The sequence below is a fragment of the Rhodovulum imhoffii genome (assembly GCF_003046545.1).
Taxonomy (GTDB): Bacteria; Pseudomonadota; Alphaproteobacteria; order Rhodobacterales; family Rhodobacteraceae; genus Rhodovulum; species Rhodovulum imhoffii.
Window position 1 is genome coordinate 109,638 of sequence record NZ_QAAA01000001.1, and the last position, 56,500, is coordinate 166,137.

The following is a 56,500-nucleotide window of genomic DNA, read 5'->3' on the forward strand; positions in this document are numbered from 1 at the left end:
ACCGGGGCAAGGCCCATTACCATCGACATGTTCAGCGCGAAAAACAGGAAGAATGTGGTTGCGATGCCGATTGTCATCAGGGCGGCGAAGCGGTCGGGGTTTTTCAGGGCGGAGGCGACGCAGAACAGGATGATCAGCATGTAAAGCGCCAACAGGGAGATGCCACCGATGAAGCCGAACTCCTCAGCCAGGGTGGTAAAGATGAAATCGGTGTGTTTTTCGGGCAGGAAGTTCAGCCGACTTTGTGTGCCCTGCATGAAGCCGCGTCCGGACCACCCGCCCGACCCCAGCGCGATCTTTGACTGGGTGATGTGGTAGCCCGCCCCCAGCGGGTCGGAGGACGGATCGAGAAAAGTATCGATCCGGCGGTACTGGTAATCCTTCAGCAGTTGCCATGGCGACCCGCGCGAGGCAAAGACTGCCGCCACCAGGCCGCTGCCCATCGCGCCCACGACCGCGAAATACAGCCAGTGGACCCCAGCGGCAAACAGGACCACCGCCCCGCCCAGAACCAGCAGGAGCGCAGTGCCGAGGTCGGGCTGCCTGAGCACCAGCGCGGCGGGTAAAAGGATCAGCCCCAAGGCGACCAGGACGTAGAGCGGGTGCGACACCCGGCGCGGGTCCAGCCAGTCGAAATAGGCGGCCAGCGCCATCACCAGGGTGATTTTTGTCAACTCCGAGGGCTGAAGGCGGATCACCCCGAGATCGATCCAGCGTTGTGCGCCCATCCCGACCTCACCGAAAAATTCCACCCCCAGCAACAGCAGCAGTGAGATCCCGAATGCCAGCCCGGCCATGTTGCGCCAGAACCAGACCGGTATGAAGGCCACGGCGAACATCACCCCCAACCCGACGAGAAACCGCTTGATCTGGGGGGCCGCCCAGGGCTCCATCGCGCCACCTGCGACGGAGTAAAGCATCAGGAACCCGATTCCCGCCACGGCGCACAGCAACGCAACCAGCGCCCAGTTGACGTAAAACACCTTGCGCAGCCCGCTGGGGACGGTCTTGACCTGATATTCGAGGTAGCTCATGCGCGGTTCCGTCCGGGGCTGGGGGGCTGAAGCGTGCGCAAGGGCAGGGCATTGAGCCGTTGCTCTGCCTCCCAACGCTGATTGCTCGGGTAGGCGGCAAGGGGGGGCATCTCTCCGTAAAGCGCGCGCAACGCGATATCGCGGGCAATGGGCGCCGCCGCCGTGGACCCGCCGCCGCCATGTTCCACGACAACCGAAACCGCGATGCGCGGAGCGTCATAGGGCGCGAAGCAGACAAAAAGTGCATGGTCGCGCCGGTGCCAGGGCAGATCCTCGTTCCGGAAGACGCCGCGCGCGCGCTCGGCGGCGGTGATGTTGCGCACCTGGCTGGTACCGGTCTTGCCGGCCATCAGCATGTCTTCCGACACGATGCGCGACCGATAGCCGGTGCCGCGCCGGTGATTGGACACCGAGTACATTCCCTTCCTGATTCGCGCCAGGTTGTGGGGGGCGAAGGGCAGCGGTGCGCCGCCCCCGACCGGAGTTTCCAGCCCGTTGACCGATTTGATCAGCCGCGGCAGGACCGCCTGGCCACTGGCCAGCCGCGCAGTCATCACCGCAAGCTGCAAGGGGGAAGTCAGAACGAAACCCTGCCCGATGGATGCGTTCAGCGTGTCGCCGATCACCCATTCGGCACCGCGGTTCTCGCGCTTCCACGCAGTGTCAGGCATCAGACCTTCTGTGACGGCCGACATCGGCAGGTCGTGGCGGGCCCCCAACCCCAGATGGCGGGCCGTTTCCGCGATGCGGTCGATGCCGACCCGCTGGGCGATCTCGTAGAAGTAAACGTCGCAGGATTGTTCTAGGCTCTGGTTCAGGGCGACAGAGCCGTGACCGCCCCGCCGCCAGCAATGGAACCGTCGCCCGCCCACCTCTGTATACCCCGGGCACCAGACGGTATCCTCGGGGGAGACCACGCCCGCCTCCAGCGCCGCGAGGGCGGTAACCATCTTGAAGGTGGAGCCGGGCGGGTAGGCGCCCTGCACGGTCTTGTTGGCGAGTGGGCGGTAGGGGTTTTCCGTCAGCGCCCGGTAATCCGGCACCGAAATCCCGCGGACGAATTTGTTCGGATCATAGCTGGGGGCCGAGGCAATGCCCAACAGGTCGCCGTTGCGGGTATCCATCACCACGGCAGCGGCGCTTTCCTTTGCCATGCGGGCCTGCATGAAGTTCTGCAATCCCGCGTCCACAGTCAGTTGCAGGCTTGCGCCGGCCTTGCCCTCGGTCCGGTCGATCTCCCGGATGACGCGGCCCACGGCATTGACTTCGATGCGTTTGTTGCCGGCCTTTCCGCGCAGGTCGTCCTCCATCTTGGCCTCGACCCCGGTCTTGCCGATCTGGAAGCGCGGTATCTGAAGTACAGGGTCCGGGGTTTCCAGCTTCGACAGATCGTAATCGCTGACCGGGCCGACATAGCCAATGACATGGGCAAAATCCTCACCCATCGGGTAAAGTCGGGACAGGCCGACCTCTGGCGTTATGCCGGGCAGGGCAGGGGCGTTTACAGCCACATGCGCGACGTCCGCCCAGGTCAGACGGTCTGCGACGGTCACCGGCACGAAGGGGCTGCGGCGGGCGATTTCCTTGCGCGCGCGCTCCACCTCGTCAGAGGTGAGCGGAACGATCCGCGCCACGCGTGCCAATGCCTCCTCCACGTTTCCGGCATCTTCGCGCACCAGCACGATCCGGTAGTTTTGCTCGTTTTCGGCGAGCGAGCGTCCCTGGTTGTCGAAAATCAGGCCACGCGTCGGGGGGATGAGCCGGATATTGATGCGGTTTTCTTCCGCCATCAGGCGGTATTGGTCCGCCTGTTCGACCTGCAAGTGCCGCATCCGCAGTGCCAAAATCCCGGCGAATGCCAGTTGCGCCCCCCCCAGCACCAGGGTCCGCCGGCTAATTTTTCGGGTGCTTTGCTCTGTATCCCGCTGGGGGTGTTTCATCGCGGGGGTCTCCGGCGGTTGGCTTCGTCCGGGGTTGGACGGCGGACGCCCAACCCGAACTTCGACACGAATACTATCACCGGATAGGCCGCTAGTGTGGAGACTGTTTGCATCAGGGCCTGTCCGATGCCGGGATGGTGGACTGCGGTCAGGCTGAGGATGAGGGCCTCGAGAAGCGTGATCATCACCAGCACGACGCCGACGAGCGCCCATTCCACCCCAAAGGGCATCTCTGCCGAAAGCTGACGGCGAGACCGCAAAAACTCCGCCCCCAGAAGCACAAGGGCCGTCCACAAGCCGGGTGGGCGCAGCAGCATCAGGTCCAGCGTCAGGAAAACCGCAACAAGCAGCAGCGGCGGCAGGTAATCCGGGCGACGCTGCACCCAGGCGAAGGCAAGACAGAGCATCACGTCCGGCCCCGGAAATCCGCCCACCAGTGAGCCGACGGGCAAAAGCCGCACGAACAGGAATGCCAGACCCACCCCCGCGAACACCAGCGGGTAAAGAAATTGCCGCATGGAAACCGGATCAATCATTTGCAGACTCCGGTGCGGGCGGGCCGATCGGGGCGGGGGCGATCAACGCGCCGGGATCGCGGATTGTTTCGTTGGCATGGCTGCGTAACACACGCAGGAATTCCAGCCGTTCGTAATCGGCGGCCAGACGCACGCGCAGCCGCCCGTCGGTACCCTGTGCGACCTGTCCCACCAGCAGCCCGGCCGGGAATACCCCTCCGTTGCCGGACGATACGACCCGGTCGCCGGGTCGCACAAGGTCGGGGTTTTCCAGAAACTCGATCGGCGGTACCGGACTGTTGTCGCCGGACAGAACCGCCCGCTGACCCGATGGCTGGATGGTAATGGGCACCCGGCTGTTGGGATCCGTCAGCAAGATGACCCTGGCGGTGCGCTGCCCCACGCCTGAAATTCGTCCCACCAGGCCCAACCCGTCGGTGGTGGCCCAGCCATCCAGGATGCCGTCGCGCGCGCCGAGGTTGAGAAGCACCGACCGCCGGAAGGGGGAGCCACTGTCCGCCAGAACCATTCCGGTCACATAGGTCAGGGTCGGGTCCAGCCGTACCTTGTTGAGGTCCAGCAGCTTGGCGTTTTCCTGTTCCAACTGAAGCGCGGCCTCCCTCCAGGCGCGCATTTGCCGCAATTCGCGGCGCAACTCGGCGTTCTGTTCCGCCAGTCGCGCATAAGAACGAAACCCCTCCGCCATCTCGGTCGCGGCGGTGACCGGGCGCATCGCCCAGCCCATGCCCGGCACGACCCGATCGACCAGTGCGATCCGCATCCGCTCCACCCGCGGGCTGTCGATACGCCACAGCAGGAACAGGGCCAGCAAGACGAAAACAAGACCCCCGATCAGGATACGTCTGATGGGGCGGGTATAGTCTTGGGATGTGTTTCGGTTTTTGGCCACGTCTGCCGTCCTCCGGACGCCGTGCCGGGGCTTCAGCTTTCGTAGTCGATGACGTGGCGAAGCTGCTTTTCGTATTCCAGCGCCTTGCCGGTCCCCAGTGCAACGCAGTTCAGCGATTCATCGGCCACCGAGACAGAAAGCCCGGTCTGCTCCCGCAGGGCGAGGTCAAGTTCCCCCAGAAGGGCGCCGCCGCCGGTCAGCATCACGCCGCGGTCGACGATATCCGCCGCCAGATCCGGCGGCGTCGCCTCGAGCGCGATCATCACCGCCTCGCAAATCTGCTGGACCGGCTCGGCCAGAGCCTCGGCCACCAGCGCCTGATTGATCTCGATCTCCTTCGGAACGCCGTTGAGCAGATCGCGCCCGCGGATCAGCATGTTGGACCCGCGCCCGTCATCCGGCATGCGTGCGGTTCCGATGGTCGTCTTGATACGTTCGGCCGTTGCCTCCCCGATCAGAAGGTTCTGGTGGCGGCGCAGGTGGTTGATGATTCCGTCATCCATGCGGTCGCCGCCCACGCGGATCGACCGGGCATAGACGATATCGCCCAGCGACAGCACCGCGACCTCGGTCGTGCCGCCCCCGATATCCACCACCATGTTGCCAGAGGGCGTGGTTATGGGCATGCCGGCCCCGATGGCCGCCGAGATGGGCTCCGGGATCAGCCCCGCCCGGCGCGCGCCTGCCGAGAGCACCGATTGCCGGATCGCCCGTTTCTCGACCGGTGTCGCGCCGTGGGGAACGCAGACGATGATCTTGGGCTTGGTGAAAGTCGTCCGTTTATGAACCTTGCGGATGAAATACTTGATCATCTCTTCGGCCACGTCGAAATCGGCGATCACGCCCTCGCGCATGGGGCGGATGGCCTCGATACTGCCGGGCGTGCGGCCCAGCATCAGCTTGGCGTCCTCCCCCACGGCCAGCACCTGTTTACGCCCGTCGCGCACATGGAACGCCACCACCGACGGTTCGTTCAGAACGATTCCGCGCCCCTTGACATAGACGAGCGTATTCGCCGTTCCGAGGTCGATCGCCATGTCCGAGGAAAACAAACCGCCAATACCTGCCATGCCTCTGGCCCTATCCCTGAAATTTTCTTGTCCCGATTCCGTTAACGACCGGGCCGGTTGCTTATAGGGCCCGGTCGGGCGCAGCGTAAAGGCCTGCTGCGGGTCAAATAAGCGTAAAGCCGCCGGAAAAGCGCGTTTTTGCACCCGTCCGGCGGTGGGGTCAAACCGCTTCGGCCTGCGGCCTGGTTTTTTCACGCCGGACCAGAAGGCGGTTGAGCGCATTCACATAGGCTTTGGCACTGGCGACGACGGTATCGGTGTCCGAGGCCTGGCCGGTGACGATCTTGCCTTCTTCCTCCATCCGCACGCTGACGGTGGCCTGCGCATCGGTGCCCTCGGTCACGGCATGGACCTGATAGAGCTGAAGGTGCGCGCGGTGCGCGAACAGGGCCTTGACCGCGTTGAAGGTTGCGTCCACAGGCCCGTCGCCCTGCGCGGTGACCTGGTGTTCCTTGCCGTCGATTACCAGCGTCAGGTCCGCAGATTGCGGCGCCTCGGTCCCGCAGATCACGCGCAGGAACTTCACCTGTATGCGGTCATGGGTCTCGTTCGAGACGCTGTCGCGCATCAGGGCGAGGAGGTCGTCGTCATAGACCTCTTTCTTGCGGTCGGCCAACGCCTTGAAGCGGACGAACACATCGTTGAGCTGATTGTCCGCCAGATCATAGCCCAGGTCCTTCATCTTGGCGCGCAGCGCCGCCCGGCCCGAGTGCTTGCCCATGACCAGATTGGTTTCCTTAAGTCCGATGTCGGACGGGCGCATGATTTCGAAGGTCTCGGCGTTTTTCAGCATCCCGTCCTGATGGATGCCGCTTTCATGGGCAAAGGCGTTCTTGCCCACGATTGCCTTGTTATACTGCACCGGAAAGCCGGATACCGTCGCCACGCGGCGCGAGATGTTCATGATTTTCGTGGTGTCGATGCAGGTCCGGTAGGGCATGATGTCGTTTCGCACCTTCAGTGCCATCACAACCTCTTCCAATGCGGTGTTGCCGGCGCGCTCCCCCAGCCCGTTGATCGTGCATTCGATCTGGCGGGCCCCGGCCTCCACGGCGGCCAGGGCGTTGGCGGTGGCCATGCCCAGATCGTTGTGGCAATGGGTGGCGAAAGTGATTGCATCGGCGCCAGGGACGCGTTCGCGCAGCATGCGGATCAGGTCGGCGCTTTCGCGCGGGGCGGTGTAGCCCACCGTGTCGGGGATGTTGATCGTGGTCGCGCCCGCCCTGATGGCGATTTCCACGACCCGGCACAGGTAGTCATGCTCTGTCCGGGTCGCATCCATGGGCGACCATTGCACATTGTCGCACAGGTTGCGGGCATGGGTTACCGTGTCATGAATGCGCTGGGCCATCTCGTCCTGGTCGAGGTTGGGAATCGCCCGGTGCAGGGGGGAGGTTCCTATAAATGTATGAATTCGCGGGCTTCTTGCGTGACGAACGGCCTCCCAGCAGCGGTCGATATCCTTGAAGTTCGCCCGCGCCAGCCCGCAGATCGTGGCGGTTTCGGCTTGCCTGGCGATGGCGCTGACGGCGTCGAAATCCCCTTCGGAGGCGATGGGAAAGCCCGCCTCGATCACATCCACGCCCATCTCGTCGAGCATGGCGGCAATCTCCAGCTTTTCCTCGTGGGTCATGGTTGCGCCAGGGCTTTGTTCCCCGTCGCGCAGGGTGGTGTCGAAAATCAGGACACGGTCCTGTTTTGCAGTCTCTGTCATGGTAGATCTCTTTGGTTGTCCTTAGCCGGGCGGCGCGAAGCGGTACCTCTGAGCGGTCGCGCCACTATGGCACGCTCAGAGGCAGCTAAGGAGAAGCAGAAGGCCGGACAGGACCCGCGCGGGGCGCGGGGCATCGGGGGAGATATGTCCAGTGCTCATCATTGGGCGCACTATATGGATCGGGGCCGCCGGTGCAAAGCAAAAATGCAACCGGCGGCTTTTTCACCAAACGCGGTGGCGGTCCAGCTCCGGGCGCAGCGCGGTCTGGAAATCCAGCGCCTCCTCGCGGGCGGGGGTGATCAGGCTGACCCCGACGAAGAGCGCGACCGTAACACCGATGACCGTGGTCGCCAGAAGAGGGTTGAAGACGCTGACGCCGGCAAAAATCGCCATGTAAACCGCGACCGCGCTGCCCCCGACCAGCGAGGCCAGAACGCCCCATGCCGTGCCCCCGCGCCAAAAGAACGCGCCGATGGTCGCGGGGACGGTTACCACCAAACCTGCCGCGGAAAGGGCGGCCAGCTGATCTACGATCTGGGCCTTTTGCAGGGCGAACCACGCGGCGAAAACGACCACCAGGACCACGATTACCCGGCCAATGAACACCTGGGTCGCATCGCGCCCGGCACCACGGTTCAGCAGGTCACGGGCCACCATCGAACCCAGCGTCAGCGCGATGGAATCGAGCGTGGACACCGCGGCAGACAGGACCCCGATGATGAGCAGCAGGCTTACCCCCACCGGCACCGCGCCCGAGCCCAGCAGGGCCGGGGTGGCCAGAGCACTGTTTTCCAGACCCGGTGTCAGCACCAGCGCGGCGAACCCCCAGATCACCGCGATCAGCGTGAATACCAGGCCAAATCCCAGCACCCAGAAAATCATCCGCCGCAGGGCGGAAACGTCACGCACCGCGAACAGCCTCTGGCTGACCTGCGGGTTTGACAGCGGAAAGAAAAACCACGGCAGCGCCAGCGCAAGGAACGTGGGCAGGGACCACAGGCCCGGACCCGGCACATCCAGCCATTGCGGGTTTGACGCTTTCACCTTCGCGACGAAGCTGTCCACGCCGCCGATGGCCGCCACCACAAATCCAACGGCAAGCAGCGCCGAGATCAGCATGAGGCTCGCCTGCACCGCATCCGTCCACGCGACGGAGCGAAGCCCGGCGATCAGCGTCCAGAGAATCGCCAGGACCGCCCCGGTCAGAATGGCCGCGGGCAGGCCGATGTCTCCCCCGGTCACGCCGGACAGCAACAACCCGATTCCGGCCATCTGAGTCGTGCAGTAGGGCATCAGGAACACAAGACTCAGCACCGCGACCAGCCGCGCGATGGTGCGGTCGCCGTAGCGCGCGCCCAGCATCTCGGCGGGGGTGATGAAGCCCCATTTCCGTGCCGCCAGCCAAAATCGCGGCCCGAACAGGACCAGAAGTGTCAGACCGGAGAAGTAAATCAGTTCGAAGCCCAGCGCACCGACGCCGCCGCGATAGGTCAGCCCCGTCAGGACCACCAGCATGAAGGCCGAATAAGTTGTGGCGGCATAGGACAACCCCGCCACCATGCCGCCGATATTGCGTCCGCCAAGGTAATAGTCATCGGCGGTGCCGGTATTGCCGCGCGCGGCTTTCAGCGCAATCGCGCCGCCCAGCAACGTGAACAAAAGCACCGAGACCCATATCAGAGTGGGAGAGATCATGTCAGCCCCTCCACCGTGTAACGCCCGCGGCGATCGCCACGACCACCGCCGCGCCGAAGACACACCAGAACACGAAGACCTCCACCGAGACCGTGCCGCCACTCAGCGCCCCGTAGGGGATCGCGATGCCTGAAAGAATGAGAATGCCGACCACCAGCAGCCAGCGTTGAAACCCGGTCATGCGGAAATACTCCCAGCCGTTGCAAAGGCAGGGATAAACGATCGCCGCCCTGCGCGCAAACGGGGTTAGTTCGCGGGGGGGGTCAACGTACCGCCGTCCCACTGCCCCCGTGCTTCGCGCCCGGTGGCATAGCGCATCACGCCCTCGCCCTGGCGCTGGCCGTCGACGAACTTGCCTTCGTAGCTGTCCCCGTTGGGATAGCGGGCAATGCCATGGCCGCTGATCCGGCCGCCCTCCCAGGCGCCTTCGTAGGTGAACCCGTCGGTCATGGTCAGAGTGCCGGTCCCTTGACGCTGGCCCTCCGTGAACCCGCCGGTATAGGTGCTGCCGTTGGGATAGGTGGCGATGCCCGTGCCGTGGCGGGTGCCGCGCACCCAGTCACCGTCGTAGGTATACCCGTCGGGATAGGTCATTTCGCCCTTCCCGTGGGGGGTGGCGTTCAGCAACGCACCCTCGTAAACCTGACCGCTTGCATAGTGGGCGATACCTGTCCCGGTGATCTGGCCGTTCTGCCAGCCGCCCTCGTAGGAGGAGCCGTCGGCATAAGCGATCCTGCCCTGGCCATGGGGCTGGTCGGCCTTGAAGGCGCCTTCGTAGACCGATCCGTCGGGGTAGGTTGTCGTCCCCGCTCCCTCGATCCGGCCCATGACCCACTGGCCTGTGTAAATCATGCCGTCCGTTCCCCGGAACGTGCCGGTTCCATGGCGCTTGTCGTTTTCGAAAGTGCCTTCATAGGTATCCCCGTTGGCGTAGGTTTCCACCCCCGGACCGTTGCGCTTTCCCGCCTTGAACGCCCCGTCGTAGACATCCCCGCCGGGTTGGGTCAGACGGCCTTCGCCCTCCATCTGTCCGTTGACCCAGCCGCCTTCATAGACCAGCCCTTCCGGGGTGCTCAGCGTTCCCTGACCTGCGCGCCGGCCGTCTCGCATCCCGCCTTCGTAGACCGTTCCGTCGGCATAGGTGATGCGGCCCTGCCCGTGTTTTACACCCTCTGACCAGGTGCCCTCATAGACATACCCGTCCTCACCGGTCAGCACACCGTGGCCATGGTGGAGCGCATTTTTGAACGTGCCCTCGTATCGCAGCCCGTTGGCGTAAGCCGCCACGCCCGCGCCGGTCATCTTGCCGTTTTCCCATTTGCCTTCATAGGTTGACCCGTCGGCGAAGACGATGCGCCCTGTCCCCTCGGGCTGCCCTTTCTCGAAGGTGCCGGTATAGACGGAGCCGTCCGCGAAACGGGCAGTGCCCCGGCCGCGGATTTCGCCGTCTTCCCATGTGCCACTGTATTCATACCCATTGGGCAGCCGGTAGATCCCTTGCCCGTGCTGAAGCCCGTTGCGGAAAGTGCCTTCGTAAATGCCGCCGTCGTCATATTGTTTGGTGACAATCGCGCCGCCATCTTGCGCCAGCGCGCCGCCCGCCGCGATCCCAAGCGCCAAAACCAGCCCTGCCCAGTGTTTTCCCCGGTTCTGCGCCACGCCCTGCCTCGTTCATGTGATATTGAAAAGCGAGCGAACCCTAATTGAGGGACAGGGGGGTGACAACGGGTTTTGCATCTATCGGCTTTTACTTGCGCGTCACTCTGGTAAAGCAGTCGCAAAAGGAGGTTCCCCATGTCTCGCTTTCGCCTGACGCTTGCCCAACTGAACCCGGTTACGGGGGCGCTTGCGCAAAACGCCGCGCGCGCGCGTGTGGCGTGGGCGCAGGCGCGCGCAGCCGGGGCCGACATGGTGGCCCTGCCGGAGATGTTCCTGACCGGCTACCAGGTGCAGGATCTCGTGCTGCGCCCGGCTTTCGTGGCGGATGTTGCGGCGCAACTGTCGGCGCTGGCGGGGGATTGCGCCGGGGGGCCGGCACTGGGGATCGGCGCGCCCTGCGCAGAGGGGGACGGGCTCTACAACGCGTATTTCGTGCTGCAAGAGGGCGAGGTCCGGGCGCGGGTGTTCAAGCGTCACCTGCCCAATGTGGGTGTTTTCGATGAATACCGGGTTTATGACAGTGGCGAAGACGCCGCGCCTTACACGGTCGGCCCCCTGTGTATCGGCACCCCGATCTGTGAGGATGCCTGGTATCCTGGGGTCTCGGATGAACTGGCGCGGGCGGGGGCCGAGATCCTCCTGGTGCCGAACGGGTCACCCTATTATCGGGAGAAATCCGGCGTGCGCCTGTCGCATATGGCCGGGCGGGTGGCCGAGACCGGGTTGCCGCTGGTTTATCTCAATCTCGTTGGCGGACAAGATGATCAGGTGTTCGACGGGGGCAGTTTCGTGCTGAACCCGGAGGGGCTCGCCGTGCGTCTGCCGGTGCTGGAGGAGGCGGTTGCCCATGTCGATTTCACCTCTGCACCGGCGGGTTGGCGTGCGCAGGCAACCCCGCTTTCCCCCGAGCCCGGACCCTGCGAGCAGGACTACCGCGTGATGGTCGCCGCGCTTGGCGATTATATGCGAAAGTCGGGGTTTTCCAGGGCCCTCCTGGGGTTGTCCGGAGGGGTGGACAGTGCGCTCGTGGCGGCTATTGCCGTCGATGCCCTGGGGGCCGAAAACGTGCGCTGCGTGATGCTGGCCTCGGAATATACCTCGCCCGGATCCGTGGAAGATGCGACCGCGGTGGCCGATGCGCTGGGGTGCAGGCTGGACAATCTGCCCATATCCGGGCCCCAAACGGCGGTAGAGGCCGCGCTTGCGCCGTTTTTTACCGGGTGCCTGCCGGATGTGACCGAGGAGAATATCCAGTCCCGTCTGCGCGGTCTGTTGCTGATGGCGCTGTCCAACAAGTTCGGCGAGTTGCTTTTGACCACGGGCAACAAGTCAGAGGTCGCGGTAGGGTATGCCACGATCTACGGCGATATGGCGGGGGGGTATAATCCGATCAAGGATCTCTACAAGACGCGGGTGTTCGAAACCTGCCGCTGGCGCAACGCCAACCACCGCGTCTGGATGAATGGCCCGGCGGGCGAGGTGATCCCGCCCCGTGTGATCGACAAGCCCCCCAGCGCGGAGTTGCGCGCGGACCAGAAGGATGAGGACAGCCTGCCGCCTTACGAGGTGCTGGACCGCATACTTGAAGGGTTGATCGACCATGATGCCTCGGTTGCGGATCTGGTTGCGGCCGGTTTTGAGCGTGAAACCGTCAGGCGGGTGGAGAACCTGATTTATACAAGTGAATACAAACGCTTCCAGTCCGCACCCGGCGCACGGTTGACGCCGCGCGCCTTTTGGCTGGATCGGCGGTATCCGATCGTGAATCGCTGGCGCGACCCGGGTTAGCGGGCCCGGAGCACCGCGATCCGCCCGCCGGGTTCGCGAAAGACCCATTGTCCGGTGGCCGGATCATAGCCGAAATCTCCCGCCGTCTTACGGGCACTCAGTCGCAGGGCAGGACGGGGCGCGGGCATGGTGGACGACCGGTCTGGCAGGCCCTTGATGTCGACATCCACGATCTTTCCCGCGCTCAGCGTCAGGCCGATTCCGAACAGTGGGTCCGCTTGCGCCCGCGGCGTAGCCAGCAGGCTGGCCGCCAGCGCGACCGAAGCCCAAAGAATCATCTGCATATCATCCCCCGGAACGTTGCACCGGAGGGCAGGGTGCCCCGCAGACGTGAATGAAATCTTAGTCAGGCAGCCGGGATACCGGGCATTTTCTCAAAAGGGCTTCGGTATCTTCGCGCGTGCACAGGGCGGTGGCATCGGTCATGACTGCCGCGGACGCCGCGGCCGCGCCCCATTGCAGGGCTTCGGCCAGTCCCGCCCCATGTGCCAGCCTCAGCGTAAAGGCCGCCACGAAACTGTCGCCTGCGCCGACCTTGCTTTTGACAGGGACCCTCGCCGCTTCGGCGAACAGGCGTTCCTGCGGACTGACGGCAACGGAGCCGTCCGGACCCCGTGCCACGATCACCACTTTCGCCGCGCCGCGTGCAACCATCGCAGCGGCGAAATCGGCACTGTCGCGACGGTTGGGGAGTGTGCGTCCGGCCAACGCTTCGGCTTCGCGGCTGTCCATGCGCAACACCTCCGGTGGGCATTCCAGATCCTCGGTCAGGCGATGCAGGGCGGCGGACGAGGTATCCACGATCAGCCGTGTGTCACGGTCCCGGAGCTTGCGGCAGACGCGGGCGGGGAAGTTTTCGGGCAGTCCCTCCGGGATCGAACCGCTGAGCACGACCAACCCGCCCTGTGGTACGGCGGTGGTGATGGCGGCCATGATCGCGCGCAGCCCTTCCTCTGCCCAGGCGGGGCCGGGAAGGACAAAACGGAACTGGCGGCCCGTATCGCTTTCGGTGATGGAGATGGCCTGCCGGGTTTCGCCCGGTGCCTGAAGGGGGATCAGGCGGATTCCCTCTGCCTCCAGAAGCGATTTCAGTTTGCGCCCGTTATGACCCCCGATGGCGACCAGGGCGTGGCTTTCTCCCCCCAGAAGCCGGATTGCACGGGAAACGTTGATCCCCCCTCCGCCGGGGTCGGTAACCGCGGGCGCGCAGCGCAGCTTGAGAGCGGGTTCCAGCCGTGCGACTGAGGTCGAGATATCCACGGCGGGGTTCAGAGTGACGGTGAGAATGGGTTCCATCGGTTCCGGGCTTTCGTAGTTTGCGCGCACACTGCCACCCCGGCACGGGCGCGCCAAGGTACTTCTCCCGGACGGTTCCCGCGTGGGTCAGTTCCCGCCGGCCTGGAGAAGAAACTGATAACTTTCAGGGATATAGGCAAAGCCGTCATTATGGGATTCCACGTATCCCAAGCCCGGAAACGGCATGTGGTAACCGATGAAGGGCATTTTTTCGCCCGCCAGCATTTCCAGAATCCGCCGTCGCGTCGCCGCGGCCTGCGCCTTGTCGCGGTCGTAAAGCACCTCCCAGTCCGGATGGGCGAGCGACCAGACGTAGTGATTGGCGAAGTCCGCGCCGATCAGCAGCGTCTGCCCCGCGCTTTCGATCATGTAGGCCATGTGACCGGGGGTGTGGCCGAATGCCTCTATCGCGGTGATGCCGGAGGCGACCGAATCGCCGCCGTCAAGGAAGGTCGTGCGTTCGGCCAGCGGCCGCATGCTGGCTTCGAAGGTTTCGTTGCCGGACAGGTCCCATTCATCGAATTCCACGGCGCCGGTGTAATGGGTGGCGTTGGAATAGGCTGGGGCCCCTTCGCGCATCAGCCCGCCGATATGGTCGGGGTGCATATGCGTCAGGACAACGGCGTCCACCTGGTCGGGGGTGTAGCCCGCCGCGGTCAGGGCCGTGCCGGTGCCTTCGGCGGAGAGGCCGGTGTCGAACAACACCAGACGCTGCCCGGTATTCACCAGCGTTGGGGTGAAGAAGAACTGTGCCCGATCCGCGGGGATATGCGCTGCGGCAGAGACCTGCGCGAAGGTCTCTGTGCTGATATCGAGGCCGAAAATCTTGTGCGGGTCGGGCACGGTCCGGGTTCCGGCCAGAAGGGTCGTGATTTCGAAGGTTCCCAGCCGGAAGCGGCGGAAATTCGCGCTGGCCGGGCCGAGAAGGGGGGCGGCGGCCCGCGCCGTGTGCGCAAAAGGCACCGCGGCACCGGTCATCAGAACGTGGCGGCGGGTGAAGGTCGTGGGCATGGTCTCCTCCCTGTTTCGTGGCAGGATAGCATGACATGTGCGGTTTGGCGAAGCTACTCCCACCAGCGGTCGATGCGGGCGATGTCGGCATCGGACCAGCCGAAGTGATGGGCCAGTTCATGCACCAGAACATGGGCGACCAATTCATCCAGCGCCACGGTTCCGCGCCCGGCCCATTCATCGAGGATGGGGCGGCGGAACAGCCAGATTGTGTCCGGACGATCAGGCTGATCCATAACCGATTTTTCCGTCAGCGGAATACCCTCGTACAGGCCTGTCAGTTCGAACGGGTCTTCGAGGCCCAACGCGTCCAGGATTCCGTCCGGGGCGAAATCCTCCACCCGCAGGGCCACGGCGCGGGCCGCGGCGCGATAGGGGGCGGGCAGGGCCTCGCGCGCGGCAAGGGCAAGGGCTTCGACATCCTCGAGAGAAGGTGGGATAAGCGATGCTGTCATGCCCTTCATATGGACAAAAGCGCCGGTCTGTGAAAGAGCAGCCGTGAATCAGGAGGGACTCATGACCATCACCCGCTTTGCGCCTTCGCCGACCGGATATCTGCATGTGGGCAACCTGCGCACCGCCCTGTTCAACTTCCTGATCGCCCGCAAGGCGGGGGGGACGTTCATCCTGCGTCTCGACGATACCGATACGGAGCGGTCCCGGCAGGAATATGTCGATGGTATCCGCGAGGATCTTGAATGGCTGGGGCTGACATGGGATCGGGAGGAGTACCAGTCCCGTCGGCTTGACCGGTATCGGGCCGCGGCGGAGGCGCTGCGTGATGCAGGGCGGTTTTACGAATGTTTCGAAACCCCGACGGAGCTGGACCTCAAGCGCAAGAAACAGCTGAACATGGGGCGTCCGCCGGTTTATGACCGTGCCGCGCGGGCTCTTTCCGAGACCGAAAAGGAGGCCCTGCGTGGGGATCGCTCCGGGTACTGGCGCTTCTTGCTTGACCATGAGCGTATCGAATGGGCCGACGGGATTTTGGGGGATATCTCCATCGACGCGGCCAGCGTTTCGGACCCGGTGCTGATCCGGGGCGACGGGCAGGTGCTTTATACGCTGGCTTCGGTCGTCGATGACACCGAAATGGGAGTGACCCACATCGTGCGGGGCGCAGATCACGTGACCAACACCGCCACGCAGATCCAGATCATCGCGGCGCTGGGAGGATCCGTGCCGGAATTTGCCCACCATTCCCTGCTGACCGGGCCGAAGGGGGAGGCACTGTCGAAGCGGCTGGGGGCGCTCAGCCTGCGGGATCTGCGTGCGCAGGGGGTGGAGCCGATGGCGCTGCTGTCGCTGATGGCGCGGCTGGGTTCAAGCCAGCCGGTCGAACTGGCCGGGAGCATCGGGGACCTGGCCGAGGGTTTCGATATTGGCAATTTCGGGGCTGCCCCGACGAAATTCGATGAAAACGATCTTTTCCCGCTGACGGCGCGTCTTCTGCACGATCTGCCGTTCGGCGCGGTGCAGGACGAGATTGCCGCGCTGGGCGTGCCCGCCGATCTGGCGGAGCGGTTCTGGGATGTGGTGCGTGAGAATATCGCCACCCGTGCCGACATGGCGGAGTGGTGGACGCTGTTTCATGATGGCGTGGCCCCCGTGGTCGAGGACGACGACCGCACCTTTGTCGCCGAGGCTCTGACCCTGCTGCCCGACCCGCCCTACACATTGCAGACCTGGGGGGAATGGACCGCCGCCGTCAAGGAAAAGACCGGCCGAAAGGGCAAGCAGTTGTTCATGCCGCTGCGCAAGGCGGTTACGGGCCGTGCCCGCGGGCCGGAGATGGCCGATGTCATGGCCCTGATGCAGAAAAGGCCGGGCTGAATTTCCCGGAGCGGGTATATCTGGCCGGTGCGGGAGCGTTGGCCCGTTTCCTTTGCGGAAGACAACCCTCTTGCCGGAACGCGACTCATGCTCTAGATGATCGCGCGAACCCCACGGGAGAATCCGGCCCCGCCCGGTGCCGAAGGAGCAACCGCCCCGGTAAACTCTCAGGCCCAAGGACCGCGGGGGGAAGAACTCTGGAGAGAGGCGCATCAGCGTCCGCCGAAGGGATAGCGATCTCAGGCACAATGGACAGAGGGGGCATCGAGCAAACGGCCGCAAGGCCATCGATGCCGGGCATCCGGCTGAAACGGGGAGGGATGCTGAATGTCCGATTTGCGACGGACCGCGCTTTACGATCTGCATGTTGAACTTGGGGGCAAGATGGTCCCGTTCGCGGGGTATGAGATGCCCGTGCACTACGCCGCCGGCGTGATGAAGGAACACCTGCATTGCCGCGCGCGTGCCGGGCTGTTCGATGTCAGCCACATGGGACAGGTGCTGGTGCGTGCTGAATCGGGGGATGGTGCGGATGCTGCGCAGGCGCTTGAAGCCCTTGTGCCCGTCGACCTTCTGGGCCTGAAGGAGGGTCGCCAGCGATATGCGATGTTCACCAGCGAACAGGGGGGTATCCTTGATGACCTGATGGTGGCCAACCGGGGAGATCACCTGTTTCTTGTCGTGAACGCGACCTGCAAGACCGCGGATATCGCCCATCTGCGCGCCCATCTGCGCGGGTGTGAGATCACTGAGGTGACGGACCGTGCCCTTCTGGCCTTGCAGGGTCCCGAGGCCGGGCGTGTCTTGTCGGCCCATGTCCCTGTGGCCGGGATGCGCTTTATGGACGTGGCGGTTCTGGAAAGCGATTTCGGGCCGCTCTGGGTGTCCCGTTCGGGGTATACCGGAGAAGACGGGTTCGAAATCTCTGTGGCCGAACCTCGGGCCGAGGCCTTCTGCCGGGCGTTGCTGGCGGACGGGGCCGTGGCGCCCATAGGGCTGGGCGCGCGAGACAGCCTGCGGCTGGAAGCGGGCCTGTGTCTTTACGGCAGCGATATAGACATCACGACCAGCCCGGTCGAGGCCGGGCTGGCCTGGGCGATTCAGAAAGCCCGCCGGGGTGGCGGTGCGCGGGAGGGTGGCTTTCCCGGTGCCGCGCGCGTTCTGAAGGATCTGGCCGATGGCCCCGCGCGTCTGCGGGTCGGGCTGGCCCCGCAGACCCGTGCCCCGATGCGCGCAGGCACGCCGCTTTTCGAGGCGGAAATCGGGGGCGCGCCCATCGGGGAGGTGACATCGGGCGCATTTGGCCCCACCGTGGAGGCACCGGTGTCGATGGGCTACGTGCCCGCGGCGCTGGCTGCGGAAGGCACGGTTCTGTTCGGTGATGTGCGGGGCAGGCGCCTTCCGGCGAAGGTCGTAAGGCTTCCTTTTAAAACAGCAACCTACAAGCGTTGAGGGACCAGAGATGAAATATACCGAAGAACATGAATGGCTCCGCGTCGAGGACGATCTTGTTGTCGTCGGCATCACCGCCCACGCCGCGGAACAGCTTGGTGACGTGGTGTTTGTCGAACTGCCCGACGTCGGAACGACCGTGTCCAAAGACGACGAGATCGTCGTGATCGAGAGCGTCAAGGCGGCTTCCGACATTCTTGCTCCGCTCGACGGCGAGATCGTCGAGGTCAATGAGGCGCTCGTGGATGCCCCCGGCACCGTCAACGAGGACCCGACCGGCGCAGGGTGGTTTTTCAAGATGAAGGTCGAAGATCTTTCCGCTCTCGATGACCTCATGGACGACGCCGGCTACAAGGATTTCATCGGATAACCGGGGACAAACATGTCTTATACGCCCAGCAATTATCTGCCTTACGATTTCGCCAACCGCCGCCATATCGGCCCCTCGCCCGAGGAAATGACCGGGATGTTGCAGGTGCTGGGCGTGCCCACGCTGGAGGCCCTGGTGGAGGAGGCCGTGCCGGCCTCCCTGCGCCAGTCCGAACCGCTGGAGTTCGGCAAGCCCAAGTCCGAGCGTGAAATGCTATGGCATATGCGGCAGGTCGCCAGCCGCAACAAGGTGTACACCACCATGATCGGGCAGGGTTTCCACGGCACGGTGACGCCGCCTGCCATCCAGCGGAATATTCTGGAAAACCCGGCGTGGTACACCGCCTACACCCCCTATCAGCCCGAAATCAGCCAGGGGCGGCTGGAGGCGCTGTTGAATTTCCAGACCATGGTCAGCGACCTGACGGGGATGGAGATCGCCAACGCGTCGCTGCTGGATGAGGCGACCGCCTGCGCCGAGGCCATGACCATGGCGCAGCGGGTGGCGAAGTCACGGGCCGGAGCGGTGTTCGTGGATCAAAACTGCCATCCGCAGAATATCGCCGTGATCCGCACGCGGGCCCAGCCCCTGGGGATCGATGTCATCGTGGGTAACCCGCTGACCGATCTGGAACCGGCACAGGTCTTTGCCGGGATTTTCCAGTATCCCGGAACCTACGGCCATGTCACCGATTTCACCGACCAGATTGCTGCCCTGCATGCGGCAAAGGCTTTGGGGATCGTCGTGGCCGATCCGATGGCTTTGCTGATGCTCAAGGAACCGGGCGAGATGGATGCCGATATCGTTGTGGGCAGTACCCAGCGTTTTGGGGTGCCGATGGGGTTTGGCGGGCCGTCGGCGGCGTACATGGCCTGCCGCGATGCCTACAAGCGCGCCATGCCGGGGCGGATTGTGGGCGTGTCCGTCGATGCGCGTGGTAACAAGGCGTATCGTCTTGCCCTGCAGACGCGCGAACAGCATATTCGCCGGGAAAAGGCGACCTCCAATGTCTGCACCGCGCAGGCGCTTCTGGCGGTGATGGCGGGTTTTTATGCGGTGTTCCACGGGCCGAAAGGGTTGCGGGCCATTGCCCAAAGGATTCACCGCAAGGCCGTGCGCACCGCCCGAGGGCTGGAGGACGCCGGTTTCAAGGTCGAGCCGGACGTCTTTTTCGACACCTTCACCGTCGATGTCGGGCCGATGCAAGGGGTGATCTACAATGCCGCGTTAGCCGAGCATATCAACCTGCGCAAGGTCGGTGCCACGAAGTTGGGTATTGCGCTGGATGAAACCACCCGTCCAGCCACGATCGAGGCGTTGTGGCGGGCCTTCGGGGTCAATCGTCAGGATTGTGGTGGCGATGGCCAGTACCGTATTCCCGAGGGGCTGATCCGGACCAGCGATTACCTGACCCATCCGGTGTTTCACATGAACCGGGCGGAAACCGAGATGATGCGCTATATGCGTCGCCTCGCGGACCGTGATCTTGCGCTGGACCGGGCCATGATCCCGCTGGGCAGTTGCACGATGAAGTTGAATGCAGCGGTCGAGATGATGCCCATTACATGGCCCGAATTCGCCAACATCCACCCGCTGGCCCCGGCAGACCAGGTGCAGGGCTATGCCGGGCTGCTTGCCGATCTGAACGACAAGCTGTGCCAGATTACCGGCTATGATACGATGTCTTTTCAGCCGAACTCCGGCGCGGCGGGGGAGTATGCCGGGCTGATGACGATTGCCGCCTACCACACGGCGCGTGGGGAAGGGCACCGCAACATTTGCCTGATCCCGGTATCCGCCCACGGGACCAACCCGGCCTCGGCTCAGATGGCGGGCATGAAGGTCGTGGTGGTGAAGTCGGCAGAAAACGGCGACATCGACGTGGAAGATTTTCGCGCCAAGGCTCAGGCCGCCGGGGACACTCTTGCCGCTTGCATGGTGACCTATCCCTCGACCCACGGCGTGTTCGAGGAGACCGTGCGCGAGGTGTGCGATATCACCCATGCCCATGGCGGGCAGGTTTATCTGGACGGGGCGAACCTGAATGCGTTGGTCGGGCTGGTGAAGCCGGGTGAAATCGGGTCGGATGTCAGCCATCTGAACCTGCACAAGACCTTCTGTATTCCCCACGGGGGGGGCGGCCCCGGCATGGGTCCTATCGGAGTAAAGGCGCATCTGGCGCCTTACCTGCCCGGTAACCCGCTGGAGGGTGAAGAAGGCGCTGTCAGCGGGGCGCCTTTCGGCTCGGCCTCGATCCTGCCGATCAGTTGGGCGTATTGCCTGCTTATGGGCGGAGCGGGGCTGACCCAGGCGACAAAGGTGGCCCTTCTGAACGCGAACTATATCGCGAAGCGGCTGGAAGGTGCCTACGATGTGCTGTTCAAGGGCAAGGGTGGGCGTGTCGCACATGAGTGTATCGTCGATACCCGCTCTTTCGGCAGCGCGGGAATCACCGTGGATGACATTGCCAAGCGGCTTGTGGATTGCGGTTTTCATGCGCCGACCATGAGTTTTCCCGTGGCCGGGACGCTGATGATCGAGCCGACCGAGAGCGAAACCAGAGCCGAGCTGGACCGTTTCATTACCGCGATGCTGGCCATCCGGGAAGAAATTCGTGCGATCGAGACCGGGGAGGCCGACCCTGAGAATAACCCGCTGAAGAATGCCCCGCACACGGTCGAGGATCTCGTTGCGGATTGGGACCGCCCCTACAGCCGGGAGCAGGGGTGCTTTCCGCCCGGCGCATTCCGGGTGGACAAATACTGGCCGCCGGTGGGTCGGGTCGACAACGCATATGGGGACAGGAACCTGGTGTGCACCTGTCCGCCGCCCGAGAGCTACATGGAAGCGGCGCAGTGACGTGAGGGCAGCCTTTGGGCTGCCCTTTGCCGTATCTGCAATACGACTTTCGCTTGTGCAGAGGTCCGCATGATATATATTCCTTATATTGAATATGAAGGGGGCCGCCATGAGCGAAACTGCAAAACTTCTTTGTCACATGTGTGGCATGGCAAACCGCGTGCCTTTGGACAAACTGGGTGCCGCGCCCAAATGTGGCACCTGCGGTGAGAAACTGGTGGATGGCAAGGTGCGGGATATCGATTTCCGCACCATGGAAAAGAGCGTGAAGACCGACGATCTGCCGCTTCTGGTGGATTTCTGGGCATCCTGGTGCGGACCATGCCGGATGATGGCCCCTCAGTTTGCTCAGGCGGCGCAAGCGATGGTTGGGCAGGTCCGGTTTGCAAAAGTGGACACCCAGGCCAACCCGGATGCAACGGTGCGCTTCAACATCCGTGGAATCCCGGCGCTGATCCTGTTTCGGGACGGGCGGGAAGTGGCCCGCCTTGCCGGTGCGCGCCCGGCGGCGGCTATTGAAACATTCGTACGGGAGAATACCCGGCTGACCGCTTGACAAGGGACGGTGGATGGTCCAAATCAGCGCCCATCGGGGCCGTAGCTCAGTTGGGAGAGCGCGTCGTTCGCAATGACGAGGTCAGGGGTTCGATTCCCCTCGGCTCCACCAAACACACTGTAAGTGACTGATTTCACTACAGGCCAATGAAATCAAACAGCTTTTCCTTCCAGAGTGGTACACAAAGGTGGTACACACGAGGAATGGAAGACTTGTCCAGATACCCCGGGTTGGAGCGAAAGAAGAGCGGCATTTATGCCGTGCGGATGCGTGTTCCCAAGGACATCATCAAGATGATCGAGGGCAACCCCTCCCCGTGGAACGCCCTTTCGTTGAACCCGGGTTCACCGCTGAGTGATTGGCGTGATGCCTTGAGTACATCGGCGGTGGGACCACGCAGGCGTAGTCGGGTCAAGGTGAAGCGTGAGTTCAAACGGTCATTAGAGGTTCGACAGCTTGCCGACGCCAAGCCTGTCTACTTCGCCCTTATGAACAGTTTGGAAAGCACCTATGGCAAGATCAGGGCTGCGTACTCAGGTCGTGAGACCGTGGCGATCAAGGCGGAACTGGACGCGCTTGACCGTCGATCAAGTGGATGAGATCAGGTGGCGGTATCGCTTCTATTCGCGAACGACTGACCGCAGAAACCGAGGCCGCTCAGACTGTGTTACGTGAGGCATACAACCAGCAGTTTGGCCTTGAGGGGTTTGAGGTCGTTAATCTGAGCATCAAAGGCCATTGGCCGACCTACTGCCGCGCTTTCGAGAAAGGCTGGGGCGTGTTCGGACCAGAAGCCGCCGCCAGTGTCGAACGCTCTTCTGCTCGTGCCACCGAGGAGCTACTGCAAACCATCTATGTTAACCAACTGAATGGCCCCAGCGCATCGACATACTTCAACCGTGACATCTACTCTGAGGCTCAGATTGCCGAGCTTGAGGCCGCAGGTTGCGATAAGATATTCCAAGAGCAGGTTTCATCTGCCGCCCAACGGGCAGAATTGGAACGCGCCTTAGACTATGTGAGGGATGAGGACACCTTTGTCGTCCCTAAACTGGATCGACTGGCCCGATCTACCCAAGACCTCCTCAAGATCGTCGAGCGTCTTCAAGAGAAGGGCGCGTCGCTCAGGATACTGAACTTCGGTGGCTCTGAGATCGACACCCAGTCGGCAACAGGAAAACTTACCCTCACGATGTTCGCGGCGATGGCACAGTTCGAGCGTGAGATCATGCTGGAGCGCCAGCGGGAGGGGATCGCCAAAGCAAAGGCCGCAGGGTTGTACAAGGGCCGTAAGAAAACCGCCATGGCCAAGATGGACGAGGTCAAGCGCCTCAGGGACGAGAAGGTATCCCCGACAGAGATCAGCCGCCAGCTTGGTATTAGCCGCTCTTCTGTCTACCGCATCTTTGAGGAACTGGGCTAATGAACCTTTGCATACTGTGTCAGGTGACCGCTCCAGATCCACGAAAACCAGAACACATCCTCTTGAATGCCCTCGGTGGAAGGCTGACGACGACCAAGGCACTCTGCGCCACTTGCAACAACATAATGGGTGCGGGACCGGATAAGGACCTTGCGGATAGCGTCGCTCCTCTGCGTAACATCGCCAATTTTCGAAGCGGTTCCGGCAAAGCCCCGCCATCCATTCCGAGAGTTGAGGCGGATGGGATTGTCTATGACCTCGCTCCCGGCGGGAAGCCGGTACTCCGACCGTCGTCCCCTCTCTTCATTGAAGATGGACATGAGGGAGTAAACGTTAAGATCAGCGCACGTGATGAGGCACACCTAGAGCAACTGTTGCGAGGAGCCGCAGGCAAGCTCGGGCTTCCAGAAAGCGCACACGACGCCTTCATCAAAGATGCGAAACAGAGAGCAACAAGAGTAACAGGCTTTGCACCACGTGCCGAGCATGGCATTCAGTTTGGAAGCGAAGGCTCTCAAAGGTCGATGATGAAAGCCTGTCTCGTGCTTTGGAACGAACTGGTTGGTAACGAGGAACTCAGCCATCCCAGATACACGACATCACGGGAGTTTGTTCGTTCTGGTACGGATATAGAGGAAGATAGCCATACACCCTTGACGTGTATACACACACGAAAGCTACTTGAGCTTCCTAACGGATATGGTGCGAACCCGAATTACATTTGGGTCGGCTCTGACGCGACAGGTAAGGTGCTCGGATACTTTCGCCTGTACAATGCCGTTGGGTGGCTCTTCGAGCTTGCTTCCGATGGCGCTCCTGTAAGTCGGTCAATATCACTGATTTCAAACCCGTTCCAGCCTTCTGAACACCGGCTCCTAACCGATGACAACTCACTTGTTGACTTCAGAGTATTTGAGGCGATTGGGGCAGCCGATACGAAGTCGAACTTTGACGAAACTCGACAGGCGCTCAGCGAGCTTCTTCGACAAGCACATAGCATGTCTTGGGATCGCACTACGAAAGAGCTGTTTGATGAAGCTATAGACGCGACGGGTCTACAAGATGGAGACATACTCGACGAACAACGGCTCAAAGACATTTCTTCAGCTATCGCGTACAGGTTCTCACACTTCCTGACCAGAACTCCTCGAACCGAGCCACTGGAGTGGCCTGCGAAGAACTCGTCCAATGAAGGTAACGCTGAGTAGCGCTTTACTAACGGTCACAAAGGTGGTACACACGGCAGCGTGACGCTTTGGAGAGAGTGTTGATTTTATTGGATAATATGACAAACTGAGCCAATTCCCCTCGGCTCCACCAGAATTCAAAAGGCCGGCAGGTACCCTGTCGGCCTTTATGTTTTTGTGTTGTCCGGATTTTCGTTGCAGAGCCCGGCCTGTGGGGTCTCAGGCCCCGCGCGACAGTGCCGCGACGCCGGTGCGTGCCATTTCCCTCAGACCCAGCGGGCGCATCAGGTCGGCGAAGGCGTCGATCTTGCCGGGCGTCCCGGTAATCTCGAAGACAAAACTTTCCAGTGTGCTGTCCACGACGTTGGCGCGGAAGATGTCGGCCAGCCTCATGGCTTCCACTCGCTTCTCCCCTTTGCCCGCAACCTTGAACAGGGCCAGCTCCCGCTCGACCGACGGGCCTTCGGTGGTCAGGTCGTGGACTTCGTGCACGGGAACAATACGCCCCAGCTGGGCCTTGATCTGTTCGATCACCGCGGCAGTGCCGGTGGTGACAATGGTGATACGGCTGGTGTGGCCTTCATGGTCCACCTCGGCTACGGTGAGGCTGTCGATGTTGTAGCCGCGCCCGGAAAACAGTCCGATGACGCGGGCCAGAACGCCCGCCTCATTGTCCACCAGGACCGCCAGCGTATGGGTTTCGATGGTCTCCGCGTTCGGGTCCCGCAGGTCATAGGCCGAATGCCGCGACGTGCCCTTTTCGATGTTGAGTGCTGCCATGTCGTTTTTCCCAGTTAGCGTGTGCGGGATTACACCAGAACCGCGCCCGATGCGCCGATGGCGTCGTCGGTTGAGGCATTCCCCAGAAGCATTTTGTTATGCGGCTCCCCCGAGGGGATCATCGGGAAGCAGTTTTCGTGTTTCTCGACCAGACAGTCGAAAAGGACCGGGCCGTCATACGCGATCATGTCCATGATTGCGTCGTCAAGGTCAGCCGGGTCGGTACACTGTATCCCCTTTGCGCCGAAGGCCTCGGCCAGCTTGACAAAGTCGGGCAGGGCCTCTGACCAGGAATGAGAATAGCGCCCGCCATGCAGCAATGTTTGCCACTGGCGCACCATGCCCAGCCGTTCGTTGTTCAGGATGAATTGTTTGACCGGCAGGTGATACTGCACGGCCGTACCCATTTCCTGCATGTTCATCAGCCAGGACCCTTCGCCCGCAACGTTGATCACAAGCGCCTCCGGATGCGCCAGTTGCACCCCGATCGAAGCGGGAAAGCCGTAGCCCATCGTGCCCAACCCCCCGGAGGTCATCCAGCGTTTGGGGGCCTCAAATCCCAGGAACTGCGCCGCCCACATCTGGTGCTGGCCGACCTCCGTGCAGATGTAGCGATCCCGCCCCTTTGTCAGGGCTTCCAGCCGCTGCAAGGCGTATTGCGGCTTGATGATGGTGCCGGAGGGCTCGTATTTCAGGCAGTCGATCTTTTTCCACTCTTCGATCCGGGCCCACCATTTTGCGTGTGCGGTCTTGTTTACCTTGCGTCCGCGCGATTTCCAAAGGCGCACCACATCCTCCAGCACGTGGGCGACATCGCCGATGATGGGGATATCCGCGCGAATGGTCTTGTTGATCGAGGAAGGGTCGATGTCGATATGTGCCTTGACCGAATGCGGGCTGAAGTCGGCGACGCGGCCGGTGATGCGGTCGTCGAATCGTGCCCCGATATTGATCATCAGGTCGCAGTCATGCATGGCGAGGTTCGCCTCGTAGAGGCCGTGCATCCCCAGCATGCCCAGCCAGTTCTTGCCGCTGGCGGGGTAGGCCCCAAGCCCCATCAGCGTAGAGGTGACGGGAAATCCGGTGGCATCCACCAGTTCGCGCAGCAACTGGCTGGCCGCGTCGCCGGAATTGATGACCCCGCCGCCGGTATAGAAAATCGGGCGTTCTGCGGTTTCCATCGCCTCGACGAGGCGGGTGATGGCCTCCATGTCGCCCTTCAGGCGCGGACGGTAGTGGTCCACCTTGGCGCGGCGCGGTTCCGTGTAGGTGCCGGTGGCGAACTGCACATCCTTGGGAATATCGATCAGGACAGGGCCGGGGCGGCCGGTGGTTGCGACGTGGAAGGCTTGGTGGAGGATTTCCGCCAGCTTGTCGGTTTCTTTCACCAGCCAGTTATGCTTGGTGCAGGGGCGGGTGATGCCGACGGTATCCGCCTCCTGAAAGGCATCGTTGCCGACCATGAAGGTAGGAACCTGCCCGGTCAGGACCACCAGCGGGATCGAATCCAGCAGCGCGTCGGTGATTCCGGTGACCGCGTTCGTCGCCCCCGGACCGGAGGTGACCAGCACGACCCCCGGCTTCCCGGTGGAGCGGGCGTAGCCTTCGGCCGCGTGGACAGCGCCCTGTTCATGACGCACGAGGATGTGGCGAATCTCGTTTTGCTGAAATATCTCGTCATAAATCGGAAGCACAGCTCCGCCGGGGTAGCCGAACACCACCTCGACGCCCTGATCCTTGAGCGCCTGAACCACCATTTTTGCGCCGGTCATGGCCTGTGTCATCTTGAGTCTCCGTGCTTCTTTTACGAACAAAAAAGCCCCCGTCCGGGGGGCGCATGGGAACGTTTATGGTCTGCCGTTACCGGCCCATGCGCCTGTTCCCGAAAATTACAAGTACGTGCCCCATGGCAGCTTTCCTTTCGCGTGCGCAGCGGAGATTAGGGGGGGGGCGGAATGGGGTCAACCGGGAAATCGTGAATCATCCTGCGTACAGGGGGGGATTTTTTTCATTTTCTTGCGAATCTGCGGCGAAATGCGCACGGCGTGAAAACTCTCTCGAACAGATATGCCCTCGACGCAACCCAGAGTTGCTGAAATATCAATGAACTCAGCCTCCCGATTTGCGTGTGCGGCGTCTACGGTCGGCGGGCTGCATTTTTTGGGAAGGATATATCGCCGATGGATCGCCGTTCGTTTCTGACGAGTTCCACTCTGGCCGCGCCGGGGGCGGCCTTTCTGGCAGCGCCGGCTTGTGCGCAAGGCAAGCGTACGCTGAGCATGGTGACAAGCTGGCCTCGCGGCATGGCCGGAGTGCACGAGGCTGCCGAAACCTGTGCCAATGCCATTACGGAACTGACCGATGGGTCTCTGACCGTGGATCTCAGGGCCGCGGGCGAACTGGTGGGGGCGTTCGAGGTGTTCGATGCCGTTTCAGCAGGGCAGGCGGACATGTATCATTCCGCGGAATACTACTATGTCGGCCAACACCCGGCCTATGCCTTCTTTACCACGGTACCCTTTGGCATGACCGCGCAGGAAATGGCGATATGGTATTATCAGGACGGTGGGCAGGACCTGCATGACGATCTGGGCCGGATTTTCGGATTGAAAACTTTCCTGGCGGGCAATACCGGTGCCCAGTGCGGGGGCTGGTTCCGCAGGGAGATCACCGGGCCCGAGGATTTCCAGGGCCTGAAGCTGCGGATGCCTGGTCTGGGCGGGCTGGCGATGGGAAAGCTGGGCGCCAGCGTGCAGAACATCCCCGGGGGGGAGGTCTATCAGGCGTTGTCCACGGGGATGCTGGACGCAACGGAGTGGGTCGGCCCCTGGGCGGATGAAAAGGCCGCGTTTTATGAGATCACCAAGTTCTACTATACGGCCGGATTTCATGAGCCCGGGTCGGCGCTTTCCCTGGGGATAAACCGGGAGGTATTCGAAAGCTTGACGAGGTCCCAGCAGCGTGCGATCGAAATCGTCGCCGCGGAGGGTCATCAACGCAATCTCGCGCTGTTTCTTTCGCATAACTCGGCGGCGCTGGCGCGGCTCAAGGCACGGGGGGTGCAGGTTCTCAGCTATCCGCGCCCTGTATGGGAGGCTTTCGGCAAGGCGGCGCTGGAGACGCTGGAGGAGAATCGCGACGGCGATATCTATGACCGCATTCTCGAAAGCTACATGCGCTCAATGCGGCTGTCGTCGGAGTGGATCGGTGTCTCGGAGGGGAGCTATCGGGCTGAACGCGATCGCGTCCTGGCCTGAATCTGCGCGGCGTCCGGGCTGTGGGCGCCGCGATTCGCGCACGGTTGGGTTGAGTTGTGCGCAGCAGGCGGTGCGCGGCGCAACAATTGAACCGTTTTTGAGGCTCAACTGACATTTTTTTACTGTATTCCCGTCGGAAGCTATTTTCATGCCTTCCGCAGGCCGCTAAGTTTTGATCATTCCAAAGATCCGCCCGCGAAGGGCGGGCGTGTAACCGGGAGGAACCAACCTTATGGATCGTCGTTCTTTTTTGAGGAATTCCGCCCTTGGCGGGGCCGCCGCAGCCGGCACGCTGGCGGCGCCGGCATATGCGCAGGGCAAGCGCACGCTGACGCTTGTGACCACCTGGGGGCGCGGCCTGGCAGGTGTGCATGACAGCGCACAGCGGTGCGCCGACAGCATTACCGCCATGACCGATGGCCAGCTGACCGTAGACCTCAAAGCCGCGGGCGAACTGGTGGGGGCCTTCGAGGTCTTCGATGCCGTGACTTCCGGCCAGGCTGATATGTACCATGGTGCGGATTACTACTTTGTCGGTCAGCACCCGGCTTACGCTTTCTTCACCTCCGTTCCCTTCGGGATGAGCGCGCAGGAACTGGCCAACTGGTACTACCATGACGGCGGCCACGAGTTGCATGACGAACTGGGCCAGATCTTTGGCATCAAGTCCTTCCTCGGCGGCAACACCGGCGCGCAGGCGGGCGGCTGGTATTCGAAGGAAATCAAGAGCCCGGAGGATTTCAACGGCCTGAAATTCCGCATGCCCGGACTTGGCGGCAAGGCTCTGGGCAAGCTGGGCGCCAGCGTGCAGAACCTGCCCGGAGGTGAGGTGTACCAGGCGCTGGCCTCGGGTGCGATCGATGGGACCGAGTGGATTGGCCCCTGGGCGGATGAAAAAGCCGGGTTCCAGGAGATCACCAAGATTTACTACACGGCCGGATTCCACGAACCGGGCGCGGGCCTTTCGCTGGCGTTCAACCGCGATGTCTTCGACAGTTTCACCCCCGCCCAGCAGAAAATCTGCGAAATTGCCGCTGCCGAGGCGCATCAGTGGAACCTCGCGCAGTTCTTGTCGCAAAACGGGGCGGCGCTGCAACGCCTGGCCGCGGGGGGCGTCAAGCTGATGGAATTCCCCGACAGCGTCTGGGATGCCTTCGGGCAAGCCTCGATGGAGGTCCACCAGGAAAACATCGGCGACGACATCTACAAGCGCACCTACGAGAGCGTGACCGCTTCGATGAAGTCGTCTTCAGGCTGGATTCAGCGGTCCGAAGGGGCCTATCGTACCCAGCGCGACCGCGTTCTGGGCGGCTGATGCGCCGCGGCCCGGCCCGGCCCGGTCGGGCCGGGATTTTCGCCTGCAGGTAAAAACCGAGGTAACGGATGTTCGACGGCCTTTTGTGGGTCCTTCAGAATATCGGCCAGGCGTTTTTCAATTTCGGGTATGCCATCACGCATCCGGGGTTGTGGCTGGACTGGTCCGATAAGCAGGCCATCATGCGATTCGTCTATTACGGCGGCTCGGTGGAGTTCTTCTTCGTGGTCTTCACGGCCTTTCTGGTCCTGACGGCAGTGGGGATTTGGCGGCGGAGCATCATGTGGGGTGCGGTCCGCGTTCTGGAGGGACTCGCCAACGGGCTTGGGCGGGTCGCCGCCTGGACCGGCCTGCTGATGGTTTTGCAGCAGATCATGATCGTGTTTTTGCAGCGTATTTTCCGCGTGGCGGAGATTCAGTTCGGCCCGCTGGGCTACGGTTTCGCCAAGGATCTGAGCTGGTGGTCAGAGGAACTGAAGCTTTATAACGCGATGGTCGTCACCCTGTGCGTCACATACACCTTCGTGCAGGGAGGTCATGTGCGGGTGGATCTGATCTATGCCGCCGTCGGGCACCGGATGAAGCGGCTGATCGACATGGCCGGGTCGTTGCTGTTCATGATGCCGATGGCGGTTCTGATCTGGATGTATGGCTGGTTCTTCATGTGGCGGCACCTGATCACCCCCAAGCCTTCGGCCAGCGACACTCTGGATCGGTTGCTGCTGAAAGCCCGTGCCGTGCGCTGGAACGTCGAAACCATCGGGTTTTCTCCGAACGGCTTCAACGGGTACTTCCTGTTCAAGATTCTCTTGGTGCTCTTCGCGGGGCTGGTTTTCCTGCAGGCGGTGGCGTTCTTCTACCGCTCCTACCTCGAATTCGTTGAAGGGGAAGACAGCGCCGACCGTTTCCTCGACAAGGATACCCTCGGAGCAGGCGAAGAAGCCTTTGAAGGAACGCATTAAAGGGGCGGGGCATGCTTTTCGGACTTGATGGAATCGAGATCGGGCTGATTATCGTTTTCCTCTGCCTTTTCGGCGGGATTTTATCGGGGTTTCCGGTGGCGTTTGCCATCGGCGGTTCGGCGATCATTTCCTTCGGGATCATCGCGTCGCTCGACAGCGCGGGGCTGTTGATTCACCAGGCGGTCGACACGACCAGCCAGGCCTATGGCGCGCTGATTGCGCAGGGGCTGCATCCGGATGCGATCTCGGTCTTCCGATATCCGGATCTGCCCAGATATGACACGCCGCTTTTCCCGCAGGGCTGGGAGGTCGCGCTGGACCGCAACATCAGCTTCATCGTCAACCGCATCAACGAACGCGTCCTGGCCGGGCAGTCGATCGAAACGCTTCTGGCGGTTTTGATGTTCGTTCTCATGGGGATCACGCTGGAGCGGTCGAAGATTGCCAACGATCTGCTGACGACCATGGCACGGGTCTTCGGGCCGCTTCCCGGAGGGCTGGCGGTGTCGGTCGTGGTTGTAGGAACTTTCCTGGCGGCGTCGACCGGGATCGTGGGCGCGACGGTTGTCACCATGGGGCTTCTGAGTTTGCCGACGATGCTGCGTAACCGCTATTCGCCCGAGCTGGCAACCGGGGTGATTGCGGCTTCGGGAACTCTGGGACAGATCATTCCGCCCTCAATCGTGATCGTGCTGCTGGGTACCCTGGCGGGGGATCTCTACTCTGCCGCGCAGGAACAACGCGCCCAGCTTGCCGGGTGTTCCGATGCGCTGACCTATCTGGGGGAGGCGGCGGTGGTGTCGGTCGGCACGCTTTTTCAGGCCGCCGTTCTTCCGGGGATGATGCTGGCTGGCCTTTATGCGGCTTATGCGTTCGGCTTTGCACTGTTCAACCCCTCCAAGGCGCCGCCGGTCGTGGTGGAGGGAAGCGCGGGCAATCCGGTAACGCGGGGGGAGGCGCTGACGTGGTTTTTGGGCGCGCCCTCGGCGCTGATTGGCGGGGCGGTGTTGGCGGGGTATCTGGGGCTGGTCGGCAGCCAGGACATCACGGTCAGCAGTTTTACGGATTCCACCGAAGCCGCGTCCCTGCGGACGAATGTTTCCGAGCAGTGCAAGGTGTCGATGATTGCGCTGCACGGGCAGGAAAAATGGGACACGGCCCTCGAACAGCAGAAGGCTATCGATGCCGCCGGCGGAGGTGTCGAAACCCGGCAGCGCTCGCCCGAAGAGATCGAGGCGCTGCGGCTGGAAAGGATCGCCTCCGCCCCGCCGATCTCGACCAAGCTTGCAATCGGGTTCGTTCTGCTGGGGATCGTCTTGTCGCTGGCGCGGGGGATTGCCCCGAACGCATCGCCGCTGCCCCTGGCGATCGGGGCGGTGGGCGTGACGCTGGGGCTGGCGACAGATGCGGTCTTCCTGTCTGCCGCGGCGAGTCCCGGGGCGGTCTTCCTGTTGCTGGCGATCCCTGTTGGAATGGCTCTTTACGGCTGTCGGGCGGCCGCCGCACGGCTGGGGCAGAATGATCTGTTGCGCGTCGTCTTTCCACCCTTGGTGTTGATCGTGGCGGTTCTGGGGTCAATTCTGGGCGGCATCACCAATCCGACGCCCGCCGCCGCGTTGGGTGCGGGCGGGGCCCTGATGCTGGCGGCTTATCGCAAGCTGCGGGAGGAGGACAGAACCGGCAAGGCGATTATTCTGGCAGCCTTTGCCATCGTCGTGATGATTCTGGTCGGCACGAATTTCGATCTGCGCATCAATCGCGCAGGCGTTCCGCTGGAAGACTGGATAGCCTTTTTCGTGGCGCAGGGCACTTATCACTTTGCCATGTTCGGCATTCTCTATTCGTGCTGGGTGCTGCTGCGTACGGGCGTTCTGGCGCCGGTGGTGCGGGAAACCGCCAAGGTCACTGCAATGGTTTTCGCCATCCTGATCGGGTCGCAGCTTTTGAACCTCGTGGTGATTTCCTTCGGGGGGGAGCACTACATTCAACAGTTCCTGCGCAGCTTCGACAACGAGTTCAAGGTCTTCCTGATCGTGATGCTGGTGTTGTTCGTGCTGGGTTTCGTTCTGGATTTCCTGGAGATCATTTACATTGTCATCCCGATTGTGGGGCCGGTCATCTATGGCGGCACGTTCGATCCGAAATGGGTGACGATCATGATCGCCGTGAACCTGCAAACCAGCTTCCTGACTCCGCCTTTCGGGTTCGCGCTGTTTTATCTTCGGGGGGTGGCGCCGAAAGAGGTCACGACCATGCACATCTATCGCGGGGTCGCGCCTTTCGTGGTGATCCAGGTGGTGGGCCTGGGTATCCTGTGGCTGTTCCCGCAGATCGTCACGATCGTTCCCAACCTGTTGCCGAACTGATGCGAGGCTAGAGCCGGACCGCGCGCAGGTCCGGCAGGCTGATCTGGGCAACCTGTTCGGCGATCGGATCGACCGAGAGTGGGTGGGTTTCCTGTTCATGGCCATTGGGATCGCCAAGGCCGATCCAGTGCCCCCGCTTGTAGATATCAAGCGCCGAGAAACCGGCCTTGTACCCCATTTTCGGGCTGCCCGGCACCCAGTAGCCAAGATAGACATAGGGCAAGCCCGCCTCTTGCGCGATGCGGATATGGTCCAGGATGATGTAGGTTCCCAGGCTCGCCCTGGCGGCATCGGGGTTGTAAAAGGAATAGACCAGCGACAGCCCGTCATCGAGAACATCGGTCAGGCAAACGGCCTCAAGCACGCGGCCATGTGTGCCGGCAGTGCGGGTGTATTCCACCACGCGGGAGCGTACGGGCGTTTCCTCGATCATCGCGGCAAATTCGAAGATGTCCATGTCGGCCATGCCGCCATCGGCGTGCCGGCTGTCGAGATACCGCCGGAACAGGGAAAACTGTTCTTCGGTTGCCCAGGGAGTGCTTGAATGGCGTTGCAGATCGCGATTGCGCCGCAGCGTCCGCTTCTGGCTGCGGGAGGCGGTGAAATCCGCAACCCGGATCCGCGCGGAAAGGCAGGCGGTGCAGTCCGCACAAGCCGGACGGTAAAGCACGTTCTGTGAGCGCCGGAAGCCCTGCCGGGAAAGGGTGTCGTTCAGCGGTTCGGCGGAATCGCCCTGAAGCGCGGTGAACAACTTCCGTTCCACCCTGTCGGGCAGGTATGGACACGGCTGAGGCGCCGTCACGTAAAACTGTGGCGCTAAGGGAAGGGTGTGGCGCATGGTCGGTCTTTTGAGCGGTTTTAACGAACGCTAGCATCCAAAATCGCCAGCGCCAAGCCCACAGGCCGCTTACAGCGCCGCCGGGCGATTGATTGCCACGCTGCCCAGAACCCTGTCGGGCAGGCTTTGCCTGCGCGCACTGGTCAGCATGGCGATGATGCTGATGACCTGCGGCAGGATCGTTATCAGGCAAAGCATGTACAGAAACGTGTGAAATGCGGCCTCGGGCAGGGCGAACCGTTCCCCCCTTGCGGAGCGGAACTCGATCGCGACGAGTTGCATGCCCGGCGTTGCCGAACCACGTGTCAGCATCGTTACCCGGTAGGCGAATCCGATCAGACCGAAAAACAGCGGAAAGAAGAAGATTGCCGTGAAGGCGGTGAAGGGCAGCGCCAAGACGGCCAGCAGCATGATGATCAGGGTGTCGATCACCCACGCCACAAGCCGTTTGACAGGGACGTCGGCGTAGAATTCGGCCTGTGTTACCGGGTCGGGCAGGGTGAGGTTGTTCATGCCTGTCAGATAGGAAGGACGCGGCGGGCCGACAAGGCGTGTTGACCGGAGATTGCGGGCGCTGCATCACTGCGTCATGAGTTTTGCCAATCGATTGACCCGCCACCCCATCGCCTTCGAGCCCGATCGCGGCGCCGAGGTGCCGGACCGTTTCGCCAGTCAGCCGCCGACGATTCGGGCGCTGCTGGAGGGGACTGCCGGGTGTAGTCCTTATCTCAAGGGCTTGATACAGCAGGAGGCCGCGTGGCTGGAGGCTGCGCTGTGCGGGGAGGCAGAGCCGGTTTTCGATGGCCTGCTGGATGAGGTCCGCGCCCTGCCGGCGGAGGGTTTGAAATCCGGTCTGCGGCAGGCCAAGCGCCGGGCCGCGGTGTGGATCGCGCTGGCGGATCTGGGGGGGGTGTGGCCGCTGGAGAAGGTGACCGCCGCGCTGACCGATTTTGCCGATTTGTGTGTGGACGTCACCTTGCGCCGGCTTGTCGCTGCCGAGATCGCGCGCGGCAAGATTCCCGGAGCGACCGAGGCGGACGTGGAAAGCGCCGCCGGGATGGTCGCCCTTGCGATGGGCAAACAGGGTGCGCATGAACTGAATTATTCCTCGGATATCGACCTGATCATGCTGTTCGATCAGGATCGCTATGACGAGGCCGACTTCCACGATGCCCGCGCGCGTTTCATTCGTATTACGCGGCAGATGTCCTCGATCCTGTCGGAGCAGACGGGCGAGGGGTACGTCTTCCGCACCGATCTGCGCTTGCGCCCCGATGCCTCGGTGACGCCGGTTTGCATGTCGATGGAGGCGGCCGAAAGGTATTATGAAAGTCTCGGCCGCACGTGGGAGCGTGCCGCCCATATCAAGGCGCGCCCCTGCGCCGGGGATATCGAGGCCGGGTGGGCCTATCTCGATCGCCTGCGCCCGTTTGTGTGGCGAAAGCACCTTGATTTCGCAGCCATTCAGGATGCCCATGACATGCGGCTGCGAATCCGGTCCCATAAAGGCTTGCACGGGCCGCTGGCGCTGGAAGGCCATGACATGAAGCTGGGGCAGGGGGGGATCCGCGAGATCGAGTTTTTCACCCAGACCCGCCAGCTTATCGCCGGAGGGCGTGACCCGGAACTGCGTGTACGCGCCACGGTCGACGGGCTGATGCAACTGGCGCGCAAGGGCTGGATTCCCGCAGAAGTGGCCCGGACGCTGGCCGCCGATTACCGCGCCCATCGCGAGGTGGAGCACCGCCTGCAAATGGTCAACGACGCGCAGACTCACAAGTTGCCCGGATCCGCCGAAGGAATTGCGCGCATCGCCTGTTTCACCGGGCAGGCGGATGCCGGGTCATGGCGCGCAGACCTCACCGAACGGCTGGACCGGGTCAAGGCGCTGACCGAAGGGTTCTTCGCCCCAGACAAGCCGGGTGCGGATATGCCGGATCTGCCCGAAGGTACGGGGGAGATCGTTGAAAGATGGCAAGGTTACCCGGCGTTGCGCTCCGCCCGGGCGGCAGAGATATTCAACCGGCTCAAGCCCGACCTTCTGACCCGGTTGACCAAGGCGCCGCGTCCGATGGAAGCGTTCACCGCCTTTGACGGGTTTCTGGCCGGGTTGCCTGCCGGGGTGCAGATCCTGTCGCTCTTCGAGGCGAACCCCCAGTTGATCGACCTGCTGATCGATATCACGACGGTTTCCGATGAGCTTGCCCAATACCTGTCCCGCAATGCGGGTGTTTTGGATGCGGTGATCGGCGGCGCGTTTTTCAGCGATTGGCCGGGGCGGTCTGCCTTGCGCGAAGATGCGGCGGGACGGCTGGAAAAGGTTGGGGATTATGAGGGCCGCCTGGATACCCTGCGCCGCTGGTTTCGGGAATGGCATTTCCGCATCGGGGTGCATCACCTGCGGGGCCTGATCGATGCGGTCGAGGCGGGCAGCCAGTATTGCGACCTTGCGGAAGCGGTCCTGTCGGCGCTTTACCCCGCCGTCGTTGCGCATTTTGCGGATAAGCACGGAGCTCCGCCGGGCAAGGGGGCGGTGGTGCTGGGCATGGGGTCGCTGGGGGCGGGGCTGCTGACGGCGAAGTCCGATCTGGATCTGATCGTGATCTACGACGCGGATGGGGTGGAAAATTCGGACGGGCGGCGCCCCCTTGCGGCGCGGGCCTATTATGCCCGCCTGACGCAGGCGCTTGTGACGGCCCTGACCGCCCCCATGGCGGAGGGCAAGCTGTACGAGGTCGACATGCGCCTGCGTCCGTCGGGCAACCAGGGGCCGGTAGCGACCTCAGCCGAGGCTTTCCGCAATTATCAGCGCGAAGAAGCCTGGACATGGGAACATCTGGCCTTGACCCGCGCCCGGCCCGTCGCGGGTTCTGCGACACTGGCCGGGGAGGTGGAGGCATTCCGGCGCGAACTGTTGTGTGAAAAGGCCGACCCGGTTCGGGTGACAACAGGGATCGTGGACATGCGTGCCCGGTTGGCCGCCGCCAAGCCCGCCAAGAACGCCTGGGACGGCAAGCAGGGACCGGGCCGGGGGCAGGACATTGAACTGATCGCTTCCGGGGCGGCGCTGATCGCGAACAGTCCGGCAACACGGGTGGGAAACCAGCTGCGCGCCGGGATTCGTGCCGGGTGGTTGCAAAAAGCCGAGGCTGAAACGCTTATTCGCGCCTACGACCTGTCCCGGCAGGTGCAGGGGGCGGCGAAACTCATCAGCGACAAACCCCTGGACCCCCATACGCTGGGCGAGGCGGGGCTGGCCTTCTTGCTGCGTGGGGCGGATGTGTCCAGCGCCGATGACCTGGACGCCGTTCTGGCGACCAGCCGTGCCGCTGCCGCCGAAGCGATCGGGCGAGTTCTGGCCCGTGGGCAGGAGGTTTCCGATGAGGCTTGAGCAGGCCGATCCGAAGCGGTTGGTGGCGGAATCTTATCGGATCGAAGGCATCACCGATGGCGAATGCCGGTCGATTTTCATTGACTGGGCGCTGTCCCTGCCGGTGGGGGTGGATGCGCGACAGGCGATCAAGCGGCTGCTGGCGGAATACCGGGGCACAGCGCCGGACCACCCGATGACAGCGGTTTTGCGCGCGGGGCTTCACAAAGCGCCCCAGGCGCGGCGGCGGGGCGGTGCGCGTGGGCGGCGGATTTGAGACCCTTCCGCTTCGTCTCCGAAAGCCTTAACAGAAAGGCATGACACATCCGCCTCTTTCTCTCGTGCGCCTGCGGCCCAAGGCTGACGTGCGTGCTATCCGTCACGGATTCCCGTGGGTCTTTGCCGATGAACTGGTGACCGACCGACGCACCAGGGCGTTGGCGCCCGGAACGATCGCCCGGCTGGAAGACGCCGAGCGCCGCCCCCTGGGCACGGTGGCGGTTAACCCGAATTCGAAAATCATTTGCAGAATGCTGGATCGTGACCCGGAAGCCGAGATCGGGGAAGACTGGTTCGCGGCCCGCTTGCGCCGGGCGCTGGCGCTGCGGGAGGCTGCGTTCGCGGCGCCGTTTTATCGTCTGATCCATGCCGAGGCCGATGGCTTGCCCGGTGTCGTGATCGATCGTTTCGGGGAGGCTGCCGTCGTTCAGCCCAACGCGGCCTGGGCAGAAAGCAGGCTTGACGCGCTTATTGCCGCCCTGCGGTCGGTGACAGGTGTGCGGGCAGTGGTGAAGAATGGTACCGGGCGTGCGCGGACGCTGGAGGGGTTGCCCGAGGAAACCGTTCTGCTGGAAGGAACGGTGGAGGCGCCCGTTCCCGTGCCGATGAATGGCGCGACCTACATGGCCGATCTTCTGGGGGGGCAGAAAACCGGGCTTTTCTTCGATCAACGCCCCAACCATGCCTTCGCGGCCACCCTTGCGAAAGGCGGGGACGTGTTGGACGTCTTTTCCCATGTCGGTGGCTTTGGTCTTGCGGCATTGGCGGGGGGGGCGGCACGGGCCGTATGTGTGGATGGTTCTGCCCCGGCGCTGGAGTTGGCGGAGCAGGGGGCGGCGGCCAGCGGAGTTGCGGAGCGGCTGGAGACGCGTCGGGGAGACGCCTTTGACGCGATGGCCGCGTTGGCGGAAGACGATGTGCGGTTTCACCTGGTGGTCTGCGATCCGCCTGCCTTCGCACCTTCGAAACAGGCGCTGGAGGCGGGGCTGCGGGCCTATGAACGTGTGGCGCGGTTGGGTGCCGGCCTTGTCCGGGCGGGGGGATTTCTGGTGTTATGTTCCTGTTCCCATGCGGCGGATCTGTCGCGGTTTCGTGCCGCCAGCGTCCGGGGGATCGGCAAGGCCGGGCGGCGGGGGCAGATCATTCATACCGGATTCGCCGGGCCGGATCACCCGATGCTGCCGCAACTGGCGGAGTCGGGATATCTCAAGGTGTTGTTCTTTCGGCTGACCGAATGAAGGTTTTGCTGGATGCCTGCGTGCTGTACCCGACTGTACTGCGGGAGCTTCTGCTGGCTGTGGCGGCGAAAGGGCTGTTCACGCCGCTCTGGTCTGCGCGAATTCTGGAAGAATGGGGCCGTGCGGCGCGCAAACTGGGCCCTGTGGGAGAGGCGCAGGCCCGCGGAGAGATCGCCTTGCTGCGCGCCGCGTGGCCCGACTCGGAGGTGGTGGGGCAGGATGGGCTTGCGGCGCGGCTGTGGCTGCCCGATCCGGCCGATATACATGTTCTGGCCGCGGCGATTTCCGGGTCGGCGGAAATTTTGCTGACTTTCAATGCACGCGATTTTCCCCGGCATATTCTGGAGGCCGAGGAGGTCCAGCGGAAAAACCCGGATGCTTTTTTGATGGGGCTTTGGTACGGCGCGGCGGAAGATGTTACGGATGCTGTCCGGGGTGTGCATGCCACCGCCTGCGCCATGGCGGGTGAAACGCTGGACTTGCGTGCATTGCTGAAACGCGCGCGACTGCCAAGGCTGGGCAAGGCCCTTGGGTGAATCAGGCCAGTGCGGACAGGACCCTTTCGGAGGGAGAGGCGTGCAGGTGCTGCACGGTATAATTTTTAGCGCGCCACCCTTCAGCATGCTGAAGCAGGCTTTTGTTGATTAGTGCGCGCAGGCTGCGATAAAAAGTCGCTTGGGGGATGTCACGAACCAGGACGTGGTGGCGAATTTCGTCAGAATTGACCACACTGCCATTAAGTTTGGAAAGCTGGCGTGCGGCCAGGTAAACATCGCGTTCGGTTCGGGAGAGACAATCCAGACCAACATCGCGCTCCATTTCACGCAGGATGATTCGAAGTTCTGATATGGCTTCAAGATCAGGCATTTGCGTTTTCCTGTCGGATTTTCTTGGCCTTAATCGTTCTGTTCGCTTCACACACTCACTGCTGTTGGGTCGACACCGCTTGATGTGAGTCTGAGAATAACTTCAACGGTAACACATATAGCAAAAATAGATCAACGTAAAAATTAAACCTATGGGGTGCCCCCTGCACAAAAAACACGCTTGGGTTGTTAATCCTCCCACCGAGCTTGCAGGGCTTTGATGGCGTGAATACGTTTGACTGTTTTCGGGTGGCTCAACAGCCAGGCCGGAGCGGAGGCTCCGGACTGGGTGAGGGTCTCGAGTTTTTCGAACAATGAAATCTGCGCTTCGATGCCGATACCCGATCGTGTCATCAGTGCCGCCGCGTAGGCGTCGGCTTCGTATTCATCCTGACGGCTCAACCGTGCCGCCAGGAGTGAGGTCAGCGTGCTGGCGATGTAAACGCCCACCCCCGGAAGGATACGCGCCAATACCATCGCCAGAGCCGTGCGCAGTGCGTTCTGGCTTGAAAAATCGATCATGCGGCGGCGGGAATGGCCAAGCGCGACGTGACCGAGTTCATGCGCGATAACGCCGGCAAGTTCTTCGGCGGTGACGTCCCCGGTGCGATAACGGTCATAGAACCCGCGGGTAAGAAAGATGCGTCCGTCGGCTGCGGCCAGCCCGTTGACCTGTGGAATCTCGTAAAGATGCACCTGAATGCGCGGTAGATCGAGGACCTGTGCCATGCGGTCCGTAAGGACTTTCAGATTTGGGTCGACCAGTTCAGAGGAACGCGCGTTCAGTTCCCGCCGGGTGCGCCAGGCGGAGAAGTGATACATCGCAAGCCCGTAGAGTAGCGCGAGCAGAATGGGCGTCAGCTTGAACATGGGGGAAATATGAGCGGACTACGTCCCACCGGCAAGTTGGCGCGGGGCGCGTTGGGGCGCCCCGCACCGGGTCAGCGTGCGAATTTCTTATATTTGACGCGCTTGGGTTCCACACTGTCGGGACCGAGCCGGCGGATCTTGTCTTCCTCGTAGGCTTCGAAGTTGCCCTCGAACCACTCGACATGGGCTTCGCCCTCAAAGGCGAGGATATGGGTACAGAGCCGGTCGAGAAAGAAGCGATCGTGGGAGATGATCACCGCGCATCCGGCGAAATCCTCCAACGCCGCCTCCAGCGCCTGAAGGGTTTCCACGTCGAGGTCGTTGGTGGGTTCGTCGAGCAGCAGAACGTTGCCACCCGATTTCAAAAGCTTCGCCATGTGGACGCGGTTGCGCTCTCCGCCTGACAGAAGGCCGACCTTTTTTTGCTGATCGCCACCCTTGAAGTTGAAGGAGGAGCAATAAGCACGGCTGTTCACTTCGGCGTCGCCGAGGGTGACGATATCCAGCCCGTCGGAGATTTCTTCCCACACGGTTTTGTCCGGGGCCAGCGCATCGCGGGACTGGTCCACATAGGAAAGCTGCACGGTATCGCCAAAGGTGACGGTTCCCGCGTCGGGCTGTTCCTGCCCGGTCAGCATGCGAAACAGGGTGGATTTCCCCGCGCCGTTGGGGCCGATCACGCCAACGATGCCCCCGGGGGGAAGTGAGAAGCTCAGGTCTTCGATCAGCAGCCGGTCGCCATAGCCTTTCTTGAGCCCGTCGACCTCGATCACCTTGCCGCCCAGGCGCGGGCCGTTGGGGATGATGATCTGTGCGCGGGAAAGTTTTTCACGCTCCGACTGGCCGGCGAGTTCTTCGTAAGCCTGGATACGGGCCTTGGATTTCGCCTGCCGGGCCTTCTGGCCGGCGCGAATCCAGTCCAGTTCGCGTTCCAGTTGTTTTTGCCTGGCCTTGTCTTCGCGGCTTTCCTGTTGCAGCCGCTTCGCCTTTTGCTCCAGCCAACTTGAATAATTGCCTTCGTAAGGGATACCGCGCCCTCGATCGAGTTCGAGAATCCAGCCGGTGATGTCATCCAGAAAATACCGGTCGTGGGTGACGATCAGGCAGGTTCCCTTGTACTCGATCAGATGTTGCTGGAGCCACGCGACCGTCTCTGCGTCGAGATGGTTGGTCGGTTCGTCCAGCAGCAGAATGTCGGGGGCTTCCAGCAGCAGCTTGCACAGGGCAACGCGGCGCTTTTCCCCTCCCGAGAGGGTTTCTACCGGGGCCTCGTCCGGCGGGCAGCGCAGGGCTTCCATCGCGACGTCGATCTGGCTGTCGAGATCCCACAGGTTCTGGGCGTCGATCTCGTCCTGGAGGGCGGTCATTTCTTCCATCAGGGCGTCGGAGTAATCCTCGGCGATCTGCATGGCGATCTCATTGAAACGGTCGATCCTGGCTTTCTTTTCGGCCACGCCGAGCATGACGTTTTCGCGCACGCTCAGGGCCGGGTCCAGTTCGGGCTCCTGCGGCAGGTACCCGACCCTGGCGCCCTTGGCGGCCCAGGCTTCGCCGCTGAAGTCCTTGTCCCAGCCGGCCATGATCCGCAGGAGCGTCGATTTCCCGGCGCCGTTTACGCCGACGACGCCGATCTTCACGCCGGGCAGAAAGCTCAGCCGGATGTTTTCAAAACACTTCTTTCCGCCGGGATACGTCTTGGAGACGCCATCCATGTGATAGACATACTGGTAGGAGGCCATCTGGTACCGCTTTCGTGCTTGCAATGGATAGGATTGCGGCAGACATAGCGATTTCGGCGCCCAAGAGCAATGAGCCAGCGGCGACGTTGGAAAAGGCGGTTCCGGTGACGCGGTGTTCGTGATTACCTGTCTCAAGTGGAAGAACTGGGCTGTTGAAAAGGTTATGAGATCGGCTTTCCCTCCCGCGCGGCCCGGCCAGCGGATCGGTCTTCTGGGCGGGTCGTTCGACCCGGCCCACGAGGGCCATGCCCATATCACGCGCCATGCGCTGAAACGGTTTGGGCTGGACCGGGTGTGGTGGCTGGTCAGCCCGGGAAATCCGCTCAAGCTTCGCGGCCCCGCGCCGATGGCGCGGCGGGTGGAGGTCGCGCGGGCGGTGATGCGTCACCCGCGTGTGGTGGTGACGGATATCGAGACCCGGCTGGGAACGCGCTATACCGCGCAGACCCTGGTGCGGTTGCAGGCGATTTACCCCGGTGTGCGGTTCGTCTGGCTGATGGGGGCGGACAACCTGGCCGGGCTCCACCGCTGGGAAAGGTGGGAATGGATCATGCAGAACGTTCCGGTCGGCGTTCTGGCGCGCCCTGCGCAAGGTCTTGCGGCGCGGCGTTCCAGGGCGGCAGAGCGGTTCACGCAAGCCAGGGTCAGCCGCCGCGCCGCGCGCCTGTTGCCGGACATGGCGCCGCCCGCGTGGTGTTTCGTGAACGTGCCGATGGTCGACATTTCCTCAAGTGACATCCGGGCACGGGGCGAATGGCACTGACGCTTGCCCGAAAGGGGCGTTCAGTGCTTCACTGCGCCGATGGAACGTTTGGCGCGCAGAGTATCCCGCCGGTTCATGCTGGCCGGGATGATGGCAGGTGGGGCAGCCCCGGCATGGGCCGGGGCGCCGGTTGTGTCCCCACGCCCCGTTCGCCGTCCGGGGATCCCCGAAGCGGCTGAGTTGATCGCCCGCGCGAAGCTTGGCGGGCAAGTGGCCTTTGTGGTGGCGGATGCACGTTCGGGCGCGGTTCTTGAAAGCGCGAATCCCGATCTGAGCTTGCCGCCGGCCTCGGTCGCGAAAGTCGTGACTGCGCTTTATGCACTGGAGGTGCTGGGGCCGGAGTTTCGCTTTGTCACCCGGATCGTCGCCACGGGACCAGTCGAAGATGGCGTCCTGTATGGAGATCTGGGGTTGGTCGGTGCGGGCGATCCGGTGCTTGATACGGATATGCTGGGCACGCTTGCCGAACGGCTGGCGGCCACCGGGTTGCGCCGTGTCGAGGGGCGGTTTCTCTATTATGCCGGCGCGTTGCCAAGAGTTCCGCGCGTCGATCCGCTTCAGCCGGAACATCTGGGATACAATCCTTCGGTTTCCGGACTGAACCTGAATTTCAACCGCGTGCACTTCGAATGGCGCCAGGTGGGCCAGGGGTACGATATCGCGCTGGATGCGCGGGCAGAGCGGTTTCGGCCGCCGGTGGGGGTTGCGCGGATGCGTGTCGTCGACCGTGACTTGCCGGTCTACACCTATTCCAGCAAGGAGAGTATCGATGACTGGACGGTGGCGCGCGGGGCGTTGGGGCGGGGGGGCACCCGGTGGTTGCCGGTCCGGGTGCCGGCGCTTTACGCGGCTGAGGTTTTTCGGGTTCTGGCTCAGGGTCAGGGCGTGAAATTATCCGCGCCGGTGGAGGCGACGGTCCGGCCTCCGGGGCCGGTTCTGGCGCAGCACCATGGCGACGGGCTGGTCTCGGTCCTGCGCGGGATGCTGAAATACTCCACCAACCTGACCGCAGAGGCGGTCGGCTTGCGGGCCTCCCTGGCGCGGGGGGAGGCGGTGCCGGACCTGTCCGCTTCGGCGCGGGCGATGTCGGAGTGGGCGGGAGGAGAATACGGTATGAAATCTTCGGGATTTGCGGACCACTCCGGGCTGGGGGAGACCTCTCGGGTCACGGCGGAAGACCTGGTCCGGGTGCTGGTGCGAGTCGGTCCCCGCGGTCCGCTCAAACCGTTGCTCAAGCCTTTTGACCTGAAAGGACGTGCTGCGGGGGGCGAGGTCGGTGCAAAAACCGGCACGCTGAATTTCGTCTCGGCGCTGGCGGGCTATGCTCAAACGCCCGGCGGGAGGGATCTGGCCTTTGCGATCCTTTCCGCCGATCTGCCACGCCGCGCCGCGTTGTCGCGGGCCGAACGGGAATATCCCGAGGGCGGCCGCGCCTGGATCGGGCGGGCACGTACCCTCCAGCGGGACCTGCTGGCGCGTTGGGGAAGCGTGTACCGAACGTAAATATCTGAAGAGTATGATTTAGTCTTGCTGAGAAGGGCGTGTCAGTTAAGGTTGTCGGGCCGGAAACTTCAGGGGACGTGAAAGCGCGAAATGTTCGAGGCCCAAAGACTTTGGCGTGACAGGCCGTTCAAGTTCGGGGAAGCGTTCCGATATCAATACGTGATTTCCCGCGAACAGGAGAACATCCCGGCTTTCAATGCCTGGTCGGGGCAGAGCTGGAACGTGTTCTCCGGCAAGGATCTGCCCGTAACCACGCTGTTTGATGTGAATGGTATTCAGATCGGGCGGCTTTTGGGGATTGCGGTAGGGCCGGAGGGCCTGATCGGCGGCGATGAGGCACGGCTTCCCCTGGACAGCGGGACCCCCGGTTTCTGGGACGGGTTCGAACGTTTCCTGACCGATGTGGCAGGGCGGTACGGGTTTCTTCTTGAAGTCAATGGCACGGCCCGGTTTTATACCGATCCGGTGGGGATGATCGGATGTGTTCATGACCCCGAGGGGCGGCGGGTAGCGGCATCGCCGCTTCTGGTGCTTCAAAGACCGGTCGTTGCGAACCCGAAATACGATTTCGACATCATTGAGAAACACGGCGGCAAGATTTCCCTGTTTCACACTGTCGATGCGCATGTGCGGCGGCTCAACCCGAATTTTTATCTCGATCTCGACCGCTTTGAAGAGATCCGCTTCTGGCCGCGGGACGAAGACTTCTCCGTCGCGCCGCAAGACGTTCTGGCAACGTATGATGAGATCTCGGCGCGGGCCAGTTTCAACATCGGTGAAATCGCGCGGGTCCATCGGGCGGCCCTGCCGGTCAGTGGTGGCCAGGACAGCCGGCTTCTGCTGGCTTTCTCCAAGCCGCATCTGGGCCGGATCGACCAAGTTTATACCCATATCAACAACTATGCCACCCGCCGGGACGCGGTGATCGGAGGGGCATTGTGCGACAGGCTCGATGCCCCCCATGAGGCGCATGACCGGCGGGAGTTTTCCCTGCCCAGGTGGGAGGTGAAGCAATCCGAGCGCTTCTTCAACATGACGTTGGGGGTGAAGGCTGCGTTGCCCAAGGAATATTCGAACGGCGCGGTGACCGGGGTAAAGGACGGCAGCGTGATTTTACGTGGCCATCAGACGGATCTGTTGCGTGCGGTTTACGTTTTTCGGCCCAAGGAATTCTGGCACGAGCCAGACTGGCAGATCGCGCGCCTTCTGATTGTGCCCCGGAACATGTTCAACGACGATGTCGCAGAGCGATTCCGGCCCGATTTCCAGGCCTGGCAGGCGACCCTGCCCGAAAATGCTCGTGAGAAGGCCGCGGATTTCATGTTCCTGGAAATTTACTACAACGCGACAGTCGGTGCGATGTTTCCCGCGCTTTGGCGGAATTTCTACATCTCACCCTTCAACAGCCGCCGTTTGATTTCTCTTTCCCTGAAATTCGACGAAGCCGTGCGCCGCCAGTCACATCCGGTCTTCGACCTTGTCGAACGATTCTGTCCGGAACTTTCCAGCGTTCCTTACGATTTCGAGCTTCATGCGGATGTCGCCCTGATCAACGACAGGGCCCATTGCGACGAAGCCACGGCCGCCCGTGTGGATGCCACGCGCCAGCGCCTGGAAGCTTACAGAATGTCACGGAACGGGGTTTAAAGCGTCCGGTGCCGGGCACGGGCGGCGCGTTCGATCGCGGCACCGGCGAGGCGGTCGATGTTCAGTTCGTAGCGGATTTCTTCCAGCAGGCGCAGCTCTGTTTCGTATAGCTTGCCGTCCGCAGCGGCCACGTCGCAGGCCATGACATAGGCTGTTTCATGAAGCTTTTCCGGCAATGAGACGCGGACCAGGCCAAACAGCGCATCCAGCCCGTCATATTCCTCCAGGAGGTCCAGGACAGTCTGGGCGACGACCCTGATCCGGTCTGCATCGTAATCGGCGAAGACCGGCAGGTGGTTCACGATCCGCTCAATGGTCAGCAACTCGGCGGTTCGCATGTTTTCGTCCGAGGCCGAGACCGCGATCATGATCGCGACAAGGGCGTCCTGTTCGGTCAGCGGCGTGGTCTTCGCGTTCATAACTGAGGTCTCCCGGGCTGTGCTCGGGCTCAGATTATTGACGTGGACGCGGGGGGGCAATAGGGACAGGACAGACTGGGCATGGGGCCCGGTGAAAAACGCGAAAAGTGAGAGTGTTTGAGATGTCTGACCTGCGCGATGCCGCACTGTCCTGCAAGGCCTGGCCCTTTGAAGAGGCGCGCCGCCTGCTCAAACGCTATGAAAAGAAACCGCCCGAGAAGGGCTATGTCCTGTTCGAAACCGGCTATGGCCCCAGCGGCTTGCCCCATATCGGCACTTTTGGCGAGGTGGCCCGCACGACGATGATCCGCCGTGCGTTTGAGACCCTGAGCGATATTCCGACACGGTTGATCTGTTTTTCCGACGACATGGATGGCATGCGCAAGGTTCCCGATAACGTGCCCCGGCAGGACATGTTGCATGAGAACCTGCAAAAGCCGCTGACCAGCGTGCCCGATCCGTTCGGTACGCATGACAGCTTTGGCCACCACAACAACGCCATGTTGCGCCGGTTTCTGGATACGTTCGGCTTCGAGTATGAATTTTATTCGGCGACGGACTTTTACAAGTCCGGCCAGTTCGATGGGGTGCTGTTGCGCGCCGCCGAACGTTATGACGAACTGATGGCGGTAATGCTGAAATCCCTGCGCGAGGAACGGCGCCAGACCTATTCGGTTTTCCTGCCGATCCACCCGGAAACCGGACGGGTGATGTATGTCCCGATCAAGAATGTGGACGCAAGGGAGGGGACTGTTTCCTTCGATGATGAGCAGGGCCGGGAGTGGACCGTGCCGGTCACTGGCGGGCAGGTGAAACTGCAATGGAAACCCGATTTTGGTGCGCGCTGGGCCGCGCTTGATGTCGATTTCGAGATGTACGGCAAGGATCATTCCACCAACACGCCGATTTATGACCGGATTTGCGAGATTCTCGGAGGCCGCAAGCCGGAACACTTTACCTATGAGCTGTTTCTCGACGAAAATGGCGAGAAGATCTCCAAGTCCAAGGGCAACGGGCTGACGATCGATGAATGGCTGGCCTATGCCAGTCCGGAAAGCCTGTCCTATTTCATGTACCAAAAACCCAAGACGGCAAAGCGCCTGTGGTGGGATGTGATCCCCAGGGCGGTGGATGAATACCACCAGCAGTTGCGCGCCTTTCCGGAGCAGGATCTGAAGGCACGGGTGAACAACCCCGTCTGGCATATTCATAACGGCACGCCACCCGAAAGTCACATGGAGGTCCCGTTTGCCATGCTGCTCAACCTTGCCTCCGTCGCGGGGGCGAAGGACAAGGACGGCCTGTGGGGGTTCATCCGTCGCTATGCGCCGGAGGCGACGCCTGAAACGCATCCCGATCTCGATGAGGCCGCGGCCTTTGCCGTGCGTTATTTCCACGATTTTGTCGCCCCGACCCGGCAGTTGCGCACCCCCGATGACAAGGAGCGCGCTGCGATGGCGGACCTTTCGGCCCGCCTGAAAGACTGGCAGGGCGGGCTGGATACGGAAGAGTTGCAAAGCCTCGTGTTCGCCATAGGCAAGGAGCATGGGTTCGAGCCTTTGCGCGATTGGTTCAGGGCCCTTTACGAGGTGCTTCTGGGGGCCAGCCAGGGGCCGCGGTTCGGGGGGTTCATCGCCCTTTACGGGGTGGAGGAAACCACCCGCCTGATCGACGACGCGCTGGCGCGGGGCTGATCCGCCCCCATTTCCAGGCCGGGCGCGGGCCCGGCCTTTTGCCTTTTCTCACCGTCCTGCGTTCGGTGTTGAAAGGGGAAGTTATGTTTTGAAGCTTACCCCTTTTGCCGCCCGGCTTTTGCCCGGCAATGCAGGTCAACACGCGCCGGTTGCGGTCGCGCGCAGGGAAAGGGGTTTCGATGAACAAGGCAATTACCGAGGGGCTGGTGCTGATGCCACGGGCTTTTGCCGACGGGCTGGACATGTGGTCGCGTGAAGATGGAAGACCCGGATCCGCCACGTATGAAGGAGCACCGGAGGCGGTCCTGGAAACCGGGGATGCAGATTTTGGCGACTGTCTGGAACTGGTGAAAACACAGGCTGTCCAGTGCCTGCGATATATGGGGCAGACGCCAATCCGTCCGGGGTGCTACCTGCGGGTGACGGCGTGGGTGAAGGCGGTCAGCGGCAACCTACCGCAGGTTCGTATTGCGACCTTTGCGGCCGCCGCCAATGGCGATCATGTCGGCGGGGCGGTGGAAACCGGCACGGCGGTGACGCTTGCGACCTATGGAGAGGTATGTGAAGTCAGCGCGATCATCGGTACGGGGAATCGTCCTGGGGTGGACATGGCGTGGGGGCGCGACGCGGCCTATGCGCATGTCGGGCTGGACCTCACCGGACCGGCGGGAGGTGTGGTGCGAATTGATGACCTCGTGGTGGAGGATGTTACTTCTGTCTTCCTGCGCGAGATGATGGATTGGGTCGATGTGCGCGATTTTGGCGCCAGGGGAGATGGCCGCACCGACGATACCGCCGCGTTCGAGGCTGCGGATGCCGCTGCGGGGGGGCGCAGCGTTCTGGTTTCGGCGGGCGATTACTGGCTGGCGGGCGATGTGACTTTCCACAGCCCGGTGCGTTTTGAGGGTTGCGTTGCCATGCCCGCCGAAAAACGCCTGACGCTGATACGCAATTTCAATCTGAACAGTTATATCGACGCGTTCGGAGATGAGGCCGAGGCCTTTCGCCGGGCGGTTGCGGTCCTGTTCAACTACTCTGACCATGACAGCCTTGACATGATGGGCCGCCGGGTCGAGTTGGCTGCGCCGATCGATATCCAGGCGGCCGTCGCCAACAAGAACAGTTTCTCCATGCGCCGGGTGATCCGGAACGGGCAATTCTATGTTCGTCCTGGCGCATCCTGGGAAACTGATGTCGTGGCATCGGTGGCAAAGTATCAGCGCAGCAACGCCCGACAACTCACCGATGTTGCAAATATCGCCAATATCCCCGTGGGCGCTTTGGTCGAAGGGGTGGGAGTCGGGCGTGAGATCTATGTGCGGGCGAAAAACGTCAGTGCCCGGACCCTGACACTCAGCCAGCCGCTCTACGCTGCCGCCAGCAGCCAAGACTATACCTTCCGGCGCTTCAAATATATCCTTGATTTCAGTGGATTCGAGCGGCTGGACAAGTTCGTTCTCGATGATATCGAATTCCAGTGCGATGGCGCTTCCGGTGGGGTCATGTTGCCACAACAGGGGTTGGCCTTTCACATCCGCGACTGTTTCATCACCCGCCCGAAAGACCGGGGTATCACCTCGATCGGGGAAGGCTGCGCCGGGTTGACAGTGGATCGTTGTCAGTTTCTCTCCAATGAACAGCCGCTGCCTGCGCAGGAGCGGACATCCATCGCGCTGAACGTGAATGCGAACGACTGTAAGCTGCGCGACAATCGCGTGGTGCGGTTCGCGCATTTCGCGGTGCTCAGCGGGTCAGGCAACATGATTGCCGACAACCACTGGTTCCAGGGGGATGACGAACCCGACGGGCTGCGCCAGGCCGGGATCGTGCTGACCCAGCCCAACGTGCGTTCAACCCTTACCGGCAACTATATCGACAACAGCTTCATCGAGTGGACCAACGAACACGACGCCTGGCCCGATTTCGGCACCGGCGATTCCTTTGGCGGACTGACGGTGGCCGGCAACAATTTCACCGCCATCGACGTGGCGCGGTGGTTCCGGTGGATCGTCATAAAACCCTGCGGGAGCGGTCACTTCATCGATGGTCTGAACATCTCCGGGAACGTGTTCAAGGCGATCAACGGAGATATCGCGCGTATCGAGCATGTCGACACGACCCATGCCGAGCTCAACATGGCACGGGCCTGCAATATCGTGGTTTCGGGCAATACGTTCGCCGGAGTGGAGGAACGGGTCCAAAACCCGGTGACCTTGCGTTTCGACACCAACAGTGCCGCGCGAAACTGGCCTCTGGAGTTTGCACCGCATCTGCCCTTTGGGGGTGGGGTACGCAATGTGGTTTGCGTGGTCGCTGAGGGGCCGATCATGGACGCTTCCGGTCGGCCGGTTCCGGCCATGCCCTATACGGAGGTTGAACAGGGAGCAGCCCGCAGCAAGGTGGTTTTGGGCTGGCCTGACGCTTGCCGGGGCCGGGTGAGCGTGACGGCACGGATCGACAGCGCGCTCTAGGAAAGCAGGTCGGCTGGTTTCAGCCGGTAGGCCTTGCCGAACCCGGCGTTCAGGTGCACGGCAAACGGCGGCATGTGAACAAAGGAGAAATCGGCGAAGTCAATGTAGATTTGTGCCTTGGGATGGCTCAGAAGGTAGTGGCGGCGCAGGGCGGCATGCTCGGTGCCGCCACGCGGGATAAAGGCGGAACGGCACTGAAGCGTGAGACGTGGGTAGGTGAGGGGATCGCCTTTTTCGCCCGGCTCCCCCAGCAGCAGTGCGCAGGCCGGATTGGCCCGCAATGCGGCGGTGTGCAGGGCAAGATCAGACATCAGGCTTATTGGCAGGCCCTGGGGGCACAGCCCCATGCCGACACGGGAGACGAAAGGCGTATCGCTTTCCAGATCGATTACCGCCAGTGCAGCATAGCGTGCCCCGGCCAGGATCTGGCGGGCGAGGTGACGTGCCTCCCCATCGGGGGGCAGCAGAGGCGGCTGCGATGTCATGTGAGGATGATGCCGCGATTCCGGGCGGTTTCACAGCCCTTTGCCTGTCAGAATTCGAACCAGCTTCCCATCTTCAGACCGATCCGGTCGTCTTCGAGAATGTCCATCGAAAGGCCGGCTACAAGATATTGAAACTGTGACAGGCGGTAAACCGCGCTGGGCTCGAACCGCAGATACCTGCTGCCTTGTGAAGTGGCACCGGATTGGAGCTGCGCAATCAGCATGGTCGTTTCGCCCGGTTTCACGCCCAGGGTGCCGTCGAGCTTCAGGAGATGTTCGTCGCTGGACGGATAAAGCGTGAACTCTCCCTCCAGAGAGACCCAGGCGCCGTGCCACGGCTTTTGCATCCCGTAGCCCCAGGATGCCCCCGCACGCAGTACCCTTTCGCGCCCTACGAGCGGGCGGTTGCGGGTTCCCAGACCGACTTCCCCGGCCAGGCGATGGCCGTTTTCACCCGCAGGCAGGGACAGGCGGAGAAAGACCAGCGCGACCCAATCGTCAAGATATTGCCCCATCGCTCCGTCAAAGCCCAAGGTCAGCCCGTCGCCCAGCCCAAGCTCGGCGTAAAGGCCGTTATGCGTGGGGATGTAACCGGTGTTCCAGGTTTCATCGCGGTGGATGGTCTGGTCTGTGGACAGAAAGACATGCCCCTTGTCCCGTGGCCATGGACCAGCGGAGACTGGCCAGGCCAGGGCGCAGAGGATCATCAGCAAGGCAAGGCGCATCAAGGGTCCCTCCGGTCGGGGTTTTCCGGTTTTTGGGTTAAGGCGTGGTTAACGCTGTCGCGACAAACACATTTCGACCCGCCATGGCCCCATGACCTCAGATGATCGGATGGCTACGCCGCCGATCAGCCGGCGAACTGCCCTGGCCGATCAAATGCGCCAAACGAAATTTTGGCACGGCCTTCCTGCCGGGTGGCACCGACGACGATTCCCGCCCAGGCGAGATCGACAGGGCCTCATCCGGGTGCTTATGGTTTCAAAGGCTGCCCTCGACCGGCGACAATTCTTGCGCTCTTGCACAGGTATAGCCGCAAGGTGGATCGGGCGGGCCTGATGGCGGGCAAATCGTCAGGCCAACGCCGGCGCGTCACGCCCGTAGCCAGCGATGCAGATCGGCCTGCACGATCATGAGGTAATGTTAATATTTACTAAATTTTTATTATTAAAGTTTGACATTGATCAATGATGGCCCCCACCCGACTGGCTAGGGTCAAGCCCGACCGGGGGCTATCAGTAACGGAAAGTCGGAGATTGAAGCGTCAAGAACAGCAAGTCGCCTGGCGGCGTCGGGGCGCGGGTTTCGTACGGCCGCCCTGGACGGATGAAGGGCGTGTGCGTGCGCTGTGCACCTCTTGTGGCGACTGTATCGCCGCGTGCCCTGAGGCAATCCTGCGCGCGGGGCCGGCGCGGACGCCCATTGTCGATTTCTTGGAAAACAGCTGCACTTTTTGCAGGGATTGCGCCGCCGCCTGTGGCGAAGGCGTCTTTCGCGATGAGACGCAGACGCCCTGGACCCTGACCGCCCGGCTTGGTGCGGCCTGTCTTTTGCGGATGGGGGTGTCTTGCCGCAGTTGCACCGACGCCTGTGATGCACATGCGCTGCGGTTCGACCTGCGCGCCGGGCCGGTGGGGGCGATCCACGTCGATCACGATGCCTGCACCGGTTGCGGGGCCTGTGTGGGCGTGTGCCCGGCCGGGGCTGTCACCATGGCCTACGGGGCCGCGCCCCGGGTGGAGGCGGCGGAATGAATATTTGCGGTTGCCTGGTCCATGTTGTGCCAGAACACGCCGAGGCCGTGCGGGCGGCGATGCTGGGCACCGAGGGGGTTGAGATTCATGCCACCGATGACGATGGCCGCTTTGTCGTCGTGGTCGAGGATACGTCTGGGCGATGCGCCTCCGAGACGATCATGGACCTGCACCAGACCCCCGGCGTCATTTCCCTGACGCTGACCTATCACCATTTCGAAGACCTTGCGGAGACCTATCCGAACCCCAACGCTCCCAGCCAGGACACCAGCCGGAGGACCACACCATGACCATTTCCGAATCCCGCCGCACCTTTCTGAAGGCCACCGCCGCGGCCGCCACCGCCTCGGCAGCCGGTATTCCGTTGGCTGCGGGGGCCGCCAATGCACAGGCGGCCACACCGGAGATCCGCTGGGACAAGGCGCCGTGCCGGTTCTGTGGTACGGGTTGTTCGGTTCTTGTGGGCACCAAGGAGGGCCGCGTCGTCGCCACGCAGGGCGATCCGGATGCGCCGGTGAATCGCGGGCTGAACTGCATCAAGGGCTATTTCCTGTCCAAGATCATGTACGGGCAGGATCGCCTGACCACGCCTTTGCTGCGGAAATCGAACGGTGTTTATGACAAGCACGGAGATTTCGAACCGGTCAGTTGGGACGAAGCCTTCGATGTCATGGCGCAGAAGTGGAAAGAGGCGCTGGCCAACAAGGGGCCAACAAGCGTGGGCATGTTCGGGTCCGGCCAGTGGACGGTCTGGGAAGGCTATGCCGCCGCCAAACTGATGAAGGCCGGCTTTCGTACCAATAATATCGACCCCAATGCACGGCACTGCATGGCCTCTGCTGTCGTGGGCTTCATTCGTACCTTCGGCATAGATGAACCGATGGGTTGCTATGACGATCTGGAACACGCGGACACGTTCGTCCTGTGGGGATCGAACATGGCAGAGATGCACCCGATCCTGTGGTCGCGCCTGACCGACACGCGCCTGACCAAGCCGGGGGCCGAGGTACATGTGCTGTCGACCTTTGAACACCGCTCGTTTGAACTGGCCGATAATGGCATCATCTTTGCGCCGCAAACCGATCTGGCGATCTTAAACTATATCGCGAACTACATTATCCAGAATGGCGCGGTGAATGAAGATTTCGTCAACAAACACGTCAACATCACCAGGACGGCGACCGATATCGGCTATGGTCTGCGGGATGAGCATGAGTTGCAGAAGGCCGCCGAAAACCCGAATTCCGGCAAACTGGAGCCGATCAGCTTTGACGAATACGCCGCCGCCGTCGCCGATTACACGCTGGACTACGTGTCCGGGCTTTCGGGTGTTCCGGCGGCACAGTTGGAACGGCTGGCACAGCAATACGCCGACCCGAACCGCAAGGTGATGAGCCTGTGGACCATGGGATTCAACCAGCACGCGCGTGGCTCCTGGGTGAACTCTCTGATGTATAACGTGCATCTGCTGGTCGGCAAGATTTCCGAACCCGGCAATTCGCCCTTCTCGCTGACCGGGCAACCTTCGGCCTGCGGTACGGCGCGCGAGGTCGGCACCTTCGCCCATCGCCTGCCCGCCGATATGGTGGTCATGAACGACAAGCATCGCGAAATTTGCGAAACCGCCTGGAACATTCCCGAGGGCACGATCCCCGCGAAGCCCGGCTTTCACGCGGTCCTCCAGAACCGCAAGCTGAAGGATGGGGACCTGAACGCCTATTGGGTGCAGTGCAACAACAACATGCAGGCGGCGCCGAATATCAACGAGGAAGGCTTCCCCGGTTATCGAAATCCGGAGAACTTCATCACCGTGTCGGACCCTTATCCGACCGTGACCACGATGTCCGCCGACCTTATCCTGCCCACCGCGATGTGGGTCGAAAAGGAAGGCGCCTACGGCAATGCCGAACGCCGCACCCAGTTCTGGCGTCAGCAGGTGGATGCGCCGGGGGAAGCCAGGTCGGACCTTTGGCAGCTGATGGAATTTTCCAAGCGGTTCACTGTCGAGGAAGCCTGGGGTGAGGAACTGGCCGCCAAGAAGCCGGAACTGGCGGGCAAGACGCTTTACGACGTGCTTTATGCCAACGGCGTTGTCGACAAGTTTCCGCTGTCTGAAACGGCTGAGGGTTTTGCCAACCAGGAATCCGAGCATTTCGGCTTTTACGTGCAGAAAGGCCTGTTCGAGGAATACGCCGCATTTGGGCGCGGTCACGCCCATGATCTGGCCCCCTTCGACACCTACCACCAGGCGCGCGGCCTGCGCTGGCCCGTGGTGGATGGCAAGGAAACGCTTTATCGTTTCCGCGAAGGGTACGACCCCTATGTCCCCAAAGGGGCACAGATCGCGTTCTATGGCCACAAGGAGGACAGCAAGGCCAAGATCATCTTCGCGCCCTACGAGCCTGCGGCCGAGATGCCGGATGAGGAATACGATCTCTGGCTTTGTACAGGCCGGGTGCTGGAACACTGGCATTCCGGGTCGATGACTCGCCGGGTGCCGGAACTGCACCGGGCCTTTACTTCGGCCGTGGTTTACATGCACCCTGAGGACGCCAGGGATCGTGGATTGCGGCGGGGGCAAGAGATCACGCTTTCAACCCGGCGGGGTGAGGTCATCAGCCGTGTCGAAACCCGCGGGCGCAACAAGATGCCGCGCGGCCTGGTCTTCATGCCCTGGTTCGACGAGGGGCAACTCACCAACAAGCTGACGCTGGACGCGACTTGCCCGCTTTCGAAGGAAACCGACTTCAAGAAATGTGCCTGTAAGGTCGAACGGGCGTAAGCGGGTCCGAGGAAAGCAGCCATGCCCTCTCCCAGCAAGCCCCTTTCACCGCGGCGCCGCCGTTTCCTTCAGGATACGGCGCGCATGGCGGGCGGTTGCGTGGCGGCAGGGTCGCTATTGGCCTATCTGGCCCGCGACGCCCGCGCCTTGCAGGCGGAGGCCTTGCGTCCGCCGGGAGCCTTGCCGGAGGAGAATTTCCTTTCCGCTTGCGTCCGCTGTGGATTATGCGTGCGCGCCTGTCCCTATGACACGTTGAAACTGGCGGAACTGGGCATGGCCGCCGCGGCCACGGGCACACCCTATTTCACCGCACGCGAAACCCCCTGTGAGATGTGTGATGATATCCCTTGTGTCGCGGCCTGTCCCACGGGGGCCCTGGACAAGGGGTTGACCAATATCGACGATGCCAGGATGGGCATCGCTGTGCTGGTCGATCAGGAAAATTGCCTGAACTTCCTTGGCCTGCGTTGCGACGTCTGCTACCGCGTCTGCCCGGTGATTGACGAAGCGATTTCGCTGGAACTGTCCCATAACGCCCGTTCCGGCCACCACGCGATCTTTGCCCCCACGGTCCATGCCGACCGCTGCACCGGCTGCGGTGTCTGCGAAAAGGCCTGCGTTCTGCCCGAGGCGGCGATCAAGGTCCTGCCCGCACGGCTTGCCCGCAGCAGTGCGGCGGAACATTACCGCAAGGGTTGGGAAGAGAAGGAGGCCAAGGGCGCCCCGGTGGTCGAAGGGATCATCGACCTGCCTGACCGCCTGCCGGGACCCGGTACCGACAACCTCGCCG

Annotated in this window: 49 protein-coding genes, 1 tRNA gene and 1 riboswitch (2 of these 51 only partly in view); of the genes, 27 read left to right on the forward strand and 23 right to left on the reverse strand. The window is 62.3% G+C overall.

The annotated features are described in order from the left end of the window. The 9 genes from rodA to C8N32_RS00595 all read right to left on the reverse strand — a co-directional run. On the reverse strand, positions 1-1,034 hold the 5' portion of the coding sequence (gene rodA, locus C8N32_RS00555) for a rod shape-determining protein RodA (protein ID WP_107890521.1). 112 nt of this gene lie to the left of the window's left edge; the window shows 1,034 of its 1,146 coding nt (coding positions 1-1,034); it begins with the start codon at positions 1,032-1,034; the stop codon falls past the left edge of the window. Further along, positions 1,031-2,974 carry a penicillin-binding protein 2 gene (gene mrdA / locus C8N32_RS00560; RefSeq protein ID WP_107890522.1) on the reverse strand — a complete coding sequence of 648 codons (1,944 nt, stop codon included), beginning with the start codon at positions 2,972-2,974 and terminating at the stop codon, positions 1,031-1,033. The genes rodA and mrdA overlap by 4 nt, the downstream gene beginning before the upstream one ends. Further along, positions 2,971-3,510, reverse strand: a complete 540-nt coding sequence (locus C8N32_RS00565; RefSeq protein ID WP_146159662.1) for a rod shape-determining protein MreD — start codon at positions 3,508-3,510, stop codon at positions 2,971-2,973. Before C8N32_RS00565 ends, mrdA begins: the two co-directional genes overlap by 4 nt. Further along, positions 3,503-4,399: a rod shape-determining protein MreC gene (gene mreC / locus C8N32_RS00570; protein ID WP_107890524.1), complete on the reverse strand. Its 897-nt coding sequence runs from the start codon at positions 4,397-4,399 to the stop codon at positions 3,503-3,505. The genes C8N32_RS00565 and mreC overlap by 8 nt, the downstream gene beginning before the upstream one ends. A gap of 32 nt (positions 4,400-4,431) precedes the next feature. Beyond that, positions 4,432-5,469, reverse strand: a complete 1,038-nt coding sequence (locus C8N32_RS00575) for a rod shape-determining protein (protein WP_107890525.1) — start codon at positions 5,467-5,469, stop codon at positions 4,432-4,434. A 160-nt stretch (positions 5,470-5,629) separates the two neighbouring features. Further along, positions 5,630-7,183, reverse strand: a complete 1,554-nt coding sequence (locus tag C8N32_RS00580) for a 2-isopropylmalate synthase (protein WP_107890526.1) — start codon at positions 7,181-7,183, stop codon at positions 5,630-5,632. A gap of 222 nt (positions 7,184-7,405) precedes the next feature. After that, the gene (locus C8N32_RS00585) at positions 7,406-8,878 is read right to left on the reverse strand and encodes a sodium:solute symporter family protein (RefSeq protein WP_107890527.1); all 1,473 of its coding nucleotides are present in this window, start codon (positions 8,876-8,878) and stop codon (positions 7,406-7,408) included. Position 8,879: 1 nt separating this feature from the next. Continuing rightward, positions 8,880-9,059 (reverse strand): hypothetical protein, encoded by a 180-nt coding sequence (locus C8N32_RS00590; protein WP_107890528.1) that lies wholly within the window; start codon positions 9,057-9,059, stop codon positions 8,880-8,882. A gap of 65 nt (positions 9,060-9,124) precedes the next feature. Continuing rightward, on the reverse strand, positions 9,125-10,537 hold the full coding sequence (locus C8N32_RS00595) for an MORN repeat-containing protein (protein WP_107890529.1): 1,413 nt from the start codon (positions 10,535-10,537) through the stop codon (positions 9,125-9,127). Between the two features lie 135 nt (positions 10,538-10,672). On the opposite strand from C8N32_RS00595, the gene C8N32_RS00600 reads away from it, so the two are divergent. Then, on the forward strand, positions 10,673-12,325 hold the full coding sequence (locus C8N32_RS00600) for an NAD+ synthase (RefSeq protein WP_107890530.1): 1,653 nt from the start codon (positions 10,673-10,675) through the stop codon (positions 12,323-12,325). Here the strand turns inward: C8N32_RS00600 and C8N32_RS00605 are convergent. Genes C8N32_RS00605 through C8N32_RS00620 form a run of 4 tightly spaced genes read right to left on the reverse strand, consistent with a single transcriptional unit; the run spans position 12,322 to position 15,087 of the window. Further along, positions 12,322-12,609 (reverse strand): hypothetical protein, encoded by a 288-nt coding sequence (locus tag C8N32_RS00605; RefSeq protein ID WP_107890531.1) that lies wholly within the window; start codon positions 12,607-12,609, stop codon positions 12,322-12,324. The genes C8N32_RS00600 and C8N32_RS00605 overlap by 4 nt on opposite strands. Positions 12,610-12,667: 58 nt before the next feature. Continuing rightward, the gene (locus C8N32_RS00610; RefSeq protein WP_342352785.1) at positions 12,668-13,678 is read right to left on the reverse strand and encodes a 1-phosphofructokinase family hexose kinase; all 1,011 of its coding nucleotides are present in this window, start codon (positions 13,676-13,678) and stop codon (positions 12,668-12,670) included. 30 nt (positions 13,679-13,708) lie between these two features. Continuing rightward, the gene (locus C8N32_RS00615; protein WP_107890533.1) at positions 13,709-14,632 is read right to left on the reverse strand and encodes an MBL fold metallo-hydrolase; all 924 of its coding nucleotides are present in this window, start codon (positions 14,630-14,632) and stop codon (positions 13,709-13,711) included. A 53-nt stretch (positions 14,633-14,685) separates the two neighbouring features. Further along, complete coding sequence (locus C8N32_RS00620; RefSeq protein WP_107890534.1) at positions 14,686-15,087, reverse strand: metallopeptidase family protein; 402 nt, start codon at positions 15,085-15,087, stop codon at positions 14,686-14,688. 61 nt (positions 15,088-15,148) lie between these two features. Between C8N32_RS00620 and gltX the strand changes: the two genes are divergently transcribed. From gltX to C8N32_RS00665, 9 genes are all read left to right on the forward strand, one after another. Then, a complete protein-coding gene (gene gltX / locus C8N32_RS00625; RefSeq protein ID WP_107890535.1) occupies positions 15,149-16,465 on the forward strand; it encodes a glutamate--tRNA ligase in 1,317 nt (438 codons plus the stop codon). Positions 16,466-16,569: 104 nt separating this feature from the next. After that, a riboswitch (glycine riboswitch) is annotated at positions 16,570-16,658 on the forward strand. 134 nt (positions 16,659-16,792) lie between these two features. Beyond that, entirely contained in the window at positions 16,793-17,917 is a 1,125-nt protein-coding gene (gcvT, locus tag C8N32_RS00630; RefSeq protein ID WP_107890536.1) for a glycine cleavage system aminomethyltransferase GcvT, read from the forward strand. A 10-nt stretch (positions 17,918-17,927) separates the two neighbouring features. Next, positions 17,928-18,287 (forward strand): glycine cleavage system protein GcvH, encoded by a 360-nt coding sequence (gcvH, locus tag C8N32_RS00635; protein ID WP_107890537.1) that lies wholly within the window; start codon positions 17,928-17,930, stop codon positions 18,285-18,287. 12 nt (positions 18,288-18,299) lie between these two features. Further along, positions 18,300-21,146, forward strand: coding sequence for an aminomethyl-transferring glycine dehydrogenase (gcvP, locus tag C8N32_RS00640; RefSeq protein ID WP_107890538.1), 2,847 nt, complete (start codon positions 18,300-18,302; stop codon positions 21,144-21,146). A 109-nt stretch (positions 21,147-21,255) separates the two neighbouring features. Then, complete coding sequence (gene trxC / locus C8N32_RS00645) at positions 21,256-21,702, forward strand: thioredoxin TrxC (RefSeq protein ID WP_107890760.1); 447 nt, start codon at positions 21,256-21,258, stop codon at positions 21,700-21,702. 35 nt (positions 21,703-21,737) lie between these two features. Beyond that, a tRNA-Ala gene (locus tag C8N32_RS00650) sits at positions 21,738-21,813 on the forward strand. 92 nt (positions 21,814-21,905) lie between these two features. Continuing rightward, positions 21,906-22,301, forward strand: coding sequence for a hypothetical protein (locus tag C8N32_RS00655; protein ID WP_107890539.1), 396 nt, complete (start codon positions 21,906-21,908; stop codon positions 22,299-22,301). Next, the gene (locus tag C8N32_RS00660; protein WP_107890540.1) at positions 22,298-23,125 is read left to right on the forward strand and encodes a recombinase family protein; all 828 of its coding nucleotides are present in this window, start codon (positions 22,298-22,300) and stop codon (positions 23,123-23,125) included. The genes C8N32_RS00655 and C8N32_RS00660 overlap by 4 nt, the downstream gene beginning before the upstream one ends. Further along, positions 23,125-24,333 (forward strand): HNH endonuclease, encoded by a 1,209-nt coding sequence (locus C8N32_RS00665; RefSeq protein ID WP_107890541.1) that lies wholly within the window; start codon positions 23,125-23,127, stop codon positions 24,331-24,333. Before C8N32_RS00660 ends, C8N32_RS00665 begins: the two co-directional genes overlap by 1 nt. A gap of 198 nt (positions 24,334-24,531) precedes the next feature. Here C8N32_RS00665 and ilvN read toward each other — a convergent pair whose 3' ends face one another. Together ilvN and C8N32_RS00675 are read right to left on the reverse strand one after the other, a co-directional pair. Continuing rightward, a complete protein-coding gene (ilvN, locus tag C8N32_RS00670; RefSeq protein ID WP_107890542.1) occupies positions 24,532-25,092 on the reverse strand; it encodes an acetolactate synthase small subunit in 561 nt (186 codons plus the stop codon). Between the two features lie 29 nt (positions 25,093-25,121). Further along, positions 25,122-26,876: an acetolactate synthase 3 large subunit gene (locus C8N32_RS00675; protein ID WP_107890543.1), complete on the reverse strand. Its 1,755-nt coding sequence runs from the start codon at positions 26,874-26,876 to the stop codon at positions 25,122-25,124. A 396-nt stretch (positions 26,877-27,272) separates the two neighbouring features. Between C8N32_RS00675 and C8N32_RS00680 the strand changes: the two genes are divergently transcribed. The 4 genes from C8N32_RS00680 (at position 27,273) to C8N32_RS00695 (ending at position 32,992) form a co-directional block, all read left to right on the forward strand. Then, positions 27,273-28,349, forward strand: a complete 1,077-nt coding sequence (locus C8N32_RS00680) for a TRAP transporter substrate-binding protein (protein WP_107890544.1) — start codon at positions 27,273-27,275, stop codon at positions 28,347-28,349. A 232-nt stretch (positions 28,350-28,581) separates the two neighbouring features. Further along, entirely contained in the window at positions 28,582-29,664 is a 1,083-nt protein-coding gene (locus C8N32_RS00685; protein WP_107890545.1) for a TRAP transporter substrate-binding protein, read from the forward strand. Positions 29,665-29,732: 68 nt separating this feature from the next. Further along, positions 29,733-30,626 carry a TRAP transporter small permease subunit gene (locus C8N32_RS00690; RefSeq protein ID WP_107890546.1) on the forward strand — a complete coding sequence of 298 codons (894 nt, stop codon included), beginning with the start codon at positions 29,733-29,735 and terminating at the stop codon, positions 30,624-30,626. 11 nt (positions 30,627-30,637) lie between these two features. After that, positions 30,638-32,992: a TRAP transporter large permease gene (locus tag C8N32_RS00695; protein WP_107890547.1), complete on the forward strand. Its 2,355-nt coding sequence runs from the start codon at positions 30,638-30,640 to the stop codon at positions 32,990-32,992. 7 nt (positions 32,993-32,999) lie between these two features. Here the strand turns inward: C8N32_RS00695 and C8N32_RS00700 are convergent, their stop codons facing one another. Together C8N32_RS00700 and C8N32_RS00705 are read right to left on the reverse strand one after the other, a co-directional pair. After that, the gene (locus C8N32_RS00700) at positions 33,000-33,830 is read right to left on the reverse strand and encodes an arginyltransferase (RefSeq protein ID WP_107890548.1); all 831 of its coding nucleotides are present in this window, start codon (positions 33,828-33,830) and stop codon (positions 33,000-33,002) included. A gap of 69 nt (positions 33,831-33,899) precedes the next feature. Beyond that, positions 33,900-34,343, reverse strand: coding sequence for an RDD family protein (locus C8N32_RS00705; protein ID WP_107890549.1), 444 nt, complete (start codon positions 34,341-34,343; stop codon positions 33,900-33,902). A 76-nt stretch (positions 34,344-34,419) separates the two neighbouring features. On the opposite strand from C8N32_RS00705, the gene C8N32_RS00710 reads away from it, so the two are divergent. From C8N32_RS00710 to C8N32_RS00725, 4 genes are read left to right on the forward strand one after another with little or no spacing between them, the layout of a single operon-like run. Further along, positions 34,420-37,221: a bifunctional [glutamate--ammonia ligase]-adenylyl-L-tyrosine phosphorylase/[glutamate--ammonia-ligase] adenylyltransferase gene (locus C8N32_RS00710; protein WP_107890550.1), complete on the forward strand. Its 2,802-nt coding sequence runs from the start codon at positions 34,420-34,422 to the stop codon at positions 37,219-37,221. Then, positions 37,211-37,477 carry a hypothetical protein gene (locus tag C8N32_RS00715; protein WP_107890551.1) on the forward strand — a complete coding sequence of 89 codons (267 nt, stop codon included), beginning with the start codon at positions 37,211-37,213 and terminating at the stop codon, positions 37,475-37,477. Before C8N32_RS00710 ends, C8N32_RS00715 begins: the two co-directional genes overlap by 11 nt. Positions 37,478-37,517: 40 nt before the next feature. Further along, a complete protein-coding gene (locus C8N32_RS00720; RefSeq protein WP_107890552.1) occupies positions 37,518-38,717 on the forward strand; it encodes an RSP_2647 family RNA methyltransferase in 1,200 nt (399 codons plus the stop codon). Continuing rightward, a complete protein-coding gene (locus C8N32_RS00725; RefSeq protein ID WP_107890553.1) occupies positions 38,714-39,253 on the forward strand; it encodes an RSP_2648 family PIN domain-containing protein in 540 nt (179 codons plus the stop codon). The genes C8N32_RS00720 and C8N32_RS00725 overlap by 4 nt, the downstream gene beginning before the upstream one ends. A 1-nt stretch (position 39,254) precedes the next feature. Here the strand turns inward: C8N32_RS00725 and C8N32_RS00730 are convergent, their stop codons facing one another. From C8N32_RS00730 to ettA, 3 genes are all read right to left on the reverse strand, one after another. Further along, complete coding sequence (locus C8N32_RS00730; protein ID WP_107890554.1) at positions 39,255-39,584, reverse strand: hypothetical protein; 330 nt, start codon at positions 39,582-39,584, stop codon at positions 39,255-39,257. A gap of 188 nt (positions 39,585-39,772) precedes the next feature. After that, on the reverse strand, positions 39,773-40,453 hold the full coding sequence (locus C8N32_RS00735) for a M48 family metalloprotease (RefSeq protein WP_107890555.1): 681 nt from the start codon (positions 40,451-40,453) through the stop codon (positions 39,773-39,775). A gap of 71 nt (positions 40,454-40,524) precedes the next feature. Next, the gene (gene ettA / locus C8N32_RS00740) at positions 40,525-42,192 is read right to left on the reverse strand and encodes an energy-dependent translational throttle protein EttA (RefSeq protein ID WP_107890556.1); all 1,668 of its coding nucleotides are present in this window, start codon (positions 42,190-42,192) and stop codon (positions 40,525-40,527) included. 163 nt (positions 42,193-42,355) lie between these two features. Here ettA and C8N32_RS00745 point away from each other — a divergent pair, with 163 nt between their 5' ends. The 3 genes from C8N32_RS00745 (at position 42,356) to C8N32_RS00755 (ending at position 46,105) form a co-directional block, all read left to right on the forward strand. Further along, a complete protein-coding gene (locus C8N32_RS00745; RefSeq protein ID WP_107890557.1) occupies positions 42,356-42,955 on the forward strand; it encodes a nicotinate-nucleotide adenylyltransferase in 600 nt (199 codons plus the stop codon). A 39-nt stretch (positions 42,956-42,994) separates the two neighbouring features. Continuing rightward, positions 42,995-44,458 carry a D-alanyl-D-alanine carboxypeptidase/D-alanyl-D-alanine endopeptidase gene (gene dacB, locus C8N32_RS00750; protein WP_107890558.1) on the forward strand — a complete coding sequence of 488 codons (1,464 nt, stop codon included), beginning with the start codon at positions 42,995-42,997 and terminating at the stop codon, positions 44,456-44,458. A gap of 90 nt (positions 44,459-44,548) precedes the next feature. After that, positions 44,549-46,105 (forward strand): hypothetical protein, encoded by a 1,557-nt coding sequence (locus tag C8N32_RS00755; protein WP_107890559.1) that lies wholly within the window; start codon positions 44,549-44,551, stop codon positions 46,103-46,105. Here the strand turns inward: C8N32_RS00755 and C8N32_RS00760 are convergent. Beyond that, positions 46,102-46,524 carry a tellurite resistance TerB family protein gene (locus C8N32_RS00760; protein ID WP_107890560.1) on the reverse strand — a complete coding sequence of 141 codons (423 nt, stop codon included), beginning with the start codon at positions 46,522-46,524 and terminating at the stop codon, positions 46,102-46,104. The two genes, C8N32_RS00755 and C8N32_RS00760, sit on opposite strands and share 4 nt — an antisense overlap. Positions 46,525-46,646: 122 nt before the next feature. On the opposite strand from C8N32_RS00760, the gene C8N32_RS00765 reads away from it, so the two are divergent. Together C8N32_RS00765 and C8N32_RS00770 are read left to right on the forward strand one after the other, a co-directional pair. Further along, positions 46,647-48,218: a lysine--tRNA ligase gene (locus C8N32_RS00765; protein ID WP_107890561.1), complete on the forward strand. Its 1,572-nt coding sequence runs from the start codon at positions 46,647-46,649 to the stop codon at positions 48,216-48,218. 179 nt (positions 48,219-48,397) lie between these two features. Continuing rightward, positions 48,398-50,689 (forward strand): glycosyl hydrolase family 28-related protein, encoded by a 2,292-nt coding sequence (locus tag C8N32_RS00770; protein ID WP_107890562.1) that lies wholly within the window; start codon positions 48,398-48,400, stop codon positions 50,687-50,689. Here the strand turns inward: C8N32_RS00770 and C8N32_RS00775 are convergent. Further along, positions 50,686-51,174: a HugZ family pyridoxamine 5'-phosphate oxidase gene (locus C8N32_RS00775; RefSeq protein ID WP_107890563.1), complete on the reverse strand. Its 489-nt coding sequence runs from the start codon at positions 51,172-51,174 to the stop codon at positions 50,686-50,688. The two genes, C8N32_RS00770 and C8N32_RS00775, sit on opposite strands and share 4 nt — an antisense overlap. A gap of 47 nt (positions 51,175-51,221) precedes the next feature. Further along, positions 51,222-51,899 carry a hypothetical protein gene (locus C8N32_RS00780; protein ID WP_107890564.1) on the reverse strand — a complete coding sequence of 226 codons (678 nt, stop codon included), beginning with the start codon at positions 51,897-51,899 and terminating at the stop codon, positions 51,222-51,224. A gap of 465 nt (positions 51,900-52,364) precedes the next feature. On the opposite strand from C8N32_RS00780, the gene napF reads away from it, so the two are divergent. The 4 genes in view from napF to napG are tightly spaced (at most 21 nt apart) and all read left to right on the forward strand, a layout consistent with a single transcriptional unit that may run on beyond the window. After that, entirely contained in the window at positions 52,365-52,928 is a 564-nt protein-coding gene (napF, locus tag C8N32_RS00785) for a ferredoxin-type protein NapF (RefSeq protein ID WP_107890761.1), read from the forward strand. Next, positions 52,925-53,218, forward strand: coding sequence for a chaperone NapD (locus tag C8N32_RS00790; protein WP_107890565.1), 294 nt, complete (start codon positions 52,925-52,927; stop codon positions 53,216-53,218). Before napF ends, C8N32_RS00790 begins: the two co-directional genes overlap by 4 nt. Next, positions 53,215-55,710 (forward strand): nitrate reductase catalytic subunit NapA, encoded by a 2,496-nt coding sequence (napA, locus tag C8N32_RS00795; RefSeq protein WP_107890566.1) that lies wholly within the window; start codon positions 53,215-53,217, stop codon positions 55,708-55,710. Before C8N32_RS00790 ends, napA begins: the two co-directional genes overlap by 4 nt. Before the next feature lie 21 nt (positions 55,711-55,731). Continuing rightward, positions 55,732-56,500, forward strand: the 5' portion of a protein-coding gene (napG, locus tag C8N32_RS00800) for a ferredoxin-type protein NapG (RefSeq protein ID WP_107890567.1). Its footprint extends 50 nt past the window's final position; 769 of the gene's 819 nt are visible here — the first part of the coding sequence; its start codon is at positions 55,732-55,734; its stop codon lies beyond the right edge, outside the window.

Excerpts from the sequence above, each read along its gene's own strand:
- mrdA (WP_107890522.1), bottom strand. The coding sequence starts at position 2,974 with ATGAAACACCCCCAGCGGGATACAGAGCAAAGCACCCGAAAAATTAGC.
- C8N32_RS00565 (WP_146159662.1), bottom strand. The coding sequence starts at position 3,510 with ATGATTGATCCGGTTTCCATGCGGCAATTTCTTTACCCGCTGGTGTTC.
- C8N32_RS00575 (WP_107890525.1), bottom strand. The coding sequence starts at position 5,469 with ATGGCAGGTATTGGCGGTTTGTTTTCCTCGGACATGGCGATCGACCTC.
- C8N32_RS00580 (WP_107890526.1), bottom strand. The coding sequence starts at position 7,183 with ATGACAGAGACTGCAAAACAGGACCGTGTCCTGATTTTCGACACCACC.
- C8N32_RS00585 (WP_107890527.1), bottom strand. The coding sequence starts at position 8,878 with ATGATCTCTCCCACTCTGATATGGGTCTCGGTGCTTTTGTTCACGTTG.
- C8N32_RS00590 (WP_107890528.1), bottom strand. The coding sequence starts at position 9,059 with ATGACCGGGTTTCAACGCTGGCTGCTGGTGGTCGGCATTCTCATTCTT.
- C8N32_RS00600 (WP_107890530.1), top strand. The coding sequence starts at position 10,673 with ATGTCTCGCTTTCGCCTGACGCTTGCCCAACTGAACCCGGTTACGGGG.
- C8N32_RS00605 (WP_107890531.1), bottom strand. The coding sequence starts at position 12,609 with ATGCAGATGATTCTTTGGGCTTCGGTCGCGCTGGCGGCCAGCCTGCTG.
- C8N32_RS00615 (WP_107890533.1), bottom strand. The coding sequence starts at position 14,632 with ATGCCCACGACCTTCACCCGCCGCCACGTTCTGATGACCGGTGCCGCG.
- C8N32_RS00620 (WP_107890534.1), bottom strand. The coding sequence starts at position 15,087 with ATGACAGCATCGCTTATCCCACCTTCTCTCGAGGATGTCGAAGCCCTT.
- gltX (WP_107890535.1), top strand. The coding sequence starts at position 15,149 with ATGACCATCACCCGCTTTGCGCCTTCGCCGACCGGATATCTGCATGTG.
- gcvT (WP_107890536.1), top strand. The coding sequence starts at position 16,793 with ATGTCCGATTTGCGACGGACCGCGCTTTACGATCTGCATGTTGAACTT.
- gcvH (WP_107890537.1), top strand. The coding sequence starts at position 17,928 with ATGAAATATACCGAAGAACATGAATGGCTCCGCGTCGAGGACGATCTT.
- gcvP (WP_107890538.1), top strand. The coding sequence starts at position 18,300 with ATGTCTTATACGCCCAGCAATTATCTGCCTTACGATTTCGCCAACCGC.
- trxC (WP_107890760.1), top strand. The coding sequence starts at position 21,256 with ATGAGCGAAACTGCAAAACTTCTTTGTCACATGTGTGGCATGGCAAAC.
- C8N32_RS00655 (WP_107890539.1), top strand. The coding sequence starts at position 21,906 with ATGGAAGACTTGTCCAGATACCCCGGGTTGGAGCGAAAGAAGAGCGGC.
- C8N32_RS00660 (WP_107890540.1), top strand. The coding sequence starts at position 22,298 with ATGAGATCAGGTGGCGGTATCGCTTCTATTCGCGAACGACTGACCGCA.
- C8N32_RS00665 (WP_107890541.1), top strand. The coding sequence starts at position 23,125 with ATGAACCTTTGCATACTGTGTCAGGTGACCGCTCCAGATCCACGAAAA.
- ilvN (WP_107890542.1), bottom strand. The coding sequence starts at position 25,092 with ATGGCAGCACTCAACATCGAAAAGGGCACGTCGCGGCATTCGGCCTAT.
- C8N32_RS00675 (WP_107890543.1), bottom strand. The coding sequence starts at position 26,876 with ATGACACAGGCCATGACCGGCGCAAAAATGGTGGTTCAGGCGCTCAAG.
- C8N32_RS00680 (WP_107890544.1), top strand. The coding sequence starts at position 27,273 with ATGGATCGCCGTTCGTTTCTGACGAGTTCCACTCTGGCCGCGCCGGGG.
- C8N32_RS00685 (WP_107890545.1), top strand. The coding sequence starts at position 28,582 with ATGGATCGTCGTTCTTTTTTGAGGAATTCCGCCCTTGGCGGGGCCGCC.
- C8N32_RS00690 (WP_107890546.1), top strand. The coding sequence starts at position 29,733 with ATGTTCGACGGCCTTTTGTGGGTCCTTCAGAATATCGGCCAGGCGTTT.
- C8N32_RS00695 (WP_107890547.1), top strand. The coding sequence starts at position 30,638 with ATGCTTTTCGGACTTGATGGAATCGAGATCGGGCTGATTATCGTTTTC.
- C8N32_RS00700 (WP_107890548.1), bottom strand. The coding sequence starts at position 33,830 with ATGCGCCACACCCTTCCCTTAGCGCCACAGTTTTACGTGACGGCGCCT.
- C8N32_RS00705 (WP_107890549.1), bottom strand. The coding sequence starts at position 34,343 with ATGAACAACCTCACCCTGCCCGACCCGGTAACACAGGCCGAATTCTAC.
- C8N32_RS00710 (WP_107890550.1), top strand. The coding sequence starts at position 34,420 with ATGAGTTTTGCCAATCGATTGACCCGCCACCCCATCGCCTTCGAGCCC.
- C8N32_RS00715 (WP_107890551.1), top strand. The coding sequence starts at position 37,211 with ATGAGGCTTGAGCAGGCCGATCCGAAGCGGTTGGTGGCGGAATCTTAT.
- C8N32_RS00720 (WP_107890552.1), top strand. The coding sequence starts at position 37,518 with ATGACACATCCGCCTCTTTCTCTCGTGCGCCTGCGGCCCAAGGCTGAC.
- C8N32_RS00725 (WP_107890553.1), top strand. The coding sequence starts at position 38,714 with ATGAAGGTTTTGCTGGATGCCTGCGTGCTGTACCCGACTGTACTGCGG.
- C8N32_RS00730 (WP_107890554.1), bottom strand. The coding sequence starts at position 39,584 with ATGCCTGATCTTGAAGCCATATCAGAACTTCGAATCATCCTGCGTGAA.
- C8N32_RS00735 (WP_107890555.1), bottom strand. The coding sequence starts at position 40,453 with ATGTTCAAGCTGACGCCCATTCTGCTCGCGCTACTCTACGGGCTTGCG.
- ettA (WP_107890556.1), bottom strand. The coding sequence starts at position 42,192 with ATGGCCTCCTACCAGTATGTCTATCACATGGATGGCGTCTCCAAGACG.
- C8N32_RS00745 (WP_107890557.1), top strand. The coding sequence starts at position 42,356 with ATGAGATCGGCTTTCCCTCCCGCGCGGCCCGGCCAGCGGATCGGTCTT.
- dacB (WP_107890558.1), top strand. The coding sequence starts at position 42,995 with ATGGAACGTTTGGCGCGCAGAGTATCCCGCCGGTTCATGCTGGCCGGG.
- C8N32_RS00755 (WP_107890559.1), top strand. The coding sequence starts at position 44,549 with ATGTTCGAGGCCCAAAGACTTTGGCGTGACAGGCCGTTCAAGTTCGGG.
- C8N32_RS00760 (WP_107890560.1), bottom strand. The coding sequence starts at position 46,524 with ATGAACGCGAAGACCACGCCGCTGACCGAACAGGACGCCCTTGTCGCG.
- C8N32_RS00765 (WP_107890561.1), top strand. The coding sequence starts at position 46,647 with ATGTCTGACCTGCGCGATGCCGCACTGTCCTGCAAGGCCTGGCCCTTT.
- C8N32_RS00770 (WP_107890562.1), top strand. The coding sequence starts at position 48,398 with ATGAACAAGGCAATTACCGAGGGGCTGGTGCTGATGCCACGGGCTTTT.
- C8N32_RS00775 (WP_107890563.1), bottom strand. The coding sequence starts at position 51,174 with ATGACATCGCAGCCGCCTCTGCTGCCCCCCGATGGGGAGGCACGTCAC.
- C8N32_RS00780 (WP_107890564.1), bottom strand. The coding sequence starts at position 51,899 with ATGCGCCTTGCCTTGCTGATGATCCTCTGCGCCCTGGCCTGGCCAGTC.
- napF (WP_107890761.1), top strand. The coding sequence starts at position 52,365 with ATGGCCCCCACCCGACTGGCTAGGGTCAAGCCCGACCGGGGGCTATCA.
- C8N32_RS00790 (WP_107890565.1), top strand. The coding sequence starts at position 52,925 with ATGAATATTTGCGGTTGCCTGGTCCATGTTGTGCCAGAACACGCCGAG.
- napA (WP_107890566.1), top strand. The coding sequence starts at position 53,215 with ATGACCATTTCCGAATCCCGCCGCACCTTTCTGAAGGCCACCGCCGCG.